At 70.6% G+C, this 55455-nt stretch carries 54 protein-coding genes and 1 riboswitch (1 of these 55 only partly in view); of the genes, 26 read left to right on the forward strand and 28 right to left on the reverse strand.

Going from position 1 to position 55455, the window contains the following annotated elements; translation table 11 throughout:
- Nucleotides 1–505: GntR family transcriptional regulator (locus tag BXA11_RS36420; RefSeq protein ID WP_076441998.1), on the reverse strand; the 505-nt coding region annotated here is incomplete at its 3' end.
- A gap of 478 nt (nucleotides 506–983) precedes the next feature.
- Between BXA11_RS36420 and BXA11_RS36425 the strand changes: the two genes are divergently transcribed.
- The 6 genes from BXA11_RS36425 to BXA11_RS36450 all read left to right on the forward strand — a co-directional run bounded on the left by BXA11_RS36425 (nucleotide 984) and on the right by BXA11_RS36450 (nucleotide 8068).
- Nucleotides 984–2321 carry an extracellular solute-binding protein gene (locus tag BXA11_RS36425; protein WP_204054029.1) on the forward strand — a complete coding sequence of 446 codons (1338 nt, stop codon included), beginning with the start codon at nucleotides 984–986 and terminating at the stop codon, nucleotides 2319–2321.
- 80 nt (nucleotides 2322–2401) lie between these two features.
- A complete protein-coding gene (locus BXA11_RS36430) occupies nucleotides 2402–3268 on the forward strand; it encodes a carbohydrate ABC transporter permease (protein ID WP_204054028.1) in 867 nt (288 codons plus the stop codon).
- Nucleotides 3268–4179, forward strand: a complete 912-nt coding sequence (locus tag BXA11_RS36435) for a carbohydrate ABC transporter permease (RefSeq protein ID WP_076442004.1) — start codon at nucleotides 3268–3270, stop codon at nucleotides 4177–4179. The genes BXA11_RS36430 and BXA11_RS36435 overlap by 1 nt, the downstream gene beginning before the upstream one ends.
- Complete coding sequence (locus tag BXA11_RS36440) at nucleotides 4179–5246, forward strand: ABC transporter ATP-binding protein (RefSeq protein WP_076442007.1); 1068 nt, start codon at nucleotides 4179–4181, stop codon at nucleotides 5244–5246. Before BXA11_RS36435 ends, BXA11_RS36440 begins: the two co-directional genes overlap by 1 nt.
- Nucleotides 5246–6319, forward strand: a complete 1074-nt coding sequence (locus tag BXA11_RS36445) for an ABC transporter ATP-binding protein (protein WP_076442009.1) — start codon at nucleotides 5246–5248, stop codon at nucleotides 6317–6319. Before BXA11_RS36440 ends, BXA11_RS36445 begins: the two co-directional genes overlap by 1 nt.
- 288 nt (nucleotides 6320–6607) lie before the next feature.
- Nucleotides 6608–8068 (forward strand): NAD-dependent succinate-semialdehyde dehydrogenase, encoded by a 1461-nt coding sequence (locus tag BXA11_RS36450; protein WP_076442012.1) that lies wholly within the window; start codon nucleotides 6608–6610, stop codon nucleotides 8066–8068.
- Here the strand turns inward: BXA11_RS36450 and BXA11_RS42735 are convergent.
- A complete protein-coding gene (locus BXA11_RS42735) occupies nucleotides 8044–8325 on the reverse strand; it encodes a hypothetical protein (protein ID WP_143734727.1) in 282 nt (93 codons plus the stop codon). The genes BXA11_RS36450 and BXA11_RS42735 overlap by 25 nt on opposite strands.
- On the opposite strand from BXA11_RS42735, the gene BXA11_RS36455 reads away from it, so the two are divergent.
- On the forward strand, nucleotides 8324–9550 hold the full coding sequence (locus tag BXA11_RS36455) for an iron-containing alcohol dehydrogenase (protein ID WP_076442014.1): 1227 nt from the start codon (nucleotides 8324–8326) through the stop codon (nucleotides 9548–9550). The genes BXA11_RS42735 and BXA11_RS36455 overlap by 2 nt on opposite strands.
- A 317-nt stretch (nucleotides 9551–9867) precedes the next feature.
- Here BXA11_RS36455 and BXA11_RS36460 read toward each other — a convergent pair whose 3' ends face one another.
- Nucleotides 9868–10458 carry a TetR/AcrR family transcriptional regulator gene (locus BXA11_RS36460; protein WP_030511135.1) on the reverse strand — a complete coding sequence of 197 codons (591 nt, stop codon included), beginning with the start codon at nucleotides 10456–10458 and terminating at the stop codon, nucleotides 9868–9870.
- A 234-nt stretch (nucleotides 10459–10692) separates the two neighbouring features.
- On the opposite strand from BXA11_RS36460, the gene BXA11_RS36465 reads away from it, so the two are divergent.
- Nucleotides 10693–11538 carry an LLM class flavin-dependent oxidoreductase gene (locus BXA11_RS36465; RefSeq protein ID WP_239105278.1) on the forward strand — a complete coding sequence of 282 codons (846 nt, stop codon included), beginning with the start codon at nucleotides 10693–10695 and terminating at the stop codon, nucleotides 11536–11538.
- Between the two features lie 15 nt (nucleotides 11539–11553).
- Nucleotides 11554–12498: an alpha/beta hydrolase family protein gene (locus BXA11_RS36470; RefSeq protein WP_239105277.1), complete on the forward strand. Its 945-nt coding sequence runs from the start codon at nucleotides 11554–11556 to the stop codon at nucleotides 12496–12498.
- Nucleotides 12499–12583: 85 nt separating this feature from the next.
- Here the strand turns inward: BXA11_RS36470 and BXA11_RS36475 are convergent, their stop codons facing one another.
- Both BXA11_RS36475 and BXA11_RS36480 read right to left on the reverse strand, forming a co-directional pair.
- Nucleotides 12584–13009, reverse strand: a complete 426-nt coding sequence (locus BXA11_RS36475) for a tautomerase family protein (RefSeq protein ID WP_076442021.1) — start codon at nucleotides 13007–13009, stop codon at nucleotides 12584–12586.
- Nucleotides 13010–13045: 36 nt separating this feature from the next.
- Nucleotides 13046–13747, reverse strand: a complete 702-nt coding sequence (locus BXA11_RS36480; RefSeq protein WP_076442023.1) for an SDR family oxidoreductase — start codon at nucleotides 13745–13747, stop codon at nucleotides 13046–13048.
- Between the two features lie 88 nt (nucleotides 13748–13835).
- Here BXA11_RS36480 and BXA11_RS36485 point away from each other — a divergent pair, with 88 nt between their 5' ends.
- Nucleotides 13836–14330, forward strand: coding sequence for a winged helix-turn-helix transcriptional regulator (locus BXA11_RS36485; protein ID WP_083744840.1), 495 nt, complete (start codon nucleotides 13836–13838; stop codon nucleotides 14328–14330).
- Here the strand turns inward: BXA11_RS36485 and BXA11_RS36490 are convergent.
- A complete protein-coding gene (locus tag BXA11_RS36490; RefSeq protein ID WP_076442028.1) occupies nucleotides 14314–14925 on the reverse strand; it encodes a dihydrofolate reductase family protein in 612 nt (203 codons plus the stop codon). The genes BXA11_RS36485 and BXA11_RS36490 overlap by 17 nt on opposite strands.
- 73 nt (nucleotides 14926–14998) lie before the next feature.
- Nucleotides 14999–15838 carry a helix-turn-helix domain-containing protein gene (locus BXA11_RS36495; RefSeq protein WP_076442031.1) on the reverse strand — a complete coding sequence of 280 codons (840 nt, stop codon included), beginning with the start codon at nucleotides 15836–15838 and terminating at the stop codon, nucleotides 14999–15001.
- Nucleotides 15839–15957: 119 nt separating this feature from the next.
- Here BXA11_RS36495 and add point away from each other — a divergent pair, with 119 nt between their 5' ends.
- Together add and BXA11_RS36505 are read left to right on the forward strand one after the other, a co-directional pair.
- Nucleotides 15958–16905 (forward strand): adenosine deaminase, encoded by a 948-nt coding sequence (gene add / locus BXA11_RS36500; RefSeq protein WP_076442034.1) that lies wholly within the window; start codon nucleotides 15958–15960, stop codon nucleotides 16903–16905.
- A gap of 131 nt (nucleotides 16906–17036) precedes the next feature.
- Nucleotides 17037–18389: a serine hydrolase domain-containing protein gene (locus BXA11_RS36505; RefSeq protein WP_076442037.1), complete on the forward strand. Its 1353-nt coding sequence runs from the start codon at nucleotides 17037–17039 to the stop codon at nucleotides 18387–18389.
- 4 nt (nucleotides 18390–18393) lie between these two features.
- Here the strand turns inward: BXA11_RS36505 and BXA11_RS36510 are convergent, their stop codons facing one another.
- From BXA11_RS36510 to BXA11_RS36525, 4 genes are read right to left on the reverse strand one after another with little or no spacing between them, the layout of a single operon-like run.
- Nucleotides 18394–19590, reverse strand: coding sequence for an ABC transporter permease (locus BXA11_RS36510; RefSeq protein WP_076442039.1), 1197 nt, complete (start codon nucleotides 19588–19590; stop codon nucleotides 18394–18396).
- Nucleotides 19587–20378: an ABC transporter ATP-binding protein gene (locus BXA11_RS36515; protein ID WP_083744841.1), complete on the reverse strand. Its 792-nt coding sequence runs from the start codon at nucleotides 20376–20378 to the stop codon at nucleotides 19587–19589. Before BXA11_RS36515 ends, BXA11_RS36510 begins: the two co-directional genes overlap by 4 nt.
- Nucleotides 20375–21439, reverse strand: coding sequence for an efflux RND transporter periplasmic adaptor subunit (locus BXA11_RS36520; RefSeq protein ID WP_239105276.1), 1065 nt, complete (start codon nucleotides 21437–21439; stop codon nucleotides 20375–20377). Before BXA11_RS36520 ends, BXA11_RS36515 begins: the two co-directional genes overlap by 4 nt.
- A complete protein-coding gene (locus tag BXA11_RS36525) occupies nucleotides 21436–21987 on the reverse strand; it encodes a hypothetical protein (RefSeq protein WP_076442041.1) in 552 nt (183 codons plus the stop codon). Before BXA11_RS36525 ends, BXA11_RS36520 begins: the two co-directional genes overlap by 4 nt.
- 156 nt (nucleotides 21988–22143) lie before the next feature.
- On the opposite strand from BXA11_RS36525, the gene BXA11_RS36530 reads away from it, so the two are divergent.
- The 4 genes from BXA11_RS36530 to BXA11_RS36545 all read left to right on the forward strand — a co-directional run bounded on the left by BXA11_RS36530 (nucleotide 22144) and on the right by BXA11_RS36545 (nucleotide 25458).
- Entirely contained in the window at nucleotides 22144–22797 is a 654-nt protein-coding gene (locus BXA11_RS36530; RefSeq protein WP_076442043.1) for a response regulator transcription factor, read from the forward strand.
- On the forward strand, nucleotides 22794–23969 hold the full coding sequence (locus tag BXA11_RS36535) for a sensor histidine kinase (protein WP_239105275.1): 1176 nt from the start codon (nucleotides 22794–22796) through the stop codon (nucleotides 23967–23969). Before BXA11_RS36530 ends, BXA11_RS36535 begins: the two co-directional genes overlap by 4 nt.
- A 198-nt stretch (nucleotides 23970–24167) precedes the next feature.
- A riboswitch (cyclic di-AMP (ydaO/yuaA leader) is annotated at nucleotides 24168–24301 on the forward strand.
- Nucleotides 24302–24315: 14 nt separating this feature from the next.
- Nucleotides 24316–24996 carry a CHAP domain-containing protein gene (locus tag BXA11_RS36540; RefSeq protein ID WP_076442045.1) on the forward strand — a complete coding sequence of 227 codons (681 nt, stop codon included), beginning with the start codon at nucleotides 24316–24318 and terminating at the stop codon, nucleotides 24994–24996.
- A gap of 114 nt (nucleotides 24997–25110) precedes the next feature.
- The gene (locus BXA11_RS36545; RefSeq protein WP_030511152.1) at nucleotides 25111–25458 is read left to right on the forward strand and encodes an ArsR/SmtB family transcription factor; all 348 of its coding nucleotides are present in this window, start codon (nucleotides 25111–25113) and stop codon (nucleotides 25456–25458) included.
- A gap of 27 nt (nucleotides 25459–25485) precedes the next feature.
- Here BXA11_RS36545 and BXA11_RS45100 read toward each other — a convergent pair whose 3' ends face one another.
- The 4 genes from BXA11_RS45100 to BXA11_RS36575 all read right to left on the reverse strand — a co-directional run bounded on the left by BXA11_RS45100 (nucleotide 25486) and on the right by BXA11_RS36575 (nucleotide 30474).
- Nucleotides 25486–27063, reverse strand: a complete 1578-nt coding sequence (locus BXA11_RS45100) for an alpha/beta fold hydrolase (RefSeq protein ID WP_083744842.1) — start codon at nucleotides 27061–27063, stop codon at nucleotides 25486–25488.
- A gap of 416 nt (nucleotides 27064–27479) precedes the next feature.
- Nucleotides 27480–28238, reverse strand: coding sequence for a DUF899 domain-containing protein (locus BXA11_RS36565; RefSeq protein ID WP_076442050.1), 759 nt, complete (start codon nucleotides 28236–28238; stop codon nucleotides 27480–27482).
- Nucleotides 28239–28408: 170 nt separating this feature from the next.
- Entirely contained in the window at nucleotides 28409–29170 is a 762-nt protein-coding gene (locus BXA11_RS36570; RefSeq protein ID WP_076442052.1) for an isocitrate lyase/PEP mutase family protein, read from the reverse strand.
- Nucleotides 29171–29403: 233 nt separating this feature from the next.
- Nucleotides 29404–30474, reverse strand: a complete 1071-nt coding sequence (locus BXA11_RS36575; protein ID WP_083744843.1) for a sigma-70 family RNA polymerase sigma factor — start codon at nucleotides 30472–30474, stop codon at nucleotides 29404–29406.
- A gap of 36 nt (nucleotides 30475–30510) precedes the next feature.
- On the opposite strand from BXA11_RS36575, the gene BXA11_RS36580 reads away from it, so the two are divergent.
- On the forward strand, nucleotides 30511–30846 hold the full coding sequence (locus BXA11_RS36580) for a hypothetical protein (protein ID WP_143734728.1): 336 nt from the start codon (nucleotides 30511–30513) through the stop codon (nucleotides 30844–30846).
- A 249-nt stretch (nucleotides 30847–31095) separates the two neighbouring features.
- On the opposite strand, the gene BXA11_RS36585 is transcribed toward BXA11_RS36580, so the two are convergent.
- The 7 genes from BXA11_RS36585 to BXA11_RS36615 form a co-directional block, all read right to left on the reverse strand.
- Nucleotides 31096–31599, reverse strand: a complete 504-nt coding sequence (locus BXA11_RS36585; protein WP_167769297.1) for an SRPBCC family protein — start codon at nucleotides 31597–31599, stop codon at nucleotides 31096–31098.
- A gap of 249 nt (nucleotides 31600–31848) precedes the next feature.
- Nucleotides 31849–32187: an ArsR/SmtB family transcription factor gene (locus BXA11_RS36590; RefSeq protein WP_030511160.1), complete on the reverse strand. Its 339-nt coding sequence runs from the start codon at nucleotides 32185–32187 to the stop codon at nucleotides 31849–31851.
- The gene (locus tag BXA11_RS36595; RefSeq protein ID WP_076442056.1) at nucleotides 32184–32648 is read right to left on the reverse strand and encodes an SRPBCC family protein; all 465 of its coding nucleotides are present in this window, start codon (nucleotides 32646–32648) and stop codon (nucleotides 32184–32186) included. The genes BXA11_RS36590 and BXA11_RS36595 overlap by 4 nt, the downstream gene beginning before the upstream one ends.
- Before the next feature lie 151 nt (nucleotides 32649–32799).
- The gene (locus BXA11_RS36600) at nucleotides 32800–35184 is read right to left on the reverse strand and encodes an ATP-binding cassette domain-containing protein (protein WP_204054027.1); all 2385 of its coding nucleotides are present in this window, start codon (nucleotides 35182–35184) and stop codon (nucleotides 32800–32802) included.
- A 157-nt stretch (nucleotides 35185–35341) separates the two neighbouring features.
- Nucleotides 35342–35752 (reverse strand): VOC family protein, encoded by a 411-nt coding sequence (locus tag BXA11_RS36605; protein WP_076442058.1) that lies wholly within the window; start codon nucleotides 35750–35752, stop codon nucleotides 35342–35344.
- A gap of 5 nt (nucleotides 35753–35757) precedes the next feature.
- Nucleotides 35758–36207 (reverse strand): helix-turn-helix transcriptional regulator, encoded by a 450-nt coding sequence (locus BXA11_RS36610; RefSeq protein WP_030511164.1) that lies wholly within the window; start codon nucleotides 36205–36207, stop codon nucleotides 35758–35760.
- A 155-nt stretch (nucleotides 36208–36362) separates the two neighbouring features.
- Complete coding sequence (locus BXA11_RS36615) at nucleotides 36363–37010, reverse strand: TetR/AcrR family transcriptional regulator (RefSeq protein WP_076442060.1); 648 nt, start codon at nucleotides 37008–37010, stop codon at nucleotides 36363–36365.
- A gap of 67 nt (nucleotides 37011–37077) precedes the next feature.
- Between BXA11_RS36615 and BXA11_RS36620 the strand changes: the two genes are divergently transcribed.
- Together BXA11_RS36620 and BXA11_RS36625 are read left to right on the forward strand one after the other, a co-directional pair.
- Nucleotides 37078–37656 carry an NADPH-dependent FMN reductase gene (locus BXA11_RS36620; RefSeq protein WP_076442062.1) on the forward strand — a complete coding sequence of 193 codons (579 nt, stop codon included), beginning with the start codon at nucleotides 37078–37080 and terminating at the stop codon, nucleotides 37654–37656.
- Nucleotides 37656–39098, forward strand: coding sequence for a DHA2 family efflux MFS transporter permease subunit (locus tag BXA11_RS36625; protein WP_083744844.1), 1443 nt, complete (start codon nucleotides 37656–37658; stop codon nucleotides 39096–39098). Before BXA11_RS36620 ends, BXA11_RS36625 begins: the two co-directional genes overlap by 1 nt.
- Here BXA11_RS36625 and BXA11_RS36630 read toward each other — a convergent pair.
- Nucleotides 39055–39984, reverse strand: coding sequence for a LysR family transcriptional regulator (locus tag BXA11_RS36630; RefSeq protein ID WP_076442064.1), 930 nt, complete (start codon nucleotides 39982–39984; stop codon nucleotides 39055–39057). The two genes, BXA11_RS36625 and BXA11_RS36630, sit on opposite strands and share 44 nt — an antisense overlap.
- Before the next feature lie 123 nt (nucleotides 39985–40107).
- Between BXA11_RS36630 and BXA11_RS36635 the strand changes: the two genes are divergently transcribed.
- The gene (locus BXA11_RS36635) at nucleotides 40108–41490 is read left to right on the forward strand and encodes an MFS transporter (protein ID WP_239105274.1); all 1383 of its coding nucleotides are present in this window, start codon (nucleotides 40108–40110) and stop codon (nucleotides 41488–41490) included.
- A 188-nt stretch (nucleotides 41491–41678) separates the two neighbouring features.
- Complete coding sequence (locus BXA11_RS36640; RefSeq protein WP_076442068.1) at nucleotides 41679–42884, forward strand: sensor histidine kinase; 1206 nt, start codon at nucleotides 41679–41681, stop codon at nucleotides 42882–42884.
- A gap of 81 nt (nucleotides 42885–42965) precedes the next feature.
- Here the strand turns inward: BXA11_RS36640 and BXA11_RS36645 are convergent, their stop codons facing one another.
- On the reverse strand, nucleotides 42966–44384 hold the full coding sequence (locus BXA11_RS36645; RefSeq protein ID WP_076442070.1) for an MFS transporter: 1419 nt from the start codon (nucleotides 44382–44384) through the stop codon (nucleotides 42966–42968).
- Between the two features lie 422 nt (nucleotides 44385–44806).
- Here BXA11_RS36645 and BXA11_RS36650 point away from each other — a divergent pair, with 422 nt between their 5' ends.
- Nucleotides 44807–45748, forward strand: coding sequence for an RNA polymerase sigma-70 factor (locus tag BXA11_RS36650; RefSeq protein WP_076442072.1), 942 nt, complete (start codon nucleotides 44807–44809; stop codon nucleotides 45746–45748).
- Nucleotides 45749–45828: 80 nt separating this feature from the next.
- Nucleotides 45829–47031, forward strand: a complete 1203-nt coding sequence (locus BXA11_RS36655) for an NAD(P)/FAD-dependent oxidoreductase (RefSeq protein ID WP_076442074.1) — start codon at nucleotides 45829–45831, stop codon at nucleotides 47029–47031.
- A 37-nt stretch (nucleotides 47032–47068) separates the two neighbouring features.
- On the opposite strand, the gene BXA11_RS36660 is transcribed toward BXA11_RS36655, so the two are convergent.
- Nucleotides 47069–48265: a coiled-coil domain-containing protein gene (locus BXA11_RS36660; protein WP_076442076.1), complete on the reverse strand. Its 1197-nt coding sequence runs from the start codon at nucleotides 48263–48265 to the stop codon at nucleotides 47069–47071.
- Between the two features lie 222 nt (nucleotides 48266–48487).
- Here BXA11_RS36660 and BXA11_RS42750 point away from each other — a divergent pair, with 222 nt between their 5' ends.
- Nucleotides 48488–48691, forward strand: a complete 204-nt coding sequence (locus tag BXA11_RS42750) for a hypothetical protein (RefSeq protein WP_143734729.1) — start codon at nucleotides 48488–48490, stop codon at nucleotides 48689–48691.
- A 101-nt stretch (nucleotides 48692–48792) separates the two neighbouring features.
- Here the strand turns inward: BXA11_RS42750 and BXA11_RS36665 are convergent, their stop codons facing one another.
- Both BXA11_RS36665 and BXA11_RS36670 read right to left on the reverse strand, forming a co-directional pair.
- Complete coding sequence (locus BXA11_RS36665; RefSeq protein ID WP_204054025.1) at nucleotides 48793–49398, reverse strand: YdeI/OmpD-associated family protein; 606 nt, start codon at nucleotides 49396–49398, stop codon at nucleotides 48793–48795.
- Between the two features lie 153 nt (nucleotides 49399–49551).
- Complete coding sequence (locus BXA11_RS36670; RefSeq protein WP_076442078.1) at nucleotides 49552–50001, reverse strand: carboxymuconolactone decarboxylase family protein; 450 nt, start codon at nucleotides 49999–50001, stop codon at nucleotides 49552–49554.
- A gap of 175 nt (nucleotides 50002–50176) precedes the next feature.
- On the opposite strand from BXA11_RS36670, the gene BXA11_RS36675 reads away from it, so the two are divergent.
- The gene (locus BXA11_RS36675; protein WP_076442127.1) at nucleotides 50177–51127 is read left to right on the forward strand and encodes a helix-turn-helix transcriptional regulator; all 951 of its coding nucleotides are present in this window, start codon (nucleotides 50177–50179) and stop codon (nucleotides 51125–51127) included.
- Nucleotides 51128–51196: 69 nt separating this feature from the next.
- On the opposite strand, the gene BXA11_RS36680 is transcribed toward BXA11_RS36675, so the two are convergent.
- Entirely contained in the window at nucleotides 51197–53578 is a 2382-nt protein-coding gene (locus BXA11_RS36680; protein WP_076442081.1) for a glycoside hydrolase family 65 protein, read from the reverse strand.
- 397 nt (nucleotides 53579–53975) lie between these two features.
- Here BXA11_RS36680 and ppsA point away from each other — a divergent pair, with 397 nt between their 5' ends.
- On the forward strand, nucleotides 53976–55455 hold the 5' portion of the coding sequence (gene ppsA, locus BXA11_RS36685; RefSeq protein WP_076442083.1) for a phosphoenolpyruvate synthase. It continues 953 nt past the right edge of the window; the window shows 1480 of its 2433 coding nt (coding positions 1–1480); it begins with the start codon at nucleotides 53976–53978; the stop codon falls past the right edge of the window.

Genomic DNA, 55455 nt, shown 5'->3' on the forward strand with positions numbered 1-55455 from the left:
CCTGGTTCTCCGCGCTCAAGGCGACGAGATCGTGAAAAGCGGCGTCGCGTAGCCCGAAGGCGCCATAGGCCATGATCCCGTTGCCTCCCTCCAGCTCCGCCATCTCCTCCAGCATTCGTCGCAGACCGGCCACCTGCTGCAAGGATGCGCGTTCGGCGGATCTGCGCGCCGCTGCCGGCTCGAGGAGCAGGCGGAGCTCAAGCATGTCCTCGAATCGCTGACGAGTGATTTGGGGAGGAATGCGATAGCCGGCATGGGGCACACGCACGACCAGGCCCTCGGCCTCCATGCGGTTCAGAGCGTCTCGAATCGGCGTCTGCGAGACCCCCAGCTCTCGCGCCAGGACGTCGATCGTGACGCGGGAGCCAGGCTCGATCCGCAGCGACATCAGCTGTCCGAGCAGCGTGTCGTACACCTCGTCGGCAAGCCGGCCGCGAGATCTTCCCGGCGGCGCTCCGCCTGTCATGGCCCCACGGCGCCGCACGATCATCGTTTCGTCGTCCATCGTGACGTGAGGTCCTTTCTGGAGTTTTCGGGAACCTGTTGACGTCGTTCGCAACGCTGCTGGATGTTGACGCCCCCACTCGGATCGTATAGGAAAGGTGGCGGATGCCAGCCATCCTTCCTCCATCTCGGAACCGCCCGTCATCGCTCCGCTTCGATCAGTTGGAGCTCCCATGAGCATGCTCGACGTCCTACTCGGCTCGCCGCCGGGCCACACAAGGGCCGAAGGACCTCTCGACTGCTTGAAGCCCCATTACGTCGCGGCGTACTCGTGACGCCGGTCTGCGGGTCAGCCCCTGCGACAGCCGGCAACACGCCTGAACACCCCCCAGTAACTGCTCGGCGAAGCACGCAGTAAGGCTCCAGAGCTCCCCACTCAGAAAGCAGGCAAGAAGATGCGGTATCCAAAGCGAATAGGACGACTGTCCGTTCCTCGTCGAACGGCGCACCTGGCGACGGCGGCCCTGTTGGTGGCCGCCATGGCGGCCTGCGGCCAGGACGACGGCGCGAATTCGAGCGCCCCCAAGGCGCCGGCGACCATCCCGGAGCTCACCAAGGACCCGCTGACCCTCAGCTTCATCTGGTTCGACTGGCCCCCCGCCCACGCGCTGGAAACCTTCGCGAACGCGGAGTACACCAAGGAGCGGCCGAATGTGACCATCAAGGTCAACACCGTGCCGAACGCGAACTGGCACGACGCGATGTTCACCCAGTTCGCGGCGCACAAGACCGACTTCGACATTCCGGTCCTGGACTCTCAGCACATCGGTGAGGCCGTGACGAACGGCAACATCCTCGACATCACCGACTTCGTCAAGAAGAACATCGACGTCAAGGCCTACAACCCGTACCTCCTGGCGGCCTACGGCCAGTTCCCCCAGGCGGAGACCGGGAAGCGCGACGAGAACGCCAGCCTGTACGGACTGCCGCTGCTCGGCGACACCTGGACGATGATCTACCGCAAGGATCTGATCGGCGACACGCCGCCGAAGACCTGGGACGAGATGATCTCGGTCGCCGAGAAGTGCCAGGCGGACAACCCCGGCGTCAGCGGGCTGGCTTTCCACCAGGCCAACGGCTCCGACGCCGCGGCCGTGACCTACAACACGGTCAACGGCCTCTACGGCGGCAACCTCTGGGACGCCAAGGCGCGCAAGATCGAGGGCGTCATCAACGACGCCGCGGGCCAGGAGGCGATGGACATCCTGGTCAACAAGATGAAGCCGCTGACCGCCAAGGGCTCCGGCAACTGGTTCATCGACGAGGTGAACGCGGCGGTCGCCCAGGGCAAGGCATGCATCGCGTTCAACTGGATCGCCGCGAGCGGCGCTCTGCTCGACCCGAAGCAGTCGACGCTCGGCTCCACAAAGGAAGAGATTCTCGACAAGCTGGGCTTCGCCCCCCTGCCGAGTCAGAAGACGAACCTGGTGCCTCTCGGCGGCATGGGAATGCACGTGTCGGCCTACTCCTCCAAGGAGAAGCAGGCTGAGGCTCTGAACTTCATGAAGTGGTTCGAGCAGGCGGACATCCAGAAGAAGTGGGCCGCGGCCGGTGGCGTGCCGGCGCGTACGGACGCCCTGGAGTCTCCCGAGTTCCTCAACGCCGGACCGTTCAACAAGGTGTACACCGAGTCGGTCCCGCGCATGCGGGACATGTGGAATGTGCCCGAGTACGCGCGCCTCATCGACATCGAGAACACCAACGTCAACGCGGCTCTCAACGGCGCGAAGGCGCCGAAGGACGCGCTCAATGACATCGCCAAGGAGCAGCAGAGCGTGCTCGACTCCAGCGGCCGCAAGGGCGGCGGCGGACTGTGAGTGACCCCGTCTCTCTGACGACGGACCGCCCCGGGCAGGTGGCGTCGACGACGCCGCCTGCACCGGGTCGGTCCCGCCACTTGAGCGACCGCTGGCTCGCGGTGCTCTTCATCTCCCCCGCGTTGCTGCTGTTGCTCGCGATGTCGGTTTTCCCGTTGCTGTGGGCGCTGTACCTGTCTTTCACCGACTACTCGGCCACCCGCGGGGGGCCCGCCACCTTCGTCTGGTTCGGCAACTACACCGCCATCCTGGCTTCGGCGCAGGTCCACCTCAGGGCCTTGACGACGTTGATCTACGTGGTCGGCGCGGTCGCCCTGCAGACCGTGCTCGGCTTCTCCATCGCCTACCTGATCTCACGGCGCACGCACGGGCGAGGACTGCTGACCACTCTGTTCCTGGTTCCGATGATGCTGTCGCCGGTCGTGGTCGGGCTGTTCTGGCGATTCATGCTCGACGCGCAGTTCGGCGTGATCAACAGCATGCTCGGCTCGCTCGGCCTGGGGCAGGTGGAGTGGCTCACCCGGCAGCAGACGGCGTTGTTCTCCCTGATCGTGGTCGACACGTGGCAATGGACGCCGTTCATCATGCTCATCGCACTCGCCGGCCTTACCGCGGTCCCCAAGTACTTGTACGAGGCCGCCTCGATCGACCGGGCGTCCGAGTGGTTCCGGTTCCGCACCATCACTCTTCCGCTGGTGTGGCCGTTGCTCCTCATCGCTGTGTTGTTCAGGGCCATCGAGGCCTTCCGCCTGTTCGACCTCGTCTACATCCTCACCAGCGGAGGTCCGGGGGTCTCCACCGAGACGTTGTCGTTCCACGTCTACAAGGTCGCGTTCCTGGGCTTCAACACCGGAACCGCCTCGGCGTACGGGATCCTCATGGTCCTCATCGTCATCGTCCTCACGCAGCTCTACCTGCGCTACCTCAACAAGCTCAAGGAGGACTGATGGCCGTCTCCGTCGACGAGGCCGTGGCCACAGGTCCTGCCCGGGATCGCACGCCCTCCGCGCGCCGTCTCGGCGGCCGGGGCCGCTCCGTGCTGGAGGTCGTGCTACTGACCGTGCTGGCCGTCGTGATGCTGTTTCCGGTGCTGTGGATGATCGAGACGTCCATCAAGGAGAACCGGGACGTCTACGCCATCCCGGCCAAGTTCTTCAACTTCACGGTCACCATGGACCATTTCAAGGACGTGTTCGTCGCCCCCGGCGGCGGTCGCTCGGCCTTGTCCGTGGCGTTCCTCAACTCCGTCCTTGTCGCCGGGGTCTCCACGGCGCTGGCCACAGTGCTGGGAGTCCCGGCGGCCTGGGCCTACTCACGCTTCTCCGTGAAGGCCAAGAAGGACCAGCTGTTCTTCATCCTGTCCACCCGTTTCATGCCGCCTGTGGTGGTCGTGATCCCGATCTTCCTCATGTATCGCCAGGTCGGACTCATCGACTCCAAGCTCGGCCTGATCCTCATCTACGCCGCGTTCAACGTCCCGTTCACGATCTGGATGATGAAGGGGTTCGTCGACGAGGTGCCCGCGGAGTATGAGGATGCCGCCATGCTCGACGGCTACACCCGTATGCAGGCGTTCTGGCGATTCACCCTTCCCCTGCTCCTGCCCGGGATCGCCGCGACGGCGGTCTTCGCACTCATCTTCTCGTGGAACGAGTTCGTGTTCGCCATCTTCCTCACCTCCAGCGACGGCGTGCGGACGGCCCCACCCGCCATCGCCGGCCTCATCGGTGGAACCACTGTGGACTGGGGTCTCGTGGCCGCCGCCTCCCTGGTGTTCGCCCTACCGGTGCTCATCTTCGCCTACCTGGTGCGCAAGCACCTCGTCGCCGGCGTGACCCTCGGGGCGGTGCGACGCTGATGGCGGGCATCGAGGTGACCGCCCTGCACAAGCGCTACCCGGACGGGACGGTCGCGGTCGAGCACGTGGACCTGTCCATCGGCGACGGCGAGCTGTTCGTGATGCTCGGCCCTTCGGGCTGCGGCAAGACGACCACGCTGCGGGCCATCGCCGGCCTGGAGAGGCAGACGACGGGCGACATCCGCATCGGCGACACGCTGGTCAACGACCTGCCGCCCGCCGAGCGCGACATCGCCATGGTGTTCCAGTTCTACGCTCTCTACCCGCATCTGAGGACCCGCGACAACCTGGCGTTCCCGCTGCGGGCCGAGGGACTGCCCAAGTCGGAGGTGCAGGAGCGGGTCGACGAGGCCGCCCGGCTGATGCGGCTCGGTCCGCTCCTGGACCGCCGACCGCACCGGCTGTCCGGCGGGGAGCAGCAGCGCGTCGCGCTTGCTCGCGCCCTGGTGCGGCGACCGCGCGCATTCCTCATGGACGAACCCCTCACCAATCTGGACGCGGAGCTGCGTGCGGACATGCGCACGGAGATCAAGCACCTGCAGGGGGAACTGGGGACGACGATGGTCTACGTCACCCACGACCAGGTCGAGGCGATGTCGCTCGGTCACAGGATCGCCATCCTCAACAAGGGGCGCGTCGAGCAGATCGGCACGCCGCTGGAGGTCTACGACCGTCCGGCGAGTCTTTTCTGCGCCGCGTTCATCGGCTCTCCGCCGATGAACCTGATCGAGGTGGAGGTGGCCGACGGGAAGCTGCGCAGTCAGGGCGGGCTGGTCCTCACCCCACCGCCGAACCTGCCGCGCGACCGTCGCCTGGTCGCAGGCGTCCGGCCGGAGGCGCTGGAGGTCACGGAACCAGGGGCGGAACGTTCGGTCCCGGCCCGCGTGGTCTCGGCGGAGTGGCTGGGCGACGAAATCATCTACGTGGTTGACTACGGCGGCCAGCGCGAAGTACGGGTTCGGATGCCACCGACTGTCCGTTTCGCCGCTGACGCACCGGTCGGGCTGCGGCACACCGGCGGGCCCCCGCCGGTCTACGACGTGAGCACGGAAGAGCTGGTGGCCTGATGGGAACCGTGGCAGTGGAAGGGCTGCGCAAGTCCTTCGGTAAGGTCCAGGCCCTGGACGGGGTGACGCTGGACGTGCCGGACGGCTCGTTCTTCGTCGTGCTCGGGCCCTCCGGGGCGGGCAAGACGACGACCCTGCGAGCGATCGCCGGCCTTGAGAAGCTCGACGCCGGGTCGGTGCACCTGGACGGGAGGGACGCGACCGGTGACCCCCCGGCGGCACGCGACCTGGCCATGGTCTTCCAGAGCTACGCCCTCTACCCGCGACTCACGGCGTACGAGAACATCGCTTCGCCGCTGCGGGCACGCCGGTCTTCTTCGAGCGAGATCGCCGCTGCCGTCGAGCGGATGTCGAGCCTGCTGCACATCGAACGTCTGCTGCAGCGTCGTCCCTCGCAGATGTCCGGCGGTGAGATGCAGCGTGTCGCCCTGGCACGGGCGCTCGTCCGTCGCCCGCGCGCGTTTCTCATGGACGAGCCGCTGACGAACCTCGACCTCAAGCTCCGCGTCGAGATGCGCACCGAGCTCACCCGCATCCACCGGAGCCTCGGGGGAACCTTCGTCTACGTGACCAACGACCAGGTCGAGGCGCTGTCCATGGCCGACCAGGTCGCGGTCATCAAGGAGGGGAAGGTGCAACAGGTCGGAACGCCGACCGAGGTGTACGAGCGTCCGGCCAACCAGTGGGTCGCGGGCTTCGTCGGAAGCCCGCCGATCAGCCTGCTCGCCTGCCGCGCCGAGGGAGATCGTCTGATCGGGGAAGGCTGGACGCTGCCGCGGCCCCGCTGGACCACGGCTGAGGACGGTCGTCCGCTGATGCTGGGCCTGCGCGCGGAGGACCTGTCCGTCGAGCAGCGTGGTGACGCGTCGTTGCCGGGTGAGCTCTACGGGCTTGAGCCGCTCGGTGACCGGACGGTGGTCGACGTCCGGGTGGGGACGGAGATCCTCAAGGTCAAGGCACGACCCAGTGTCACCGGTACGCCGGGCGAGCGGCTGCATGTCACGGTCGACCTGGACCGTGCGCACCTGTTCGATGCGGGCACCGGGCTGGCGCTGTCCGAGGCCGGGAGGTAACCGCCCGGGAGGTAACCGCACAGGGCGGCGACGTCACCACGCGCCGCACGTGCGATCGGGCCTCGGTGGACCGTCACCGGTGAGCATGGCCTGACGACGTGAAGCAGCCATGGCCCGAGAAGGCGATCGGCGGCGCGGGGCGTCGCCCTGCGGCCAGGGCCGAGGCCAGGTTCGACCCGCTCGGCAACCTCGACCCCGACGAGGTCGTGTGACCCGTTCGTCAACGCGCGTGCCGCGATCGCCGAGGTCACACCGGACATCACCAAGAACATCACAGGAGGCGACGCAATGAGCGACCCGATGAACGTCCTGGCCCCCGAGCACCGGCGGCTCCGGATCGGCGACACCTGGCGCGACGCCGCCGGCGGAGCCACCTTTGCCGTCGAGGACCCGGCCACCGGCAAGGCCATCGCCGAGGTGGCGGACGCCGGCGTCGTCGACGGGCTCGCCGCTCTGGAGGCGGCGAGCGAGGCGATGGCGGAGTGGGCGGCGACCCCGCCGCGAAAGCGGTCAGAGCTGTTGACCGCGACGTACCGGGCACTGACCGAGCGATCCGAGGAGGTCGCCCGGCTGATAACGCTCGAGATGGGCAAGCCGCTCGCCGAGGCCCGGGGAGAGGTGGCCTACGGCGCCGAGTTCTTCCGTTGGTTCGCCGAGGAGGCGGTGCGCATCGAGGGGCGCTACAACACCGCTCCCGGTGGTGGGTATCGCATCCTCACCGTGCCGAAGCCGGTCGGACCGTGCGTCTTCGTGACGCCCTGGAACTTTCCGCTGGCCATGGGCGCCCGTAAGATCGCCCCTGCGCTGGCGGCGGGCTGCACGACTATCACCAAGCCGGCGGCCCAGACGCCACTCACCATGCTGCTCCTGGCCCGCATCATGGAGGAGGTCGGCGTTCCCCCGGGCGTCGTCAACGTCGTGACGACCAAGCGTTCCGGCGATGTGGTCTCAGCACTGCTGGCCGACCGCCGGACCCGCAAGCTTTCGTTCACCGGATCGACCGAAGTCGGGCGCGTGCTGCTACGACAGGCGGCGGACAACGTGCTGCGCACATCCATGGAACTGGGCGGCAACGCGGCCTTGATCGTATGTGCCGACGCGGACCTGGACGTCGCGCTCGACGGTGCCATGGTGGCCAAGATGCGCAACATCGGGGAGTCCTGCATCGCGGCCAACCGAATCTACGTCGAGGAGCCGGTGCTCGAGGAGTTCACGACGCGCTTCGCCAAGCGGATGGGCGCGCTTTCGGTGGGCCATGGTCTCGACGACGGCGTGGACGTCGGAGCGTTGATCGACGAGCCCTCGGTCAACAAGATCGACGAGCTCGTCACCGACGCGGTCGATCGCGGCGCCCGTGTCCTGGTGGGCGGCGAGCGTCCGGATGGGCCGGGCCACTTCTACCCGCCGACGGTCCTCGTCGACGTGCCCGAAGACGCGCAGATCCTGGAGGAGGAGATCTTCGGCCCGGTGGCGCCGATCATCTCGTTCACGTCCGACGACGAGGTGATCGCGAAGGCCAACGACACCGAGCACGGCCTGGTCGGATACGTCTTCACCCGTGACCTCCAGCGGGCGCTCCGGTTCACCGAGGGGCTGGAGACGGGGATGGTCGGCATCAACCGTGGTTTGATCTCGGACCCGTCTGCTCCGTTCGGAGGCGTGAAGCAGTCGGGGATCGGCAAGGAGGGGTCGCACGAGGGCATCCTCGAGTACCTCGACGTCACCTACGCGGCGATCGACCTACCGTGACCGGCCTGCTGCTCCGGGTGCCCGCCGAGGATCACCGCGCCCTGTGCACACATGGCCTGACCGGCCTCCACCTGTCGGGCGGGACCCGGGCCATGGCCGGCACGAATCCGCCGGCACCCGGGCCCGACCGAGCCGGGGAGCCCGGCGTGCGCCTGCGCCACCCGGCAGCCGACCTTGCCGACGCCGTCCCGGTCTCGCAGGTGACCCGGACGTCCGCCCAGCAAACCACCGCCGACGTTCCAGAGAGGCACCGACATGCTTGAGACCGTCCGCGGACCACGCCAGCTGATAGTGGGCGAAGGGGTCGCGCAGAACATTCCACGAGTGGTGGCCGAGTGTGGCTCGCGAGTCCTCATCGTGACCGACCGGGTTGTTCTGGGACAGCCGAGCGTGGCCGAGATCGTGGCCTCCGTGCGGGAGAAGGTCGCGGCCGTCGGGGTGTTCGCCGACGCGACTCCGGACGTGCCGCTCTCCGATGTCGCCCTGGCCGTCTCGGCCGCCGCAGAGGTGGACGCCGACGTGATCCTCGCCATCGGGGGTGGCACGGTGATCGACCTCGGCAAAATCGTCGGCGTCATCCGGCGCCACGGTGGGACGCCGCGCGACTTCTACGGGGAGTCGAAGGTGCCGGGGCCGACGATTCCTCTCGTCGCGGTCCCGACGACGTCGGGCACCGGCTCCGAGCTCACGCCCGTCTCGGTGCTGACCGACCCGGACCGCGAGCTGAAGGTGGGGGTCTCCAGCGTCCACATCGTGCCCGACTTCGCCATCGTCGACCCCGAGCTCACCTACTCCTGCCCTGCGTCCGTCACCGCCCACTCCGGCATCGACGCGTTTTGTCACGCGGTGGAGAGCTACACCGCGCGGCCCCGGGCCCACGGACCGCGCGACCCGGTGGAGCAGGTCTTCCTGGGCCGCAACCCGATCACCGATCACTACGCGCTCCTGGCCGCGGAGCGGATCGCCCGCAGCTTGCCCCATGTCGTCAGGGACGGAGGTGACAAGGAAGCGCGCGCGGACATGTCCTATGGGTCCATGCTGGCCGGGCTCGCATTCGCCCACGCGGGCACCGCGGCTCCGCACGCCCTCCAGTACCCCATCGGCGCGGCCACCCACACGCCGCACGGCCTGGGCGTCGGGCTCCTGCTGCCCTACGCGCTGGACGCGGCCAGGGATGCCATCGGCGACCGGTTGGCCGTCCTCGCCAGGGTGTGCGGGCTCGACGTGACCGACGCCTCGGATGCCGAGGCCGCAGATGCGTTCCTCACCTGGCTCGACGGGCTCCTTGCCGACATCGGCATCCCTGCCACCTTGGCGGACATCGGCGTGGCACGCGCCGACCTCCCGCGCTTCGCCGAGATGGCCAGTGGCGTCACCCGCTTGATCCAGAACCATCCAGGCCCGACCGACATCGCCAGCCTGACCGCGATCCTCGAAGCGGCCTGGAGCGGGGACCGGACCCGGCACGTCCTGACTCCGTAACAGAGCTGGTGACGGCCTTTCCCCTGACGACGAGTTCCCTGCCCCGTCCTGGGTAGCGCAATTGTCGGCTACGCCCCACCCGACCCCCCGCCACCGATCCGGCTGCACCCACCGACCTGGTCGTCGGGTACAGCCGGATCGGTCATGAATGCCGGCACTGCCGCATCCAGCACCTCGGTCGCCGACTGCGCCGGGAAGGCCAGCAGGCGAGCGACCTCCAGCCGGGCACAGACCACCCCCAAAGGAAGCCATTCAGGCGCATCCGCCCGCTTTACGGCGAGCACTACGGCGACCCCAAGCTCGGACGCTTCGGGCGGTCAGCGCGGCAGGCGGAGCCCTGCGATGAGCAGTCCGGCCAACCGGCGGGCGTCGTAGTCGGGATCGTGCTCGGCGCCGATGCAGAGGTTCCCGACACCGCGCATCAGCTGGATGGCCGGGATGTCGGAGCGGATCTCGCCGGCGGCGGCCGCGGCGTCGAGCAGCCGGGCGCACACGGGCACGAGGCGGTCGAGGAAGTAGGCGTGCAGGGCGTCGAAACCGGCGTCGTCGGAGCGCAGCACGGCGGCCAGTCCGTGCTTGGTGACCAGGAAATCGACGAAGAGGCCGATCCATCGTTCCAGCGCGGCGTACGGCGTCGCGCCGGACGCCAGCAGGGCCGGTCCGGCCTCGGCGCAGGCCTCGACCTGGTGCCGGTAGACGGCGATGATGAGATCCGCTCGCGTCGGGAAGTGACGGTAGATCGTGGCCGTCCCGACGCCGGCCTTGGCCGCGATGTCGCGTACGGGCGCGTCCACCCCTGAGGCGACGAAGACCGCGGCGGCCGCGTCGAGCAGGGTCTTCTCGTTGCGCCGTGCGTCCGCCCGTCTGGGCCGGGCCGCCCGCCCCCCGCCCCCATCGCTGTCATTCATCGCGCGGCTCCCTCCGTCACCGGACTTGCTAAACGGGACGTTGTTCCGTATCGTCAAAACGGGACACGGTCCCGCTTGCTCATCATGCCAGAGCAGTGGACCGGCGACCAAGCCATGTGCCGTTCCCACGCACCCCTTTCCGGTTGACCGCCGGCGGCGCTCTTATGTCGCGCTGCCGGTGTCGAAAGGACCGACAACCCCATGCCGCATTCCCTCCATCCCAGTTTCGGGATCATGACCGCTCCGCAACAGGTCGGCTACCACGACGTCCTGCGGGTCTGGCGCGAGGCGGACGCGATCCCGCAGATCGAGCACGCGTGGCTGTTCGATCACCTCATGCCGATCGCCGGCGGCCCCGACGGGCCGGCCTACGAAGGCTGGACGCTGCTCGCCGCCCTCGCCGCGCAGACCCGGCGGCTGCGGCTCGGCGTGCTGGTGACCAGCAACCGGTTCCGGCCGCCCGCGATGCTGGCAAAGATCGCCGCGACCGTCGACGACATCTGCGGCGGACGGCTCGACTTCGGCATCGGCGCCGGCTCACGGCCCGGTCACCCGCTGGCCCGGCGTGAGTACGACGCACACGGCCTGCCCTTCCACGACGCCGCGCACGCCGCGGAGAGCCTCGCCGAAGCCTGCACGGTGATCCGGCGCCTGTGGACCGAGGCCGAACCGTTCGACTTCCACGGCACTCATATCCGGCTCACCGGAGCGTTCTGCAACCCCAAACCCGTCCAGCGCCCCCATCCGCCGATCCTCATCGGCGGACGCTCGTCCCCGACGCTGCGCGTGGCCGCCGAGCACGCCGACCTGTGGAACATCCCGGGCGGCGACATCGACGACGTCGTCCGCCGCAGCGCGCTGCTCGACCGCTACTGCGCCGAGATCGGCCGCGACCCCGCCTCCATCACCCGCTCGATCCACCTGCCCGTCTCCTACGACCGGCCCGGCCCCACCCGGGACGCGATCGCCGAGGCGATCGGCGCGGGCTTCCGGCACATCGTCCTCGGGCTGCCGTCGCCCTACCCCGACGGCGTCGCCCGGTGGGTGACCGACGAACTCATCACCTCACGAAACAACTGAGAGGAAGACCAATCCATGACGCACGCAGGCATGGCGGCCACCGATGTGAACGTCGGCGCGCCCACTCCGGTCATCTCGGTGAAGCCGGTGGTGCTGCCGGCCCCCGGCCGCGGCGAGGACCTGCGCGTACGCGTGTCCGCGCCGGCGACCGGAAACGAACTACCGGTCATCGTCTTCTCGCACGGCTTCGGGGAGTCGATGGACGGTTACGCCCCGCTGGTCGACTTCTGGACCGCCCACGGCTTCGCGGTGGTCCAGCCCACCCATCTCGACTCGAGGACGCTGAACCTTCCTCCCGACGACCCCCGTACGCCGCTGATCTGGCGGTTCCGCGTCGAGGACCTCACGCGCGTCCTCGACGGGCTGGAGTTCGTCGAAGCCGCCGTTCCCGGCCTCGCCGGGCGGCTCGACCGGAGCCGCATCGCCGTGGCCGGGCACTCCTGGGGCGCCCAGACGGCGAGCATGCTCCTGGGCGCGCGCGTCCTCGGCGCGGAAGGCGAGCCGGGAGAGGACCTGTCGGACCCGCGGATCACGGCGGGTGTGCTGCTCGCCGTCCCCGGCGCGGGAGGAGCCGACCTGACTCCGTTCGCCGCCGAGCACTTCCCGTTCATGAACCCGGGCTTCGCGGAGATGACCACACCGGCCCTCGTGGTCGCGGGAGACCGCGACCAGTCCCTGCTGTCGGTCCGGGGGCCGGACTGGTTCACCGACGCGTACTTCCAGAGCCCGCACGGCAAGAGCCTGCTCACTGTGTTCGGCGCGGAACACTCGCTCGGCGGGATCTCCGGCTACAACGTCACGGAGACCACGGACGAGAACCCCGCGCGGGTCGCCCTGATCAGGCGTCTCACGTGGGCCTACCTTCGCACCGCCCTCGGTCTCGGGGATTCCACCTGGCCGGCGGCGCGTGCCGCGTTGGCGGAGGCCGGCGAACCACTGGGCCGCGTCGAATCCCGATGAATCCCCGACAGGCGCACCGCGCCCCTCCCCCGGCTCGTCACCGGCGTAGGGCGCGCGGTCGCTCACCGGCCGGCCGGCGGCGCGGTCAGTAGGGGGACGCCGAGTTGCTCGCGGCCCAGCGCTTCTCGGCGTCGGAGCCTCCCGGAGGCGGCGCGATCCCGTTGATCATCCAGAGGTCTTCGCTGGTCTCGTCGACGTGGAACTCCCAGTGCAGCGCCGCGTGCCCTTCGAGGTGGGGCTGCAGCATGCTCTTGATCCATTGGGCGGTCCGGCGCCGGCTCTCCCGGTCGGGGTTGCTGCGGGCGATGTGGTCGACGGTGATGCGGACCCCGGCCGGGGTAGGCTCCCCGCCGACGTAGAAGTCTTCGGGCCGGGTCTGGTGGAACAGCGTGACCACGTAGAACCGGGGCAGCCCGATCTGTTCGTAGTGGTCGGCGATACGGGCGGCGAGCCGGTGCTTCTCCGTGTCGGTGAAGATCCCGGGCGTGTGATGGATGGTCCACAGCGGCATGGCGGTTCGGTACTCCTTGAGTGCGCAGATGCGGTCTCAGCGGGCGGTCGAGAAGGTCAGGTTCTCCACGGGACCCGACAGCGCCGCCTTGGCGGCGACCGTGACGTCGTCGGCCAGCACCTCCGCGACCCCGGACTCCAGGCCGTCGACGATCCGCGCGGCCACGTCGGCCGGATCGGCCTTCGGCAGTTCGAGGTCGGAGACCATGTCGGTGTCGATGAAGCCCGCGTGCACCCCGACGACCTGGGTGTTCTGGCGCGCCAGTTCGATCCGGAGCGAGTTCGTGAGGGACCACGCCGCCGCCTTCGACGCCCCGTAGGCGCCGCTGCCGGCCAGCCAGGACAGCACGGAGTGCATGTCGACGAGCGCGCCCCCGCCGTTCGCGGCCAGGATCGGCGCGAAGGCCCGCGCCATCCGCAGCGGCCCGAAGACGTTGACGTCGAACGTCACGGTGACGTCCTCGAAGTCACCCGTCAGCAGCGGGGCGGGCAGCAGGACCCCGGCGTTGTTGAACACGATCTCGGCGTCGGTGGCGATCTCCGCGAGGGCGGTGACAGACGCCGCCGAGCGGACCTCCAGTTCGGCGCCGACGACCCCTGGACGGTCGTCGGCGTACGCCGAGCGCGCGGTCGAGTACACCTTTCGCGCCCCGCGTGCCAGCACCTCGTCGACCAGCGCCGCGCCGAGTCCACGCCGGCCCCCCGTCACCACAACCACCCTGCCCGCCACCGCGACCATGACGTCCCCCTGAGTAACGACTTCGTTAGCGAGATTGCATCACACCCTGCTGACTAACGCAAGCGTTAGCTACAATGCCGGGGTGGCGATGAAGTTCGAGGAACGGCTGAGCGACCGGGACGCGTGGTCCATCGGCGACGGGTGCTCGGCCGGCCGGGTGCTGGACCTGCTCAGCACCAAGACGGTGTTCCTGGTGGTCCGCGAATGCTTCTACGGCACAACGCGGTTCGACGACTTCGTGACCCGGGTCGGGGCGTCGGCGCCCGCGGTGTCGCGGGCGCTCAAACAGCTGAAGGCCGCGGGGATCGTCGCGCCCGTCGTCTATCGGGAGCCGGGGAGCCGGGCCCGCGACGAATACCGGCTGACGGAGGCCGGCGAAGACCTGCTGCCGGTGTTCCTGTCGCTGATGCAGTGGGGCGACAGGCATCTGCAGGACGGCCGCCCGCCCCTGTCGTTCGTCGAGGCCGCCACCGGCCGTCCGATACAGGTCCGCGTCAGCGCCGAACCGGCGCCGGAGACGGCGTGCGACGACATCGAGATCCGGGTGCACCCCGCCTGGGACGCGGCTAGCGGCGCACCTTGAACCTCAGGTGCAGCACTCCGTCGCCCTGGACGACCACATGAGGATCCTCCAGCGGATGCGGCCCGTCGATGCTGCCGAAGTAGCGTTTGCCCGATCCCAGCACCACGGGCACCACGTCCATCGCCACCTCGTCCACGAGACCGGCCGCGAGGATCTGGCCGCCCACGTCGCCGGCGTTCACGGCGACGGTTCGCTCCCCGGCGAGCTCCTGGGCCTTGTCGATCGCGGCCGCCACGCCATCGACGAAGTGGTACGACGCCTCCGGGTGCCAGCCGTCGGGCCTGGGCCGGTGAGACACCACGATCACGTGGTCGCCCGCGGGCGGCCGGCCCTCCCAGCCGTTCACCTGGTCGAACAGGCGGCGGCCCATCACGATCACGCCGATCGACTCCCATATCGGCCGGACGTACTCCGCCGATGCTCGCGAGACCATGAAGTCGCTACCGGTTCCGGAATGGTCGTACTGCTGGTCGCCGCCTTGGCGGATCGGGGTGTCCCCGTTGAAGTACCAGTCGTGGAGCGGCCCGACGTCGTCGCTCTCGTCGGCGATGAAACCGTCCACCGACACCACGTTGTGCATGATCACTGTGCCCACCGGCCCTCCTTAGGACTCCCTGCGCATTCACCCTGAGCTTGTCGGTCGCGGGGCCGGGAGGGCTTGTAGAAAATCAATCGGCGGGCATCGGACCGTTGTCCGGTGGGAACCCGAGCTCGGCGGGGAATCGGCGCCGCAGGGCCAGGTATTGCGTCGGGGTCTGGCCGGTGAAGTCCTTGAACTCCCTGCCGAAGTGGGCTTGATCGAAGTAGCCCGCCGTTTGTGCGAGCCCCGCCCAGTCGACCGGCCCCCGGGCGTCCACGGACAGGATCAGCTGCGCGAAGCGGTAGATTCGCGCTACCCGCTTCGGGGTGACCCCGACATGGGACGTGAACTGAGTGGCCAGGTGATTGCCGCTCACCCCGGCGTCTTCGGCCAGCGCACGAACCGGGACCGCGCCGTAGGAGGTCTCCAGGCGCTCGCCTGTGTGCCGGACCAGGTCGAGACCGCGCCCCGCCTCGGCGAATCGCGATCGCAGCTCCTCCTCCACCACCCGCAGTGTCTCGGCAGCCGATGCGATGTCGCCGATCTGATCGCGAATCCGCTCCACCGACCGTTGCCAGACATCGTCGACCGGCACCCATCGGTTTCGTAACTCGGTCGCCGGCATAGTGACGAACGGCGACAACCCCCATGGCTTGAAGTGCACCCCGACGAGCCGCACCCGTGCGGGGAACTCGAAGAGGAAACGCCTGGTCCAGACACCCATGAACCATCCATCGCTGAGCATCGCCGGCGGCACCGAGGGGTCGGAATCCCACAGGCGGGCGGGCTCGCCCAGGTTGAGGAACAGGTGTGCCGACGGCATCGGCGGCACGTTCATCCGGCGGTGTCGCGGCACTCCGGTCAGGCAGTAGATGTCGTCGATGAACCGGTCGAGCGGCGGCGCGGGCACCCGGCCGACGTATTCCATGCGCTCAGTCTGGCCGACGAGAGCCCGATTCACGAGGGAGTCCGGGTGCGTCGTGGGCGCCGTCACCGCGCTCGAAATCGTGTAGGCGCCGCGGGCGCCGATTGCCTAGGGTTCTGCCGGTGAGAGATCTCCGCCTGCTGCCCAAGGCTCACCTGCACACTCACCTGGAGAGCACCGTCCGTCCCGCGACGATCCGCGAGCTGGGAGGCGAGCCGCCGGTCCAGGACCGGCCGTTCAGCGATTTCAGGGAGTTCGCCGACCAACGCGCCAGGGTGCGCGCGCTGCTGCGCGACCACGGGCACTTCCGCCGCATCGCCGAGGAGTTCTGCCAGGACGAGGCGGCCCAGGGCGTTCGCTACGCGGAGGTCACCTTCACCGCGGCGGCTCACGGCGAGCGTCTCGGCGATCCGGACATGCCGCTGGAGGCCGTGCTGGAGGGACTCGCGGCCGGCGCTGAGCGTTACGGCATCCAGACCCGGGTGATCCTGGACCACTCCCGCCGTCGTCCCGCCGACCGGCTGTGGCGCAGTCTCAAGCTGGCCACCCGGCACCCGCAGGTGATCGCCATCGGCCTGGCGGGAGACGAGGCCTACCCGGCGGCGCCGTTCGCCGAGGTGTTCCAGGCCGCGCGCGAGGCGGGGGTGCACCTGGTGCACCACGCCGGGGAGACGGCGGGCCCGGCCAGCGTCCGGGAGGCCCTGGCGGTGGGGTGCGCGGAGCGGATCGGCCATGGCATCCGCGTCCTGGAGGATCCGGATCTGGTGGCCGAGCTGCGCGGGCGCCGCGTGCCGCTGGAGGTCTGCCCCTCCTCGAACGTCCTGCTCGGGCTGGTCCCCTCGCTGGCGGAGCACCCGCTGCCGCGCCTGGTCGAGGCCGGTCTGACGGTCACCCTGAACACGGACGGGGAGACGTCGCTGGCGGCGGAATACCAGCGCGCGCGGGAGATCTTCGGGTGCAGCGACGAGGAACTGGCGGACCTGGCCCGCGCCTCGGTCGAGTGCGGATTCGCGCCCGCGGAGGTGAAGGCACAGATCGGCGCCGCGATCGACCGTTGGCTGAGCGGCTGAGAGCCCGCACCGCCTTCCCGAGACGATGCGTGCGCTGTGCCGATCACGGGGCCGACTCCGGGGCCGACTCCTGGGCCGTGCGGGCGGCGGAACGCTAGCCTGGTGCGGATCACGGAAAGGGGACGACCGGAATGGTGCTGGAGGGGACGGCCCGCGCACTGCTGCGCAGGCTGGCGGCCGAGCAGGCGGAGTCGCGGGTGCCGTCGGTGGTGGCGGCGATCGTGCGGGACGGCGAGATCGCCTGGTTCGGGGCGCGCGGCCGGGTCGGCGGGGAGCCGCCCACGCGGGACACCCAGTACCGCATCGGATCCATCACCAAGACCCTCGTGGCGACCCTGGTGATGCGGCTGCGCGACGAGGGCCGGCTCGACCTGCTGGACCCCTTGGACAAGCACGTGCCCGGCACACCGCTGGGCGACGTCACGGTCGCCCAGCTGCTGTCCCACAGCGGCGGCCTGACCGCCGAGTCTCCCGGCCAGTGGTGGGAGCGCACCCCGGGTGTGGCGGTGGGCGACCTGATCGCCGCGCTCGGCCCCGAGTCCGCGCGGCACCGGCCGGGCCGCCGCTACCACTACTCCAACCTCGGGTTCGGCCTGCTCGGCGAGCTGGTCGCGCGCAAGCGGTCGGCGCCGTGGGACGAGGTCGTACGCGAGGAGGTGCTGGAGCCGCTCGGCATGCGCGACACCACGCCGCGCCCCCGTGCGCCGCACGCGACCGGGTACGCGGTGCACCCGTGGGCCGACGCGCTGCTGCCGGAGCCGGAGAACGACCACGGCGCCATGGCCCCGGCCGGGCAGATGTGGTCCACGGCCGCCGACCTGGCCCGGTGGGCGGCCTTCATCGGCGGCGACACCGGCGAGGTGCTGCGCCCGGCCACGGTCGCCGAGATGCGCGAGCCGGCCGTCGTAGAGGACGGCGACGCCTGGACCCGCGGCTACGGGCTCGGCCTCCAGCTCACCCGGCACACCGGGCCCGGCGGCCCGCGGCGGCTGGCGGGCCACACCGGGTCGATGCCCGGTTTCCTCGCCACCGTGTGGGCCGACCCCGCCGACCGCGTGGCCGTGCTGTGGATGGCCAACACCACCTCCGGCGTGCGCAACCTCGACATGGCCCTGCTGGACATCCTGGCCGAGCACGAGCCGCCGCTGCCGGCCGAGTGGTCGCCGTCCTCGGTGGACGAGGACCTGCTGGCGCTGACCGGGCCGTGGTACTGGGGGCCGACGTCGTACGTGCTGCGGGTCCTGCCGCACCGGGGCCTGTCGCTGACCCCGGTCAGCGGGCAGGGCCGGGCCTCCCGGTTCGCCGCCCGGGCCGACGGCACCTGGGTGGGGCTCGACGGCTACTACGCCGGGGAGACCCTGCGGGTGGTCCACTCCCCCGGCGGGGTGACCCACCTCGACCTCAACACGTTCGTCTTCACGCGTGAGCCGTACGACCCGGCGGCCCCGGTGCCGGGCGGCGTCGACCCGGCCGGCTGGAGGTGACCCGTCAGGTGGTGGCCAGCGCGACCGTCGGCGACAGACGGGCCGCGCGCATCGCCGGGTAGAGACCGGCGAGGGTGCCGATGACGAGGGTGGCGCCGACGGCGCCCGCGAACGCCCAGGGCGGGACCACCGGCGGCCAGCCGCGCGACAGCGCGTAGCCGGCGGTGGCCAGGCCGCCCAGCGCCGCCCCCGCGATCCCGCCGAGCGCCGACAGCAGCAGCGACTCGGCGAGGAACTGCAGCCGCACCTGGCCCCGGGTGGCGCCCAGCGAGCGGCGCAGGCCGATCTCCTTGCGCCGCTCCAGCACCGAGATCACCATGGTGTTGGCCACGCCGACCCCGCCGACCAGCAGCGCGACCGCGCCGAGCCCGAGCAGCAGGTTGGTGAACGCGCTCGCGGCCGCCGCCCGCGCCGCCAGCGCGTCCGATGGCCTGCTGACCGTGACCTCCTCCGGGTTCTCCGGGTTGACCGTGCGCGGCAGCACGGCCCGTACGGCCTCCACCGACTCCTCGGCGGACCGCTCGTAGACGGTCGTCGGGTGACCGTCGAAGCCCAGGTACTTCTCGGCGGCCGGGAACCCGACGAGCGCCGAGCGCTCGATCTCCGGGGCGAGCGGCATCGCGCCGAGGACGCCGACGACGGTGAACCACCGTTCGCCCATCCAGACCTGTACGCCCGTCCTGGTGATGCCGAGCCGTTCGGCGGCCTTGGCGCCCAGCACGACGGCGGGCCGCGTCTCGGTGGCGGCGTTCAGCCAGGCGCCCTTGACGACCCGGCCCTCCAGGGTGGTGAGCAGGTCGGCGGTCGCGGCCTGGACGGCGATGCCGCCGGTCACGGCCTCGGGGATGCGGTCGGTGCGCCGGATCGTGGTGTCGACCGTGCCGGTGGCCGAGGCCGTGCGCACCGGCCCGATGCGCCGGACCATGCCGAGCGCCTCCACGGGCAGCTTGGCCTCCTCGCCGAACACCGTCTGCCCCGGCGCGACGGTGAGCAGGTTGGTGCCGAGCCGGTCGAGCTGGCGCAGCAACTGCTCGCGGGAGGAGGACGAGATGCCCAGCACCGCGATCATGGTGGCGATGCCGATGGCGATGCCGAGCGCGGACAGGACCACCCGCGCGGGGCGGGTGCGCAGCCCGGCCGCGCCGGTCCGCAGGACGTCGGACGGCCCGAGCCTGGCCGGGGTCAGCCGCTGACGGGTCATCGTGGTGCTCCCTTCGCCGCTCCCGCTGTTTCGGCGTCCGGCGCCGGCTCAGGGGTGCGCTTCGGGTTGGGTCCGGGAGGGCGGCGTCCGGCGCCGGCCCCGGCGTCGGCGACGACCCGGCCGTCGCGTACGCGCACCTGGCGCGGGCACCACTCGGCGATCTCGGGGTCGTGGGTGATGACCGCGATGGTGGTGCCGGCGGCGTGCAGGTCGCGCAGCACCCCCAGCACCTCGGCACCCGCCGCCGAGTCCAGGTTGCCGGTCGGCTCGTCGGCCAGCAGCAGCGGCGGGTCGCCCGCCACGGCGCGGGCCACCGCCACCCGCTGCTGCTCCCCGCCCGACAGCTGGTTGGGCCGGTGGCCCAGCCGGTGGCCGAGGCCCACCCGCTCCAGCGCGGCGGCGGCGCGTTCCCGCCGCGCCCGCAGCGGCGTGCCGGTGTAGAGCAGGCCGTCGGCGACGTTGTCCAGCGCGCTCACCCCCGGCGCGAGGTGGAACTGCTGGAAGACGAAGCCCAGGTGGCGGGCGCGCAGCGCGGACAGCTCGCGGTCGGACAGTCCGGCCACGTCGTGCCCGGCGATCCGTACGGTGCCCGTGGTGGGCCGGTCCAGGGTCCCGATGAGGTGCAGCAGGGTCGACTTCCCCGAGCCGGACGGCCCGGCGATGGCGACCAGCTCACCGCGTTCGACCAGCAGGTCCACGCCGCGCAGGGCCCGCACGCCGGCGCCGTACTCCTTGGTCACCTCGCGCAGCTCCACCACGCGGAGCTGCTCGGGTTGCGGGATGCTCATGTGGCCGGCACCCCGACCTTCATGCCCTCGGCGAGCCCGGCGCCGGTGATCTCGACCATGCCGCTGCCGAAGGCGCCGAGCTCGACCGGGACCACGCGGGTGGACGCGCCCTCGACCACCTCGACGCCGAAGCCGCCCTCGCGCAGGGCCAGCAGCGCCTCGACCGGCACGGCCAGCACGTTCTCGCGCCGCTCGCTGACCAGCTCGACCTCGACCGGGGCCCTGTCGAGGCGGGTCTTCGGGGTCTTGCCCAGGGTGATGTCGACGTCGATGGTGCTGCCGTCGTCCTGGCCCTGCCCGGACGAGACGGTCTCGGCCACCGTGCCGACCGAGGTGATCTTCCCGGTGACCCGCTCGCCACCGGGCAGTTCCACGGTGACCTTGGCGCCCTTCCTGGCGAGCGACTGGTCGTCGGTGGACAGGTCCACGTGCACCAGCCGCCGTACGCCCGAGACGGTGAGGGCCGGACGTCCGGGCGTGGTCCTGTCGCCCACCTCGACCTTGGCGTCGGTGACCCGGGCGGCGGCCGGCAGGAAGACCACCTGGGAGGCGTCCACCTGCCCGGTCTCGGGGAGCCCGGCGTCGTCCTGCCATTCCTTGACGGCCAGATAGGTGGCGTAGCTGAAGTGGTCGTCCACGGTCAGGTCGTCGCCGTAGCCGAGGACCTTGAGGTTGCGTTCGAGCTGCTCGACGTCCGGGCCGTCGTCGACGCCCTGCCGCAGCGGGCGGTACATCGGCAGCGATCCGTACATGAGGACCACCGGCCTGCGGTCGACCCTGAGCAGCGCGCGGCCGCGCCGGACGACTGCGCCCTCGGCGGGGGTCCACGTCACGGTGCCGGCGGCGTCTGTGCTGACCTGCCGCTCACCGGAGTAGGTCAGCGCCCCCTCCACGGTCTTGGTGTCGACCAGGTCCTGACGCGCGATCGACGCGGTGGCGGGGACGGGAGGCGGGGACGGCTCGGCCGCGCCCGCGCCGTCGCCGCCCGACACGGCGACGGCCGTTCCCGCGGCGGCCAGGGCGAGAACGCCGGCGCCCGCGATCACCAGGCCCTTCCTCACGGCTTCCTCCCGGGCGCGAACTCCTCGCAGGCCTTCTGCGCCTCCTCCATCGCCTTCTCCTGGCCCCGCTTGATCTTGACCTGGATGCCCTGGCCGGGGGCCGGGTCGGGCATGTCGATGCCGTGCTCGCGCATGCACTGGGCGAACTTGACCATCCGGTCGCGCACCTCGGGATCGTCGCCGCCGAGCTTGTCGCCGACCGCGTCCTTCATGAAGTGCTGGCAGGCCTGCATGGCCTTCTGCATCGAGGCCTCGTCCCCCTTCTTGCCGATGATGCGGACGCGGCCGTCCGGACCGGGATCGGGCATGTCCACGCCGTGCTCGCGCATGCACTGGGCGAACTTGAGCTGGGCCTCCTGGCGGTCCGCCGGGGCCGACGCCGACGGCCCGGCCGTGGCGCCGCCGCCTGGCGTGGCGCCTCCCGCGCTGGCGATCCCGTCGTCCGCGGGGGCCGTGCCGCAGCCGGCCAGTGCCAGTGCGAGCCCCACGGTGAGCCCCAAGATGAGCCGCAGTGCCGGGCCCAGGGCCCGTAGCGGTCGTAAGCGCATGGGTCGTTCCTCCTCTGTCGCTCGTTCTCGTCCGGGGCGTCTGCCCGGGACGGGGCCCAACTCCAGCGGAGGCGGTGCTAAACGCGGATAAGCGAGCCCGGCTTATCCGCGGCTAACACCGCCTGCGCCAGTCTCGGAGCCGAGCGGGAGGTTGGAATGCGGGTGCTCGTGGTCGAGGACGAGGAACAGCTGGCCGAGGCCGTCGCCCGGGGGCTGCGGCTGCACGCCATCGCGGTGGACGTGGCCTACGACGGTCAGGAGGCGCTGAAGCTGGCCGCCTACGTCGACTACGACGTGGTCGTGCTCGACCGCGACCTGCCCGAGGTGCACGGCGACGAGGTGTGCCGGGAGCTGGTCACGGCCAGTGGGGCGAGCCGCATTCTCATGCTGACGGCGGCCGGGCGGGTGCGTGACCGGGTCGGCGGCCTGTCCCTGGGCGCCGACGACTACCTGGTCAAGCCGTTCGCTTTCGCCGAGCTGGTGGCCCGGATCCGGGCCCTGGCCCGGCGCTCGCCCCGGGCGGTGCGGCCCGTGCTGGAGCGGGCCGGGATCCGGCTCGACCCCGCCCGCCGTACGGTGGCGCGCGACGGCCGGCAGGTGGCGCTGGGCCGCAAGGAGTTCGACGTGCTGCACGAGCTCCTGCGCGCCGACGGAGGGCTCGTGACCTCGGCCCTGCTGCGCGCGAACGTCTGGGACGAGCACGCCGACGCCGGCACGGGCGTGCTGCGCGTCACGCTCACCTCGCTGCGCCGCAAGCTGGGCGAGCCGCCGGTGATCGAGAACGTGCCGGGCCGGGGGTATCGGCTGTGACCCGCGCCCTGTCCCTGTGGAGCAGGCTCGGCCTGCGGATGCGGCTCACCCTGCTGTACGGCGGGTTGTTCTTCCTGGCGGGGTCGGTGCTGCTGTGGTTCACCCACCTGCTGACGGCGCGGGCGCTCAACCAGCGGTTCGTGGTGGCGGTGGCGTCGAAGGTGACCGGCATCGGCACCCCTGGGGCCGTCATGGGAACGACGCTGCCCGACGGCGACATGCTCGCCCAGCGGGTGCGCACCAACGTCGAGCAGGGGGCGGCCGACGTGCTGAGCGACGTGCTCCGTTCGTCGGTGGTCGTCATGGTCCTGGTCGGGGTCGTCGCGGTGGTGCTGGGCTACCTGGTGGCCGACCGTGCGCTGCGCCCGCTCGACCGGGTGACCGAGACCGCGCAGCGCCTGTCGGAGAGCACACTGCACGAGCGGATCGCGCTGCGCGGCCCGCAGGACGAGGTCAAGCGGCTCGCCGACACCTTCGACGCGATGCTCGACCGGCTGCACCGGGTGTTCGACGCCCAGCGCCGGTTCATCGCCAACGCCTCCCACGAGCTGCGCACCCCGCTGGCGGTCAACCGTACGGTCCTGGAGGTGTCGCTGGAGGAGCCGGCGGCGTCGGAGGACCTCAAGGCGCTGGCCCGCGCGCTGCTCGGCACCAACGCGAGGTACGAACGGCTGATCGAGGGCCTGCTCATGCTGGCGCAGTCGGAGCAGGAGGTGACCGCGCGCAAGCCGGTCGACCTGCGGCAGGTCGTCCGTACGGCGATGGAGCAGATCGACCTGCAGCCGCGCCGCAGGAAGGTGGTCGTGCACGAGGACCTGCGCCCGGCGGTGGCGCACGGAGATCCGCTGTTCCTCGAACGCTGCCTGTTCAACCTGCTGGAGAACGCGATCAAGTACAACGTGCGGGACGGGGAGGTCTGGGTCCGGTTGCGGGAGGACGAGGCCGGGGTGAGCGTGACGGTGGAGAACACCGGGCCCCCGGTTCCGCCGTACGAGGTGGACGACCTGTTCGAGCCGTTCCGACGGCTAGGCGGCGACCGCGTCCGCTCGGCCCGCGGGGCGGGGCTGGGCCTGTCCATCGTCCGGGCCATCGCCGTGGCCCACGGCGGCGAGGTGGAGGCGCTGGCCCGGCCGGAGGGCGGCCTGGCGGTGACCGTACGCCTGCCGCGGTGAGCCGGGTCCTCCCCTGATCCCGACGCGCCGCTACCCGCCCCCGCCCGGTTTGCCGCCTACTGAACAGTAAAATGTGGGTTGTCCTAACTTGACCGGTCTGACCTGGTCTATTACCTTTTAGGCAGCTCAGGGTGCACTTGCTCATCTCAATGGCCAAGAAGCCCTCCTCAGACCGAAGCGGCCGGCCGATCCCGGTCTGCCGCCCGGCCGCCGAGTCCGCGTCCGCGCGGAGCCGGGGACCCACCTCTCCTGGGGTGAATCGGCATGCGTGCCGTAGGGCGACTTCCAGCCCGAACCCGTCAGCTAACCCGGTAGGCGGCATGGAAGCAAGGGAGTACGCCCCACCATGCACGTCCTCAACACCTGTGTTCGCGCTGCCCTCGCCGGCGGGGCCCTCGCCTCGGCCCTGCTGATCGCGTCGCCGGCCGCGCACGCGGACAACCCGGCGACCGGCAAGGGCTCGGCCGCCGCGCAGTCCATGGCCGAGACCGCCTCCCGGCTGCCCAAGATCAGCTCGATGGACGTGCTGAAACTGGCCAGGAGCCAGGTCGGGATCAGCGAAAACGCCAAGGGCGGCGGCACCAAGTTCCAGCATTGGTACATGTCCACGCCCCGCGCCCGCGAGACCCTCGCCCGCGACGGCGGCGCGCTCACCGACTACCTCAACGCCCCCTGGTGCGACATGTTCGTCTCCTGGGTGGGCCAGCAGCTCGGCATCGGACCGGTGATGGGCTCCGACGCCTACACGGTGGAGCACGCCCAGTGGTTCGCCGATCACGGCCGCTGGGGCCACACGCCCAAGCCGGGCGCGGTGGTGTTCTTCAGCTGGAGCGGCAGCGAGGACATCGACGACATCCAGCACGTCGGGTTCGTCGTCAAGGACAACGGCAACGGAACGATCCAGACCATCGAGGGCAACACGGGCGACGGTGGCGCCGTCGAGGTCCGCACCCGTCCCACCTCGCAGGTGGCGGGCTACGGCTACCCGATGTACCCCGGGGACATCTCCGCCTCCGCCTCCTCCTGACGCACGACAGCTCCGAGGCGCGCCGGTGATCCCGGCGCGCTTCGCCGTCTCACCCGGGAGCGCCCGGCACCTGCCGAATTGACCGGTACAAGCGTGAGCTGCGAGCCTGGCGGCATGCACGCGTTCGACGTCCTCGGCGATCCGGTGCGCCGCCGGATCCTGGAACTACTCGCGGAGGGCGAGCGCCCCGCCGGGGAGATCGGCGCGATCGTGCAGGAGGAGTTCGGGATCTCCCAGCCGGGGGTGTCCCAGCACCTGCGCGTGCTGCGGGAGAGCGGCTTCGCGACGGTCCGGGCCGAGGGCACCAGGCGCCTGTACGCCGTCGACCCCGCGCCGCTCCACGAGGTCGACACCTGGCTCGACCACTTCCGCCGCTTCTGGAACCAGCGCCTGGACGCCCTGGGCACCGAACTCGCCCGTGGGAAGCGGGAGCGCCGCCTCCGGGACGACGCCCGTCCGTGAGCCGTGCGCGCCTCGTCCGGGCCGGCGCTACCGGGGAGCCGCGCCCCGGGAGATCGGCCTGCATCTGGGGGCCACACGCACGAGCTTGGTCCAGCCCGTCCAGCCGCGCTGCTCCAGCAGCTCGATCAGCCGGCGCGCCGGCGGCACCGTGTCGAACGCCAGCCTGTCCATCAGTGTGACAAGCGGTGACGCCATCTCGGTGTCGTCGACGTAGTCCTCGCCCCGCTCGTCGGCCATATCCGTGAGATAGGCGGCAAGCCTGTCGGCCAGTTCGACCAGCCGCGGGTCGTCGTCGGCCCGGTCGAGGGCCTGGCTCAGGGTGAGGTAGAAGCCGACGAGGCGCGGGTCCTCGATCTGCTCCCGCTTGCGTGCCATCCACGCGGGGACTCGCCCGGGTGAGTGCGCGGCCAGCGGGATCCACCCGTCGCGCTCGGCCCGGACGATCCGCTCGTCGACCCCGAGCGCCCGCAGACGGTCGAGATATTCGACCACCTCCACGGGAAGCGCGAGGCCGTCGCCCGAGGCGAGCCGGGCGATCCGCTCGCGGTGCCGCTGCCGCTCCCGGATCTCCGCCCGCAACCGCCTGTCGATGTCCGCGACCGCGGCGGCGAACTCCTCCTCGCCGGCCCGCAGCAGCTCCCGCACCCGCGCCAGCGGGACCCCGGCCTCGGCGAGGGTCCGGATCTTGATCAGCTCGACCACGGCGCCGGCGTCGTATCTGCGGTAGCCGGAGTGGTCCCGTTCCGGCTCAGGCAGCAGCCCCTTGGCGTGATAGTGCCGCACCGCGCGCACCGTCACTCCGGCGTACGACGCCAGCTCGCCGATGGTCAGCATCAGACCAGTCTCCAGGAACCGCTCACGAGGCCACCCGGCCGGGTGGGGCCCCGCGCCGTCGTCTCCGGCCATCGAGGCCGACATGATCATCGTGATGGGCCGGTTGATCTTTGCGTACCGGTCGAGGATCTCGGACCGGACCACATCGATCTCAAGGTTCAGGTCGAGGATTTCCTGTGCGGTGAGCACCACCTGACGTGCGGTGTCCCGCTCGGCCTCCTGCCGCGCCGCCAGCCCCTCCCACATGGCGCGGAACTCCGGCAGAACGGCCTCGGTGACGAACGGTTCCGGCACCGGGTTGGCCCCGTCGATGAGAACGAGCCCGGCGACGGCGTCAGGATGCTCGGAGGCGTAGTGCACGGCCAGGTCGGCGCCCAGTGAGTAGCCCACCAGCACGGGCGCCGCGGACAGGCCGAGGCGTCCCAGCTCCGCCATCACCGCGGCCAGATCACCGAGAAAGGCCTCGAAGGAGTATCGGCCGGCGGCCGAGGCGAGGCCGTGGCCCCGCAGGTCGAAGGTCACCACGTCGTGGTCGCGCCGCAGCAGCTCGGCCAGCTCGCGCAGGTCGGCCTGTGTCGAGTTCAGCCCGGGGCACAGGAGCAGCGGGCGTCCGCAACCGCCGCGCGACACCGGGATCGTGACACCGTCGTGCTCGATCGTGAAGTGCGGCGCCGTTGTGTCGCCTCTTCCGGCCCGCTCTCCTTCGTCGTCGTGCTCGCCGTACGGCCTGCGCGAGCCGGCGGCCTCGATCGCTCTGGTTTCCGTGGTCATGCCGCCATGCTGAGAGACTGACCCAGCGTCAGGGTCAAGCGGCACGGAACCGCCACCGCGAGAAGTGTGTCGGGATTGCGGACGGCGTCGCGTACGTACGGTCAGTGATCCACCGCTGCCGTATTCACTTGCGGCTGTACCGTCCGTATCGTCAATTCTTCACTTATCCCATCGGCCAGATCATGGCGGCCATCATCGCGGCCATGAGAGCGTGGGCCAAGTGGGAGATCCTTTCGGCGCCCGGTACCGCACCACCGGAGCCGGGGCGCACGCCGCGGAATACGAACCACACTCCGGTGCCCGCGAGCACAAGGATGAGTGTCCACCTCAGCGGTGTGGACTCGATCATTCGATCACTCCGTGTTCGAGACGGACGGGTGACGCCCCCGTCCTGAAACGTCACCCGTCGTGCCGGTTCAGCAGTGGTGGGAATGGCCCGCTTCGCTGCCGTACGTGTCGTGGTAGGGCCATTGGTTGACGTAGCGTGGGCGGCGCATCGGGGTAAGGTCGAGAAACTGGTAGGTGCTCATCATGAATTCGGTACCGCGCCCGTACGTCGTGTAGGTGTGGAAGACGGAGTCCTCGTCGCGAACGAAGACGCTGATGGCCTGTCCGTCACCGTTCACCACGAACGCGGTTTTCATGCTGCGTTCCAAGGTCGCCTTGTCCTTGTAGTTGAACTCGACGGGCGCGACCGACTCGTCGTTGGTTACGTGGAAGTCGTAGTTGAAGTCGCTTCCAGCCGAGGAGTACCACGGGATTGTCCAGCCCATCCGCGCCTGAAAACTCTCGATCTTGGCCAGTGGTGCGCGGGAAACGAGGACAAATGTGGTGTCGCTGGCGTGCAGGTGATCCAGGCGGCCCACACTGTCGATGGTGAACGAACAGCTCGGGCAGCCCTCATCCAAGCCCTGGTCTCCACGTGCCCTGGCTGCCGAATTGTTCCACATGAAGTGATAGACGATGAGTTGGCGGCGGCCCTCGAACAGGTCGATCAGGCGTGCCTCACCGCCAGGGCCTTCGAAGGTGTACTCCTTGTCCACCCTGACCATCGGCAGTTCTCGGCGCTGTGCGGTGACCGCGTCCTGCACCCGCATGGCCTCCTTCTCCCGCTTGAGCAGCTCAAGCCGGGCTGCCAGCCACTCGTCGCGTGACGCGACCCGGGGAAGAGTCATGATCTTCCTTTTCCTTCTACTCAGAATTGATCAAAGAAATGTATGAACTGACCCGCAGGGCATCCGTCTGTACCGGCGGACCGACTATGCGGTCAGCCGCCCCGCGCTGGAAGTCGACGATCCAGCGGCCGAGAAGCAAGCACCGTCAGTTGTGATGGCGTCGGCGTAGGTCAGGCCAGCAGCTCCTGGACAGCGGTTTTCAGATCGGCCAGGGCCGCGCGGTAGAAGCGGGGTCCGTAGGACACTCGTGCCACGCCCATTTCCCTGAGCGTAGCCAGGTCCAGATATTCACCGGTGTTGCCGTTGACTGGGCCTGGTAGTTCGGTCACCAGGGTGGCGAGGTCGTGCTTCTGGCGCACGCCGATCGGGTAGATGCAGTCGGCGCCGGCGTCCCGGTAGAGCCGGCCCCGTCGTATCGATTCCGTGACCCGATCCGGCTCAGGTATCCCGCTGGCGGGTAGAAAAGTATCGACGCGGGCGTTGATTACGATCGGGACTTCGGCATCGTCGGCAGCAGAGCGGACGCCCGCGAGCCATTGGGCGTGCGCTCCGGCCTCGACCAGGCCGCCCGCCTGGTGGTCGGTGTCCTCCAAGTTGCAACCGACCGCCCCGATGTCCAGCAACCGGTCCACCAGTTCACGCGGCTCCATGCCGTACCCCGCCTCGGCATCCACCGTGACCGGGACCGACACCACCCGGGCGACCCGCCCGGCCGCGGCGAACATCTCCTGCCACGGCGCACCCTCACCGTCGGGATAACCGAGCATCGCCGAGATGGCAGCGCTGGCCGTGGCGACAGCGGGAAACCCCGCTTCGGCCACGATCGTCGCGCTGGCCGCGTCCCACGCATTTGGCAGCACGAGCATCTCTTCGCTGTGCAGCTCGCGGAGCCTTTCGGCGCGAGTCTTCAAATCCGCCACGTCAGCGGCCATGGGTATCCTCCACGTCAAAATGATGGCGCGTCACAGGGGTGACTGTGTTCGCCATGTGCACGTAGTCGGTATTCACCGTTTCTTCTTCTGCTCGAATCTTTTCTGGATACGTGGACAGATGCTGTTTGTTGGCAATTCCACAGCTCTGCCGTCTCTTTCCGGAACTCTTTGCGCGCGCTTCCCGGACGTGCCGTCGGATACCTGCGTAGGACTTCCAGTCCATACGCGACCGCTTAGGCGCGTAGCGATCGCGGAAGTCCGAATATTGCCAGAAGTGAGTTGTCGTGGAATCGCGTCAGCGCGGTGATCCAGTCGTCGGTCAGGGTCAGTACGAGCACTCCGTGTGCGTGCAGGACCGGCGTCCGCGGATCACGTAGGTAGACGCCGAAAGCCGGTTGGCCGTTTGCCCGCGTCGGGATCAGCACATGTCGGTAGCCGTTGCCCAGTGCGACTGTAGCCAGGAAGTGCCGGATGGCGTCCCGACCCTGGTATTCCAGCGGCAGCGGCGGCATGGTCAGCCACGCGTCGTTTGTCAGCATGGCCACGATCGCATCGACGTCTCCGGCCTCGAACGCGCGGCTGAAACCAGCCACGATCCTGCGTTCTTGCGGCGAGTTCGGGAGTGGAGCGGTCTCCCAGCCGGGATACGGTACCTCATACGCCAGCGCACCTCGTGCTCGTTTCAGCGCGCTGGTCACCGCGTTTTCGGTCGTGTCGAGAATGTTTGCCACCTCGGCGGCCCGGAATCCCAGTACGTCTCGCAGCACCAATACGACTCGTTGCCTCGGTGGCAATTGCTGCAGCGCTGCCAGGAACGCCAGCGACACCGACTCCCTGGCCTCGAATCGCGCCTCCGGTCCAGGCATGTGGTCGGCGATCTCGTCGAGCAGCACATCGGGGTACGGCTCCAGCCAGCTCGGTTCCGCTCGGCGGTGCGATGGCTCAGGCAACGGGAGCTCCGGTTGATAGGCCGCATATTCGGGCGGACGACGGGCGCCGGCCCGCAGTGCGTTGAGACAGCGGTTCGTCGCGATTCGGTAAAGCCACGTCCGAATCGACGCGCGTTCCTCGTAGCCGCCGATCCCGCGCCATGCCGCCAGCAACGTCTCCTGCAGCAGGTCCTCGGCGTCCTGCACCGAGCCGAGGATCCGGTAGCAGTGCACCTGGAGCTCACGTCGGTACGGCTCAACGAGCCCGCGGAACGCGTCACCATCCCCGCTCCGCGCCAGCGCCAGCAGATCCTCGGCCGAGCGCTGGGCACGGGCCGGGACATCGGTTTCCCTGGCTGGCGGGATCCCTCGCATGTTGGCTCCTTCTCTCCTGTGGTTCTTCTCGGATAGATGGACAACGCCTGCGCCGGAAAGTGGTCGGCCTGCGCCAAGTTTCCGCGATCCCTATGTCGGTACCACGCGGTTCGCGCCGTCCTGAGGGCCCTGATGTTCAACTCGTACAAAGACGACAACCTGGGCCAGGACACGGTCGCCCGCTGCACTGCCAGCATCGTCCCGCGTCAGATGATCCGCAGCTGGCGACCGTCCAGTGGCTGGCCGATGCGGTTCCGCAACGCCATCGAAAGCGGCGAGCGGCTTGCGCCCGATGCGGCCGCGCTGTTCGCCGAGATCGCCTCCACCCTCACCGGCCGCACCATCAAACGGGTCGTCGCCGACGACGGGTAGTGGATCGCCGACCGGGTCGCAGCAGGCTCCCGAAGCTACGGCGAGCCATAAGGTAACGCGGTGTAGGTCTCGGGCCGACGTGGACGACCGGGCGCAGCCTGGCGATCGACCGCGCATCGCGCGGCAGGGGGCGCCAAGCGCGGGACGCGAGACCCTGCCAGGTGGGAGCTCACGGCCCGCTCGGTGACGTGCGTAGCGCGGAGAACAGGCCCGCCCTTCGGGGGGGGGGGGCGCCGCCCCGGCCGTCGTTCACCACGGGTCGGGCAGGCCCGCTCCCGTGGTGATCAGGCTGTGCAGGCTGCCGTTGACGTAGTGCAGCCAGGCCGTGGAGCAAGCGTCGAAACACTCGACGTCCGGCACCAGGCCGACGTGGGTGAACCGCAGCTCGGTGCCGCCGGCCGCGGGGATGATATCGAACACGATTTCGCTTCCGGTCCACTCACCTGGCTCGGAGATGAAGGACAGGTGGCTTTCGGTCACACGCCAGACCACGCGGCGGCCCGGTTCGAGTTCGACCACGCGCTGGAGGCTGTAGTGCTGCGGGGGGTGCCGGTAGGAGAACTCGGCGCCCACCTCGTCGGTGCGCCCCTCGACCTGACCCGTCCACCAGGTGCGGACTTCCAGAATTGCGGCGAAGACCTCCTCCGGTGACTGTTCGACTGTGTACGACGTCGAGTAGCCGCGGTCGATGCGCGCCGTGCTTGAAGAGCCTGCTGTGCTCAGTCCCGGGTTGCCGGGTGATCGTGTCGTCATGATGATCGGAACCTTGCCTCTGTGTGTGATTGATTGAGTGGTAGCGGGATCGGGTGCCAGGTGCCGACCCGGTCATCGCTCGGCACGGGCCGTCTCGCGGGTCTTGACCAGCCGGCGCACACCCGTTGCAGGACGTCCTGCACATCGGTTGCTCTTCTACTGGTTTCCGGGCGGCGCGCCCATTTCAGGGCGTGGTCGTACGCCGCCGCCACGTTGTCCGTGATGGCGCGTTGTGAGCGTGGGTACAGGTCAGCCCGGCTTGTTGCTCTGGATCCGCTCGGCGATCCGCTTGATCCGCTGCAGCCGGGCATCCCAGGTCGCGCCGACCGCGGAGAGTTGGGCGATTGCACGTGCGAGCTGGGCCTCGTCCACCTCATAGCGGCGCTCACGCCCCGCCGGCCTCATGTGCACCAGGCCGACGCGGTCCAGCACACCGAGGTGCTTGGCGACCGCCTGCCGGGTGACGGGCAGCCGCTCGCTAAGCGTGGTCGCCGTAGCGCCTCCGTGGGCGAGGAGCAGGTCGAGCATCCGTCGGCGGGTCGGGTCGCCGACTGCGGACCAGAGGTCGTCATCGATCGCGGTGCTCACGGCTGCGCGACCACCTTGTCGGCGTAAGTGACGAGGCGAGGGAGGAAGATGTCCCAGCCGCGGACGTGGTCGAGATACGCCTCCCTCAACACGGCGGCCTCCCACCCTCGCTCGCGGAAGCCGGTCTCCTCAAAGCGCAGCAGCGTCCCGTCACCGGACGGAACGAGGTCGAAGGTGACGAGGAGGGAGTTGCCCGCCGCCGCCGGCCTGCCGTCGTCGTATATCCAGCGGAAGGCGAACCGGCGGGGCGGGTCAGCCTCCAGAACGATGAGTGGCTCGACCTTCGCGTCCGGCGAGGCCGGGTCGCCGAAGGTGACTGCGCCGGTGGCGCCGGGGACCGGGTCGAGCTCGGCATCGTCGGGCCACCACTCGCGTAGGTGCTCGGGAGAGCTGATCACCTGGTAGACCACCTCGGGGGTGGCGTCAATATGAAGCTCCCGCTCGATGCTTCCATACTCCATGTGACTTTCCTGACATCAGTGCAACTAATGGTTGCACGTCAGCGTATCCGGCACACTCCGTCAACGCAACCTTTTGTTGCGCGTGGGGTTTCCGGGCAGCTTCCGGGCTCCGATTGGCTGAAGGCCTCGCCACCGGAGTCGGCGCTCACGGTCAGGCGCCGACGTAGGCCGCCAGGTGCTCGCCGGTGAGGGTGGAGCGGGCGGCGACGAGGTCGGCCGGCGTGCCTTCGAAGACGATCCGGCCGCCGTCGTGACCGGCGCCGGGACCCAGATCGATGATCCAGTCGGCGTGTGCCATGACCGCCTGGTGGTGCTCGATCACGATGACCGACTTGCCGGAGTCGACCAGCCGGTCCAGCAGCCCGAGCAGCTGCTCGACGTCGGCGAGGTGGAGGCCGGCGGTCGGCTCGTCGAGGACGTAGACGCCGCCCTTGTCGGCCATGTGGGTGGCCAGCTTGAGCCGCTGCCGCTCGCCCCCGGACAGCGTGGTGAGCGGCTGGCCGAGGGTGAGGTAGCCGAGCCCGACGTCGGCGAGGCGGTCGAGGATGGCGCGCGCGGCGGGCGTGCGCGCCTCGCCGGAGCCGAAGAACTCCTGGGCCTCGGCCACCGGCATCGCGAGCACCTCGCTGATGTCGCGCCCGCCGAGCTTGTGCTCCAGCACCGCCGCCTGGAACCGCTTCCCCTCGCACTCCTCGCAGGTGGTGGACACCCCCGCCATCATCGCCAGGTCGGTGTAGATGACGCCGGCGCCGTTGCAGGCGGGGCAGGCGCCCTCGGAGTTGGCGCTGAACAACGCCGGCTTCACCCCGTTGGCCTTCGCGAACGCCTTGCGGATCGGGTCGAGCAGTCCGGTGTAGGTCGCCGGGTTGCTGCGCCGCGAGCCGCGGATGCCGCCCTGGTCGACCGACACCACACCCGCTCCGGCGGGGACCGACCCGTGGATGAGCGAGCTCTTGCCCGACCCGGCGACTCCGGTGACGACGACGAGCACCCCGAGCGGGATGTCGACGTCGACGTCACGCAGGTTGTTCGCCGTCGCGCCGCGGATCTCCAGCGTGCCGGTGGGCTTGCGCACCGCCTCCTTCAGGGCCGCCCGGTCGTCGAAATGGCGGCCGGTGACGGTGCCGCTGGTCCGCAGCCCCTCGACGGTGCCCTCGAAGCAGACCGTGCCGCCCGCCGTCCCGGCGCCGGGGCCGAGGTCGACGACGTGGTCGGCGATCGCGATCATCTCCGGCTTGTGCTCCACGACCAGCACCGTGTTGCCCTTGTCCCGCAGCCGCAGCAGCAGGTCGTTCATCCGCTGGATGTCATGCGGGTGCAGGCCCGTCGTGGGCTCGTCGAAGACATAGGTGACGTCGGTGAGCGAGGAGCCGAGGTGGCGGATCATCTTGACGCGCTGCGCCTCGCCGCCGGACAGCGTGCCCGACGCCCGGTCGAGGGACAGGTAGCCCAGCCCGATCTCCACGAACGAGTCGAGGAGCTGCCGCAACGTGGTGAGCAGCGGCGCGACCGACGGCTCGTCGAGATCGCGGATCCAGGCGGCCAGGTCGCTGATCTGCATCGCGCAGGCGTCCGCGATGCTGATCCCCTTGATCTTCGACGACCGGGCGGCCTCGCTGAGCCGGGTGCCGCCGCACTCGGGACAGGTCGTGAACGCGACCGCCCGCTCCACGAACGCCCGGACGTGCGGCTGCAACGCCTCCTTGTCCTTGGACAGCATCGACTTCTGGATGCGCGGGATCAGGCCCTCGTAGGTGAGGTTGATGTTGTCGACCTTGATCTTGGTCGGCTCCTTGTAGAGCAGGTCGTCGAGCTCGGCCTTGGTGAAGTCGCGGATCGGCTTGTCGGGGTCGAAGAACCCGGAGCCGCTGAAGATGCGGCCGTACCAGCCGTCGACGCTGTAGCCGGGGATCGTGAGCGCGCCGTCGTTGAGCGACTTGGAGTCGTCGTACAGCTGGGACAGGTCGATGTCGGAGGTCCGGCCCAGTCCTTCGCAGCGCGGGCACATGCCGCCGGTGACGTTGAACTCGCGCCGCTCCTTCACGGTCTTGCCGCCGCGCTCGAACTTGACCGCGCCCGCTCCGCTGATCGAGGCGACGTTGAAGGAGAACGCCTGGGGCGAGCCGATGTGCGGCCGGCCGAGCCGGCTGAACAGGATGCGCAGCATCGCGTTGGCGTCGGTGACCGTGCCGACCGTGGAGCGGGGGTTGGGACCCATCCGCTCCTGGTCGACGACGATCGCGGTCGTCAGCCCGTCGAGCACGTCGACCTCGGGACGAGACAGCGTCGGCATGAACCCCTGCACGAAGGCGGAGTAGGTCTCGTTGATCAGCCGCTGCGACTCGGCGGCGATCGTGCTGAACACCAGCGAGCTCTTGCCCGAGCCGGAGACGCCGGTGAACACCGTGAGCCGGCGCTTCGGGATCTCGATGCTGACGTCCTTGAGGTTGTTCTCACGCGCACCGTAGACGCGAATCAGATCGTGGGTGTCGGCAACGTGCAGCGCAGGGGACTGCGCGTCCGTCCTCGTGGCCATGCTTATCGTGCTCTCCATGTCTTCAGGCGGGGCAGCCTCGGCGGTCTCCGTCGTCGCCAGGCTCGATCTAACCAGCTTCGAGCGGTACGTCTGGTTCTCGCGCCGGTGCGGGGAACGCGGGCCCGGCGGTAGGGTCCGTCAGCAGGGCGCGGCCGGCTCAGCGCAGCTCGTTGATCCGGATCAGGTTGCCGGCGGGATCGCGGACGGCACAGTCGCGAACCCCGTACGGCTGCTCCATCGGCTCCTGCACGATCTCGGCGCCGCGGGCCTCCAGCCGTTCGAAGAGGCCGTCGAGGTCCCCGGCGGACAGGGTGATCATGGCGTAGGTGCCCTTGGCCATCATCTCGCCGATGGTGCGGCGCTCGTCGTCGGTGACGCCGGGGTTGCCGCCCGGCGGGTACAGGACGATGGAGGTGCCCGGCTGGTTGACGGGGCCGACGGTGATCCAGCGCATCCCGCCGTATCCGGCGTCGCCACGGACCTCGAAACCGAGGACGTCGCGGTAGAAGGCCAGGGCCGTGTCGGGGTCGTTGTGCGGGAGGAAGGCCGAGTGAATGGTGACGTCCATGGCAGTCACGCTAGCTGCGGCTCGGCGACTCGTGCTTCTCGATTCCTGACGGGCCTGGTCACCTGTTTCGCCACGCAGGGCGGCATCCCGGCCGTCGCGCTCGCCGCCTGGCGCCGGTAGGCGCTGGGCGGCACCCCGACCAGCTCGGTGAAGCGGGTGCTGAAGGTGCCCAGCGATGAGCAGCCGACCGCGAAACAGACCTCGGTGACGCTCATGTCGCCGCGGCGCAGCAGCGCCATCGCGCGCTCGATCCGCCGGGTCATCAGATAGCTGTACGGCGACTCTCCGTAGGCGAGCCGGAACTGACGGCTGAGATGCCCGGCGGACATGTTCACCCCGCGGGCGAGCGCCTCGACGTCCAGCGGCTGGGCGTACTCCCTGTCGATCCGGTCACGGACTCGGCGCAGCAGCGCGAGATCGCGCAGGTGCTGCTCTGAGGCGGGTCTGCTGCTCACGCGAGAAGCCTACGTCGCGCCACCGACAATTCGTCGTGCCGGCCAGCCAACATCCATGGCCTGACCTGCGGCGCATTCCGATCACGGCGGCGGGGAGGGCTCTCCGGGCACCCGCCCGGAGCCGCGGTGGCGAGCGGCGGGAGCCGGGCCGCCGTTCAGCCCTCCGCGCTGCGGTATCCGTCCAGGAAGGCCCGTACGCCCGCGGCCACCATGTCCGTGATCTCCTCTCCGGTGAGCGGTCCCTCCGCTGACCGGGTGGAGGCCTCGAACGTCGCCAGAGCGATGAAGTGCAGCGCCGCCCGGCGCGGGTCGGAGATCCGCAGCAGGCCCTCGGAGGTCAGCTCCTCCAGGCGGCGGACGACCTCGCCCCGTACGCGCAGCGGTCCTGCCTCCTGCCACTCCTCCAGCAGCTCGCGGGGGAAGTGCGGGCCCTCCGTGTTGATCATCTGCACGAGCGCGAAGTGTTCGGGGAAGTCGACGCGATGGGCGACCAGGGCGCGGCCGACCGCGACGAGCCGCTCCTCCGGCCCGCTCGCCTCGCGCAGCCCGCGTTCGACGTACTCGGCGAAGGCGTCGGCGACCCGGGCCGCGCTCTCGGCGAGCACGACCGAGAACAACCGCTCCTTGCTGCCGAAATGCTTGTAGAGCGTGCGGGTCGAGACGCCCGCCTCGCGGGCGATGGCGTCGGTGGTGGTGCGGGCGTACCCGTCGCGTCCGAAGACGGCGCGGGCGGCCCGGGTGATCGCCTCGTCCTTGGCCGGTCTTCCACGTCTCGGACCCTCCGGCCGATCCGACCCGTCCACATGTCCTCCGTCGGGGTTACGCTAATTTTTGCCGTACACGGTTTACTTTACCTCTGGAGGAGACGTCATGCAGCCCGAACTCACTCTCGCCGTCATCGTGGGAAGCGTCCGGCCGGGTCGCCGGGGCGAGGCCGTCGCCCGCTGGGTGCAGGGGCGGGCCGCGCGCCGAGAGCGCCTCGCCACCGAGCTCGTCGACATCGCCGACTACCACCTGCCGGTGCTGGACGAGCCCTGGCCGGCCGCCCACGGACGCTACGACAGGCCCCACACGAAGGCGTGGGCGGACGCGATCGCGCGCTTCGACGCGTACGTCTTCGTGACCCCCGAGTACAACCGGTCGATCCCCGGCCCGTTGAAGAACGCGATCGACTACCTGTACCGGGAGTGGCACAACAAGGCCGCAGGTTTCGTCAGCTACGGCATCGACGCGGGCGGGGCCCGCGCGGTCGAGCACCTGCGCGTGGTCATGGGCGAGCTGCAGGTCGCCGACGTCCGGGCGCAGGTGGCGCTGTCGCTGGCGGCGGACTTCGACGGCGAGGACTTCACCCCAGGACCCGGGCGGGATCGGGAGCTGGACGTCCTGCTCGACCAGCTCACCGCCTGGGGCGCCGCGCTGCGGGCCGTCCGGCGTCCGGCGGCCGCGTGATGACCGCTCCCCCCACCGGTGGCACGAGGGCCGCCGACGCGCCCATCTCCTGGCCCGTCTGGCGGCTCGCCCTGGTGATGGCGTTCGGCGCGTTCATGAGCCAGCTCGACACCTCGGTCGTCAACGTCGGCCTCGGCACGATCGCGACGGATCTCGGCGCCGGCCTGGGCGACGCCCAGTGGGTGGCGAACGGGTACCTGATCGCCCTGGGCCTGTCGCTGCCCGCGTGCGGCTGGCTCGTGCGGCGGTACGGCGCCGGGCCGGTCTGGCTCGCCTCGCTCGGCGGCTTCACCCTCACCTCCGGGCTGTGCGCCCTCGCAGGCGATATCGGCTGGCTGGTCGCGTTCCGCGTCGCACAGGGGCTCACCGCCGGCCTGCTCCTGCCCGCCGGGCAGACCGTGCTCGGCCAGGCGGTCGGCGCGCATCGCCTCGGCCGCGTGATGGCGACCCTCGGCATCGCGGTCACGCTCGCACCCGCGCTCGGCCCGGCCCTCGGCGGCGTCCTCCTGCACCTCGGCCCCTGGCCGTGGCTGTTCCTGGTCAACCTCCCCCTCGGCGCGCTCGCCCTGTATCTCGGCGTGCGTCACGTGCCGCGCGATCGGCCGGCCGTGCGCCCGGCGAGTCTCGACTGGCCGGGGCTGCTGCTCGTCGCCGCCGGCGTCCCGCTCCTGATCTACGGCCTGAGCGCCTGGGGCGCGCGCGGCGTCTCCTCAGGGGGATCCGGCAGTGGATTCGGCGGCGCGCTCGGGCCGGTCGCCGCCGGCGCCCTCGCACTCGCCGCGTTCGCCCGGCACGCGCGCCGCACCGCCCACCCGGTGCTCGACCTGCGGCTGTTCGCCAATCCGGCGTACGCGGCCGCCACGGCGACCGCCGCGCTGACCGGGGCCGCGATGTTCGGCGCCACACTGCTGTTCCCGCTGTATTTCCAGCTCGGCCGGGACACCGGGGTGACCGGGACCGGGCTGGCGCTGATTCCGCTCGGCCTCGGCACCGCCCTGCTCCTGCCGGTCAGCGGCCGGCTCGTGGACCGGTTCGGCGGCGGCATCGTCAGCGTGTACGGCGGCCTCGCCGCCGTGGCCACCACCGTGCCGTTCGCGCTGCTCCGCATGGACATGAACCCGGCCGTGGTGGAGGGCCTGCTGCTGCTGCGCGGCATGGCCCTCGCGCTCGCAGTGACGCCGGCCGGCATCGCGGCCTATCAGGCGGTCGCCCCCGAGCAGCTCGCGGACGCCACCACGCAGGTCAACATCCTGCAACGGCTGGGCGGCGCGCTCGGCGGGACCGTTTTCGCCGTGGTGCTCACCGCCCGGCTGCCCCTCGGCGTGGAAGGTGCTTTCCATACCGCCTTCGGGTGGCTCACCGCCGCCTCCGTGCTCAGCCTCGCCGGTGCGGTGTGGCTCACCGCGGCGCAGCGCCGTGGCCGGCGGGCGGAGGGAGGCTGACCGCCTCGGAGGCGGCGCTCGCGTAGAGGATCTCGCGCATGCCCGGGAGGGTCTCACGGTCGGCCCGCCACACCAGGCGCAGATTCAGGCCGGGGACGTCGAACGCGAGCCGGGCAAGGGCGCCGACCGCGACCCGGTCGGCCACAGCGAACCACGGCAGCAGCGCGATCCCGAGGCCGCGCTCGGCCCACGCCCGCATGACGGGCACGCCGCCCGCCCGCACCCGCTCCACCCGGTCGCCCAGCAGGCGCTCCCCCGCCAGCCAGAACGAGCAGGCGGGCACGTTGACCAGCAGCCGCCGGCCGTACAGGTCCTCCTTGCGCAGCCGGGACGCGGCGGCCAGCGGATGGTCGGGCGCGGCGACCAGCGCGAGCGGCACGGGATCGAGGTCGAGGAAGGCCAGCGGCGCGGCCGGCGCGCCGAAGCCGAGCCCGCCCAGATCGTCTCCGGCGTCGAGCAGCAGCGCCGCGTCGAGGTCCGCGGCGGCGACCGCGTCCAGGAGACGGTCGCGGACGCCGTCCGACCGCACCTCCACCACCAGGTCGGGACGGCGCTCGGCCAGCCGGGCCAGGACCGCGGGCACATACACGGCGGCGATCGTCTCCAGGGAGCCGAGCCGCAGCACCGGGCGGGCCTGCGCGACGTCGTGCCTGGCCTGGTCGGCCTGGTCCAGCAGGCGGCGCGCCCAGCCGCGCAGGCGCTCCCCCGCGGCGGTCGGGCGCATCCCCCGCGGCCCCCGCTCGAACAGCGCGACTCCGAGGTCCCGTTCCAGGTTCCTGATCTGCTCCGACACCGACGACGGCGCGAGATCCAGGGCGACGGCGGCGTCGGTGACCGTCCGATGTGCCACAACCGCCTCGAAGGTGCGCAACTGCCGCAGTTCCATGACGCACCGAACAGGCCCGGAGCGTTCGGTTATTCCGAATGCGGCCTGCGGCCCGGCCGGTGGAGCCGTTCGGCGGCCGACGCCACAGTGACGTCCAGGTTGTCTACCTCCTGGAGTTCCCTCGTGACGTCTACTGTCTCCGCCGCTCCCCCGGCGGCGCCCGCCCGGGCCCGCGCACTGGCCGGGATCGCGCTCGGCTACTTCATGGTGCTGCTCGACACCACCGCCCTGTCGGTCGCCGAGCCCGACCTCGCCCGATCATTCGGCGGCGCGGGCGTCGCGGGCCTGCAGTGGACCGTGACCGGCTACACCCTCGTGTTCGGCGCCGCGCTGCTGACGGCCGGGTCGGTGGCCGACAGGTACGGCGCGCACCGCGTGTTCCGGGTGGCCGTCGCCGCCTTCGGCCTCGGCAGCCTGCTGAGCGCGCTCGCGCCGTCGCTGTGGGCGCTCGTCGGGCTGCGGGCGCTGCTCGGCCTGGCGGCGGCGGGCTGTGTCCCCGCCTCGATGGCCATGATCGCCCGGTTGTACCCGGTGCCGGCCGAGCGGGCCAGGGCGGTGGCCGTCTGGGCGGCGACCAGCGGCGCCGCGCTCGTGGCGGGTCCGGTGGCCGGAGGGGCGCTGACCGACCTGGCGGGCTGGCGGGCGATCTTCGTGCTCAACGTCCCGCTCGCCGCCGTCACCCTCGCGCTCACCGCCGGAGCGGCCGTACGCTGCCCGCGCGGCGACCAGCGCATCGACTGGGCCGCCCAGATCCTGGCCTGCGCGGCGGTGGCGCTGCTGACCGACGCGCTGATCGCGCTCGGCGCCCGCTCCTTCGTCCATACCGCCTGGTCGGCGGGTGCCACGGCCGTGGCGGTGTGCGCCTTCGCCGTACGGGAGCGGCGCGGCCATGCCCCGGTCCTGGCGCCCGCCGTGCTGCGGGCACCCGGCGTCCCCGGCGCGCTGCTGGCGGGGGCGGCGGTCAACTTCGCGATGAGCGGGGTGCTGTTCGTGCTGCCGCTGCTCCTCCAGCAGGCGCTGGGCCTGACGCCGGGGCAGATCGGGGCGGCGCTCCTGCCCATGACGCTGCCCTTCGCCGTCAATCCGCTGCTGACCGGCAGGATCGTCGCCAGGTCGGGGGCCCGGCCGCCGGTGCTGGCAGGGCTCGGCCTGCTCGCGGCCGGCGGTGTCGCGTTCGGCACGGCCGTCTGGGCGGGCGCCTCCTATCCGTTCCTGCTGGCCGGGCTGGTGGCCACCGGCTTCGGTGTGTCGTTCGCGCTGCCCGCCCTGGCCACGATGATCGTGACCTCGGCTCCCGAAGGCGCCGCCGGCGTGGCCGGTGGGCTGCTCAACGCGGCCCGGCAGTGCGGCGCCACGATCGGCGTGGCCGTGACGGGCGCGTTCGTGACCGTCAGCGTTCCCGATCAGGGACACCACGGCGCGGCGTACGCGCTGGTCGTGCCGGCCGCGGTCTGCGCCGCGGCGGCCGTCGCCGTCGGGTGGACGGCCCGGCGTCCGGCCGGATGAGGGGCCGCGGATGGCCGGTCCTCGTGATGGCGGCGGGCGCGTTCATCGCTTTTTGCGTCGCCCCTTCGGTGCCGTACGCCGTTGACCAGCGTTCTTGCGGGAATGGGACATGACGCGGCCGCCGGACGGGGTGGCCTGGAGTCATGGCGAGCGCGGGCGCTGGAAGACGGGGTTGCGGGACGGGCACCGTGGTCACGAGGTCAGAGATCGACTATGAGGCGGTGTTCAGGGTCGGCCAGGCCCTGTCGATTCTGCTGACCACCGACTTCGTCGTGCTCGCCATGAACGACGTCTGTCTCACGTTGTCCGGGCGCGACGCGCGGGACATGGTGGGCCGCAACCTGTTCGACGTCTTCCCGCCCAATCCCGCGGCGGCCCAGGACTCCGAGCAGCAGGGTGCGCGGATCCTGCGGACCTCCCTGGAACAGGTGCTGACCACCCGACGCCGCGACTTCATGCCCCTGCAGAGGTACGACATCGAGTCGGCGGACAGGCCCGGGGTGTTCGAGGAGCGCTACTGGAGCACGGTCAACGCTCCCGTGCTCGGCCCGCACGGCGAGGTCCGATACATCCTCCTCAGCAGCGAGGAGGTCACCGACTTCGTCCGCGCGCTGCGGTGCGCCGGTGGGGGCGGCGAGCAGGACTCCTTCGCCCTGCACCTGCAGACACTCAACGACCAGCTCAGGCGGGCGCACCGGGAGCAGTGCGAGACGACCGCCGCCCTGCGCGAGGCCATCGAACGGCAGCGGCGGCTGGTCTACGACGCCTCCCACGACCTGCGCAACCCCATCACCGGCCTGCTCACCGAGCTGGAGGTCGCGCTGTCCGAACCCGGCATCGACCTGCAGCGGATCTTGCGCAAGCTGCTGCGCGACGCGGAACGGCTCAACGACATCGTGGCCGACCTGCTCGACCTCGCCCGCCTCGACAGCGAGACACACGAGGACGAGTGTCTGATCGACCTCGCCGGGTTCGTCGTCGAGGAGCTCGACCGCCGCGCCCCGTGCGCCGCCGTGCTCACCCACCTCGACCCGCACGTGTGCGTACGCGCCTCGGCGATCCGCCTGGCCCGCCTGCTGGGCAACCTGCTGGCCAACGCCGAGCGGCACGCTCACACCAGGATCGAGGTAGTGGTCACGGCCGACCCTCCCGACGCGGTCCTCGAACTCATCGACGACGGCCCCGGCATCCCGCCGGAGGACCGCGAACGCGTCTTCGAACGCGGCTACCGCCGGGAGGAGGCCCGCGCACGGGATCCCCGCGGCTCCGGGCTCGGCCTGTCCATCGCGCGGGAGATCGCCCGGGAGCACGGCGGCCGGCTGTACGCCGTCGAGCACCACGGCGGCGCCTGTGTCGTCCTGCGTCTCCCCCTCGTCACGGAGCGCTGCTCCTGAGAACCCGTGCCCTTATCGTAGAAGCAGGCTCACTGCGACAAGAAGCACCGCGACGGTGCTGAGCAGGGCCAGTGGTCGAGGTCACCGAGGATCACCTTCCCCGTTGCGGATGGGGTCCTGCCGGGACGGCGCGACAGTGGTCAGGGCGGCGCCGAGCGCCGCGCCCCCGAGCCCTGCCAGCGCGAGGCGAGCCCCGGTCACACCGGCTCCTCCCGCCGTGTACAGGGCGAGGGTGACAACGGCGATGCCCAGCGCGGTCCCCACACCACGTGCCATGTTGATCAGCCCTCCGGTGGTCGCCGACATCCGCGCCGGCACTGCGGCCATGACTGCGGCGTTGTTGGCCGGGACGAACACGCCAAGACCCGCGCCCAGCACACCGAGGAAGACGGCGAGCAGGCCGGGCGAGGTAGGCTCCACCGCCGCCAGCCCGACCCCCGCGGTAGCCGCCACGGCGCCGGTCAGGCAACGCGGCCTGTTGCCCCACCGGCGCGGCAACAGGTGATCACCCCAAAGCGCGGCAACCGCGAACCCGGCCGGCAGAGCGCTGAGCACCAGACCGGTATGGGGCTCGCTCAATCCGGCGGGGAGCAACACCTGTGGCATGAGCACCAGCGGGCCGAACAGGACGAGATAGCCACACAGCGCGCCGGCCAGACCCCGCGCCACGGCGGCGTCACCCACCATGCCCAGGTCGAGCAGCGGAGTGTCCGCCCGGCGTTCCCTGCTCCGCAGCGCGAAAGCGGATATGACGGCAGCGGCCAGCAGGACCGCGATCGCCCATGGCGGCCACCCCAGGCCGGATGCGGCCGAGGCGGCCAGAAGCAGGCCAGAAGCGGCGCAGGCGAGCAGGACCAGACCGGCCACGTCGAAGGCCCCGCCGTGAGCACGCTCGCGGGTGCGGGGCAGCAGGTAGCGGCCGGCGACGACGGCCACCAGCCCGATGGGCACGTTGATCCAGAACACCCACCGCCAGCCCACCAGGCCGACGATCAGCCCGCCCACCAACGGGCCGACGGCCAGCCCCAGCGACTGGGCGGCCGCCTGCGTGCCCAGCGCGGCCCGCGCCCGCCGCCGGGGGACACTGGTCACCACCAAAGCCACACTGTTGGCCTGCAACATCGCCGCTCCCGCCGCTTGCACCACCCGGCACGCGACCAGGACGGGCAGTGACGGCGCGAACCCGCACCCCGCCGACGCGGCGGTGAAGACGACGAACCCGTGCAGATAGACCAGCTTGCGGCCTGCGACGTCGGCCAGGCGTCCCGCACCGGCCAGCAGGGCGACCACGGTGAGCAGGTAGGCCAGCGCCACCCATTGCACCGCCGCCAGTGGCGCATGGAACCCGCGCTGAAGGGCCGGGAAGATCAACGTGACGATGCTCGCGTCCAACTGCCCCATGAACGCGCCGATGCACACTGAGCCCACGGCGAACCACGGCGCGTACGGGTGTTCCCGCACACGTGCCGGACGGGGTCGTTCTCTCAGCAGTCGAGCCATGGCCGCTCAGCGCGCAGGCACCTCGCCTGCCCCGGTGCCCCGGCCGGGCCGCGGCCGCTGACGGCAGAGACGGGAGGGTTGTCGTGCGGGTCGGTGAAATTGCATGTCACAGCGAGATCCCCCATCTGGCTGTGCGACACGATGCTCCCGCGGTCGCTCTTCACCGGCGCTTCGTCACCGGTTGCGGAGAGCCGCGCGCCCCAGACGAACTCCTACCGCTTGTTCTGTTTCAGAACTGCTTCAGTCTACGCTCGCCCCCTATATCTCCCCTGGTCAGCGGTCGTGCCGCCGGATCTCGGCCCCCCTCCCGGCGCCCCATGGCCGAGACCAGACGACCGGCCTGCTCACGATGCGTACGGACGGACAACCGCGAGGCGGATGCGGCGGCGGCGCTTCGACGCGGCCCGACCTAGGATCGGGTCATGCCCTTGACCGTGAACGACGTCGACCGGTTCGAGGCCTCCAGGCCGCGACTGGAGGCCATCGCCTACCGCCTCCTCGGCTCCGCCGGCGAGGCCGAGGACGCCGTGCAGGAGACGTTTCTACGCTGGCAGGCCGCCGACGTCGAACGCGTCGAGGTCCCCGAGGCCTGGCTGACGAAGGTCCTCACCAACCTGTGCCTCAACCAGCTCACCTCCGCCCGGGCGCGCCGCGAGACCTATGTGGGCCAGTGGCTTCCCGAGCCGCTGCTCGCCGGGGACCCGATGCTCGGCCCGGCCGACACCGCCGAGCAGCGCGAATCGGTCTCGTACGCGGTCCTCACCCTCATGGAGCGCCTGTCCCCCAACGAGCGGGCGGTGTACGTGCTGCGGGAGGCCTTCGACTACCCGCACCGGGAGATCGCCGAGATCCTCGACATCACCGAGGCCGCCAGTCAGCAGATCTTCCACCGTGCCAAGAAGCACGTCGCCGACGGCAAGGCCCGCACCTCGGCCGACAAGGCCGCCGCCCGTCGCATCGTCGAGGAGTTCCTGGCGGCCGCCACCACAGGCCGGATCGAGCCGCTCGTGGGCCTGCTCACCGAGGACGCGGTCGCGATCGGCGACGGCGGCGGGAAGATCCCGGCCCGCGCCAAGGCGTTCACGGGCGCCGTCGCGGTCGCGAAGTTCCTGCGCGGCCTGTTCAGACCCGGCGAGGCCAAGCGCGAACTGGTCGGCGGCACGTCCGAGATCTACCTCTGGACCGCCAACGACGAGCCCGCCGTCGTGGCCGTCGTGGGCGGCCGGGTCGTCGGCGTCATGTGCCTGGAAATCACCGCCGACGGGATCACCGGGGTGCGCAGCCAGGTCAACCCGGACAAGCTCGAACGCGCGACCGCGCAGTGGGCCGCCGCCGTCCACGGGGAGCCCGTGTTCACTGTGTGAGGCACGTCACATCGCCTTCCTGTCAGGAATCCGCGTGCTGCCCGGTTCAGGTGGCACATCACGCAGACAGGAGCACGGGCATGCAGCACCGCATCATCGTCCTCGGAGCCGGATACACCGGAGCCATCGCCGCCGGGCGCCTGGCCAAGCGGCTCCACCGCGAGGACGCCGCCATCACCCTCGTCAACGCCGAACCCGACTTCGTCGAACGCGTCCGCATGCACCAGCTGGCGACCGGCCAGGACCTCAAGCCCCGGCCGTTCAGCGAGATGTTCGCGGGCACCGGCGTCGAGCTGAAGCTCGCGAAGGTCACCGGCCTCGACGCCGACCGCAAGACCGTCACCGTCGCCGACGTGAACGGCGCCGGGGTCGAAGAACTCCCCTATGACACGCTCGTCTACGCCCTCGGCAGCGGCTGGAACTTCCAGGGGGTCCCCGGGACCGCCGAGCACGCCTACGAGATCGCCGGCCGGCCCGGAGCGCTGCGGCTGCGCGAGGGCCTGGCCCGCCTCGATGCCGGGCAGACCGTGGTCGTCGTCGGCGGCGGCCTGACCGGGCTGGAGGCCGCGACCGAGATCGCCGAGGCCCGCCCGGACCTCGACGTCACACTCGCCGTCGACGGCGTTCTCGGCGACTGGCTGTCGCCGAAGGGCCGCGCGCACCTGCGGAAGGTCATCGGCACGCTCGGGATCACCGTGCACGAGAACACCGCCGTCACCGGCGTCGACGCCGACCGCGTCACCACCGCCGACGGCACGGCCATCCCCGCCGCGGTCACCGTGTGGGCCACCGGCTTCGCGGTCCACCCGATCGTCAGGGCGACCACCCTGGAGGTCACCGGCACCGGCCAGATCGTGGTCGACGCGACCATGCGCTCGGTCTCGCACCCGGACGTGTACGCCGTCGGCGACGCGGCCATGGCGATGGGCCCCGGGAACAAGCCGCTGCGCATGTCGTGCGCCTCGGGAACTCTGGCGGCCTGGCAGGCAGCCGAGGCGATCGCGGCCCGTCTGACCGGCGGGAAGCTTCCGAACGTTCCGATCCGCTACGTCAACCAGTGCATCTCACTGGGCCGCAGGAACGGCTTGATCCAGTACGTCACCGCCGACGACCGCTCCGTGGGGGCGGTCCTGACCGGGCGGCTGGCCGCCGTCTACAAGGAGCTGGTCTGCAAGGGCGCCGCCTGGGGCGTCGCCAACCCGACGTTCGGGCTGCCGGTCCGGCGCCGCCGCGTCACGGGAACGCCGGCCGCGGCGGGCTCGGCCGTCAAGGCGACGGCGTAGTGCCAAACGGGCGGCGAGAGGAGACGACGGAGCGTCGTCACGGCCCGGGCGGGGGCTCGGGAGCCTCCTGGCGCAGCCGCAGCTCGGCGGCGACCGCGCGTTCGCGCAGCTGGGCCGCCTCGGCCCGGGCCACGTCGAGCTGCGCGCGCAGGTCGGCCAGCCGGGCCCGTTCCAAGGACAGCTCCGCCTTGGTCTGCTCCCGCTCGGCAGTGGCGGCCCGTGCGTCCCGCTCCGCCCGGGCGGCCTCCGCTCCGGCCGCGCCGGCGCGCGCCTCGGCCTGCGCCGCCTCCGCGCGCAGCCGGGCGGCCTCCGTGACGGCCTGCTCCCGGGCCGCCTCCGCCGCCTCGGCCCTGGCCAGCACCCGGTCACGCTCGTCGTGGGCCTGCGCCACGGCCCGGTCGCGTTCGGCCTCCGCACGCGCCACCGCGCGGTCGCGTTCGGCCTCGGCCGCCTGGGCGCGGGCCACCGCGGCGGCGCTGGACTGCTCGGCCTCACGATGCGCGCGGCGGGCCAGCTCCGCCTCCGCCCGCGCCGTCCGGGCGCCGGCCTGCGCCTCGTCGCGTTCCCTGACGGCCTGCTCGGCCTGCTCCCGGGCCACGCGGACCTCGGCCGTGGCCCGGTCGACCCGGTCGGCCAGTTCGCGTACGGCCTGCTCGCGGGCGGTCTCGGCGACCTCGGCCCGGCGAACGGCCTGGTCGGCCTCCTGCCTGGCCCGCCGTTCCGTGCTCGCCGCCTCCCGCAGCGCGGCCAGGGCCTGCTCGCGGGCGGTTTCCGCGTCGGCGAAGGCGGTGTCCCGCTCCGCGTAGGCCTCCTCCGTCCGGCGGCGGGCCTCCTCCGTCTCCCGCCGGGCCTCCTCGGCGGCCTCGCGGGCCAGCCGCACCTGCTCCAGCGCCTGTTCGCGCTCGGCGCGGGCGATGGCGACGCTCGTGTGCGCCTCGGCCTGGATCGCGCTCAGCTTCGCCTCGACTCCCGCAGGACTCAGCTCCTGGGCGAGCACCTGCGCCAGCGGCTCGATCGCCGCGGACAGGCCCTTCTCCATGCGCTCGTACAGGTCTTCCACCCGCGCCAGCGCGCCCTCCAGGCCCGGTGTGGCGCGGCGCAGCTCCCGCTCCCTCTTGGCCGCCGCCTGGCAGTCGCCGTCCGGGCAGTACTCCCGCGGCCTCCCCCGCCGGATCGGCTGCTCGATGGGCGCGCCGCAGTGCTTGCACGCGGTGATGGTCACGGAGCTCGTCACGGCGGCCAGCGTACCGAATTTTCGATTTTCTGGAAATGAAAAATAGAAAAGAGCTATCTGTTGCGCGCCGAACTCGGCCTCATAACTTGGGAGATGGGTAATTCTCGCAAGCTATCGAACGGGGCGCTCTCTCCCCGCCGCCGGGGTGACCACACCCGGCCGGAGCACCTTCGCCGCGATCAGTCACTCACCCACCAGATGGAACGACAGCGTCGGCGATCCGTGCTCCATCGCCCGGTCCAGCGGGAACTGCTCCAGCGCCGGTTCCTGGGCTGGTGGTGGGCCGCCAGTCCACCAACCAGGCGCTGGAGCGTCAGCTTCTTCGGCGTCATCGCCGTCGACGTCGAAGCCGAGCTCGCCATACTCGACAGATTCGGCTGGCGCCCCTTGCGTCCGGCTGCTGCTGAGCCGAGCCTGCGCCCATGACGGTTCTTAGGGGCTGGGCAAGGTTCCGGGTCTGGCCGAACGCCGAGCCGCCACGTGCGTGGGCGTGGAGGAGCGAGGCGGGGAGAGGAGTGGGCCGGCATTCAACTGCCGAGGGCGCGCTTTTGCGGGTGGAACGTCTCGCCGCGGGCGAGCATGTCGACGAACTGGGTGATACGGCGGGCTCGGGTCTCGGCGCGTTTGGCGTTCGCGATCCGATAGAGAACGGTGTAGCGGTTCTGGGAGGTGAGGATGTCGAACATCGCTTGTGCCTGCGGATTCGCGGCCAGTGCGGCGGTCAGGTCGGCCGGCACCTCGATGCCGGCTTGTCCCGCGTAGGCCGTGTCCCAGCGGCCGTCGGCCTTGGCGCGTTCGACCTCGGTCATCCCGGCCGGATGCATCCGGCCCTCGCTGATCAGGCGGGTGACGATGGAGACGTTCCGCGCTGACCAGGGGCTCTGCCTTCCGCGAGGGGTGAAGCGCCGGTAGAAGGTGGTCTCGTCCCGCCGTCGTAGCCGGCCGTCGATCCAGCCGTGACACAGGGCTTCGTCGAGCGCCTGGTCATAGGTCAGGCTGGTGGGCCCGGTCGTGTTCTGCTTGGCGAGGACCAGCCACACCCCTGCCGAGCTGTCGTGGTGCGTGCTGAGCCACTCCCGCCAGGCTTGGGCACCGGTAACGGTCAGTTCCGGTAGTTCGTTGCTCATCGTCATGTGTCCCTAGGGTTGTCGGCGGTCACCCGAAGGTGGGGCCCAGGACGGGGGCCTGCCGGAAGTGGCGCTGGATCGATCAGCGGTGGAGCCGGCCGATCACGTCCTTCGCCGCGTCGCCACCGGGCCCCCTGGACGGATGACGCCCGCCCGCCTTCACCAGGTCTTGCCGGCCGGCTCCCGGATCGTGTGGTTGATCCGGTTGAAGAAGTTGGTGAGTGCGATGTTCAGGATGATCGCGGACATCTGCTTCTCGTCGAAGTGGGTGACAGCGGCGTCCCAGATCTCGTCGGTCACGCCCGGCGCGCCGTCCTGGATTCGGGTGGCGGCCTCGGTCAGCGCGAGCGCCGCCCGCTCCTCTTCGGTGAAGAACGGGGCCTCGCGCCAGGCGACCACGCTGTGCAGCCGCTCCTCGGTCTCTCCATGCTTCTTCGCCGTCTGAACGCCGGCGAACACACACGGGCTGCAGCCGTTGATCTGGCTGGCCCGCAGATGGACCAGTTCGAGCACGAGCGGGTCGACGCCACCGGCGTGAATCGCCTTCTGCAGATGCTGGATCGCTGTGATCAGGTCGGGACTCGCCACGCTCTTCATGCGTGCTTCCATGGGTCCTGCTCCTCGTCGGTTACGTGCGTCCATCCGGGCCCGTCCGCTGGCGCACCTTGGCGGAGGTCATCGTGGCCGTAATGGACTTTTCGGCCGAGGCGTTCTCGGCCATGCCGGCGACATTACGGTGTGACCCGGTCAGAAACGGTCCTGGTTATCGAGCAAACTGTTGGCCGTGGTCAACACCTCGGCGCGGCTGCTGCGGCTGCTGTCTTTGCTGTCAACACGGCGGTCCTGGACGTGCGCTGATCTTTCAGCCCAGCTGGAGATCACCGAACGGACGGTTCGCCGGGACATCGCCCGGCTACGTGAACTCGGCTACGGCATCGAATCGGAGATGGGCCCATGGGGCGGCTACCACCTCGGGCCAGGCACCAGCATCCCGCCACTGATCCTTGACGAGGAGGAGGCCCTCGCGGTCGCCGTCGGGCTGCGCACCGCCGCCTTCAGCGGAGTCTCCGGCAGCGACCAGGCAGCCCTGTCGGCGCTGCTGAAACTGCGCCAGGTGCTGCCGGCCAGGATCGCCGACCGGCTCGGCGAGTTGGACGCCGCGTTCACCCACACCGCACGACCCGACGACAGCCAGATCTCCCCCGCGCTGCTGCTCGACCTGGCCACCGCGTGCCGGCGAGGCGAACGCACCCAGTTGACCTACCGCGACGGGGCCGGAACGACGTCCACCCGCAGTGTGGACCCCTACCGGCTCATCTACACCGGCCGCCGCTGGTATCTCCTCGCCTACGACCTGACGCGGCAGGACTGGCGAACCTTCCGCACCGATCGCATCATCGATGCCACAGCCACCGGGCAGGCCACCGCCCTGCCCGACCCGCCAGATCCGGCACAGATGGTCAGCACGGGCGTCGCGCTGAGGCCCTACCCGGTGCGGGTGACCATCCGCCTGGCCGTACCGGCCGATGAGGCCCGCAGGCTGGTACCACCGACGGTCGGCGTCCACCACCCGGACGGCGATGACGCCACGATCATCGACATCGGCGGGCCGGACGCCGACGGCCTGGCCCGCTACCTGCTCAGCCTCGGCCGGCCACTCCGGATACTGCACCCAGAAGAGGTCCGCCAGGCATTCCTCGCCCGCACGCAACAACTCCTCGAGGACAACCAGTAGCCCGAACACCCCGATAATCGAGTCTTCACCGTGCCGGCTTCGCCCGGCCGGGTCTCCGTGCCAAGCCGGTCAGCCGTCGTGCCTCCGTTCCGGGAACGGGAAGGTGCGGCTGTCGCCGCGCCGAAGCCGGGCGTGGTGGCCGTGCACCACGAAATCCAGGGCGGTAGGGCCGTCATCGGCCCGGGTGATCCGCACGCGGGTGGGATCGGCCTCGATGGCGAGTTCCGCGCCTCGATAGCGGAGGCACAGCGACAGCGTGGTGAGCTGTTCGGGGAGCACCGGGTTCAGGTGCAGGCCGTCGGGCCGGGCCTCGAGGTCGAGGTAACAGCGCTGGACCAGGTCCAGCGTGCCGGCCATGGCGCCCAGATGGACGCCCTCGGCGGTGGTACCTCCCTGTACGTCGGTGATGTCGCCGGTCAGCGTCTCGGTGAAGAATCGCCATGAGCCGATGCGGTCGGATCGCGCCAGCACCCAGGCGTGCACCACGGCGCTCAGGGTCGAACCGTGGCAGGTGCGGGAGAGGTGGTAGCGGATGGTGCGGCGGGTCAGGCCGGGTGCCGCCGGATAGCCCAGCCGGTCGAGGATCTGCCGCACCTCCCGGGCCGTGAGCAGGTAGAACAGCATGAGCACGTCGGCCTGCTTCGACGCCCGATAGCGGTTGGGACTGTCGTTGTCGGCCTCCAGCGCCCGGTCCAGCCGCCGCACGCCGCGATAACGGTCCCAGTTCAGCTCCGCCAGGTGCTCGTACCCGGTGAACTGGCTGATGACGCCGTCGTGGAAGTCCACGCGCATCCGCCGGGTGATCTCCTCCCAGCGCTCGGTCTCCACATCCGTCAGACCGAGACGGCGGCGCAGGTCCTCCCGCGCGCGTTGCGGCATCAGGTCGAGCGCCTGACGGGCGCGCAGCAGCAGCCACACCGTCATGATGTTGGTGTAGGCGTTGTTGTCCAGCCCCGGGGACGCCGCGCCGGGATAGCCGTCGTGGTACTCGTCCGGCCCCATCACTCCCTGGATCTCGTAGCGGCCGGACAGGGGGTTGAGCCGCGCCAGTGAGGCGAAGAAGCGGGCGATCTCGACCAGGAGGCAGGCGCCCGTCCCGGCGAGGAACTCCATGTCGCCGGTGATCGCGTAGTGCTGCCAGGCGTTGTAGGCGATGGCCAGCCCGACGTGCCGCTGCAGGTGAGTGTGGTCGGGTGTCCACCGGCCGGAGCGGGGGTTGAGGTGGAACCGCGGGGTCTCGTCGCGGCCGTCGCTGCCGCTCTGCCAGGGGAACATCGCCCCGCGCAGGCCCGCGGCGCGGGCGGCTGCCCGCGCCTCCGGGAGCCGCCGCAGGCGATAGCGAAGCAGCCCGCGGGCGATCTCGGGGAACCGCAGGCTCAGCCAGGGCAGCACGAACAGCTCGTCCCAGAACACATGTCCCCGGTACGCCTCGCCGTGCAGGCCACGTGCGGGCACACCCATGTCGAGGTCGGCGGCATGCGGTGACAGGGTCTGCAGCAGATGGAAGGTGTTCAGGCGGATGTCCCGCAGGATGCGCGGGCCCGTCACGTCGAGCCGGGCCCGTTCCCACAGGTCACGCCAGGCGATCTCATGCTGTCGCAGCAGTTCGCCGAACCCCGGCGCGAGTTCGGCCCGCCGCAGCGCGGCCGAGGTCGCATCGGCGATCGCGAGATCGCGCGATGTGGTGAGCGCCACCGTTTTGGCGACCGTGACCGGGTGGCCCCGTTCCAGCCGCAAGACGCGTGTCTCCATGACGTGATCGTCGTGCCGCTCGACCTCGGGCTCACCTCCGCTGCTCGCAGAAGTGTCGACCCGGGAGGCCAGGGCGACCTCGATGCCGGAGGAGCGGGTCCGCGCGCGCAGCCATGTCAGGGGCGCACAGGTCCCCGTCGCGTGCTGCGTCAGGTGGTCGCCGCGTAGTTCGCGGTATCGGGCCACTCCCCTGTTGGCCACGCGCCCGTCCAGGCCGGAGCGTACGCGGAGAGGACCCGACCAGTTCTCGGCCGTGAAGCTCGTCTCCAGGGCGGCCAGGTAGGGGTCGGCCATGGAGACCAGACGGCGCTGCCGCACCGACGTGATGCGGCCCTCGGGGTCGCAGAAACGAATCAGCCGGTGCAGGACGGCGTGGCGCATGTCCAGCTCCTGCCGATATCGGAGCAGGTCCGTCGTGCTGGGTGAGAACCACTCGGAGCCGGGTGTCGCGAAGGTCAGCGGCAACCAGTTCGGCAGGTTGACCATGTCCTCGTTGGTCAGTTCGTGGCCGGCGACGTTAGAGGTGAGCCGGTCGTAGCACCCGGCAACGTACGTCCCCGGGTAGTGGACGGCGTCGGCCGCGGCTTCTGGTGCTGCACCTCGCGTGGCGAATCGGCCGTTGCCCAGCGCGCACAGCGCCTCGCGCAGTCCCTCGTGACCGGGATCGAACCCCTCATAAGTCAGTGACCACGGATTCAACGCAGCTCCTCTCGGACCTGCCCCGGTCAATCCGAGCGGGAGGTCCAGGCGGCGCCTGGCCTCCGGTGGCGGGTCGACGCGGCGACTCCCGGGTGCCATAGGCTCCGCCGCGCGGGCGCCCGTAAGCCGGTGCCGTCATCGCCTCCCAGGTCCGGTTCTTCCGCTCATGTTCGAGGCACTGGCGCACGGGACGCTCCGATTCCTGGCTCCGTACCCACGGACCGATGTGATTCCACGTGCGACGTCCTGAGTCGTCCCGCCGGCTCCTGACCGAGTCCGGTCGGGGGCGTGCCCGGGACGTTCGTCCGCAGGCGGGAGACGAAGTCCTCTACCTCACCAGCCGCACGAGGCCAAGGGTGGGAGGGACTCTCGTAGTCGACACTCGGCGAGGTGCGCCATGTCGCGGTTGGTCAGGTGGTTCGCCGAGCTGGGCCGTACGGACGTCGGCCTGGTGGGCGGGAAGAACGCGGGCTTGGGGGAACTGACGCGCAACCTGGGCCAGTCGGGGGTTCGCGTGCCGGAGGGCTTCGCCCTCACCGCAGAGGCGTATCGCCGGTTCATCCAGGTGAACGGGCTTGACGAGGTGATCGCGGAGCAGATCGGCCGCCTGCACCGAGGGGCCGACCTGCCGGTCGTCGGCCGTGCGATACGCGACGCCCTCCTGGCGGCCGAGCTTCCGGCAGCGGTCGTCGAAGCCGCCGAGGAGGCATACGGTGAGCTGGCCGATCGCCTGGCGACCATCGACCCGGATGTCGCGGTCCGGAGCAGCGCGACCGCGGAGGACCTGCCGGAGGCCAGTTTCGCCGGGCAACTGGAGAGTTACCTCAACGTCAGCGGTGCGGCGGCGTTGCTCGGCGCCTGTCTGCGCTGTTACGCGTCCCTGTTCACCGACCGGGCGATCAGCTACCGGGAGGACAGCGGGTTCGGTCACCTGGACGTCGCCCTGTCGGTCGGGGTGCAGCGCATGGTCCGCTCCGACCTGGGCGCGGCCGGGGTGATGTTCTCGATCGACACCGAGACCGGTTTCCCCCGGTCGGTTCTGATCGACGCCTCCTGGGGGCTGGGCGAGACGGTGGTCGGCGGCAGGGTGGATCCCGACGAGTACGTGGTGTTCAAGCCGCTCCTCGGCGACCCGGGCCTGTGCCCCATCGTGTCGAAGACCCGGGGCCGCAAGGAACGCAAGGTGGTCTACGACGCGGCGGGAGGAACCCGTCAGCTCGACACATCCGAGGAAGAGGCGGTCCGGTACGCGCTGGACGAGGAGGAGATCCTGCTGCTGGCCCGGTGGGCCGCCGCGGTGGAGGACCACTACGGCACCCCGATGGACATGGAATGGGCCAAGGACGGCAGGACCGGCGAGATCTTCCTCGTCCAGGCCCGCCCGGAGACCGTCCACCGGCGCCGGGAGGCGTCGCTGCTGCGCACCTACCGCATCCGCGCCGCCGGGGAACCCATGGTCGAGCCACTGGTGAAGGGGCTGGCCATCGGAGACGCGATAGCGGCAGGGCCGGTGTGCAATCTGACCAGCGCGGCGCAGATCGACGACTTCGTGACCGGATCGGTGCTCGTCACGAAGATCACCGACCCCGACTGGGAGCCGATCATGAAGAGGGCCGCGGCGATCGTCACCGACCACGGCGGCCGCACTTCTCACGCCGCCATCGTCAGCCGCGAACTCGGCGTCCCCGCGATCATCGGCACCGGCGACGCGACCGCCCTGCTCGGTGCCGGCATGACGGTGACCGTCTCCTGTGCGGAGGGCGACGAGGGCCACGTCTACGAGGGCCTGCGCGACTACGAGGAGGAGGAGATCAGCCTGGAGAACATCCCGGCCACCGCGACCAAGGTAATGCTCAACCTGGCCAACCCCGCCGCGG

It is taken from the genome of Microbispora rosea, from assembly GCF_900156315.1.
Classification (GTDB): domain Bacteria; phylum Actinomycetota; class Actinomycetes; order Streptosporangiales; family Streptosporangiaceae; genus Microbispora; species Microbispora rosea.

Excerpts from the sequence above, each read along its gene's own strand:
- BXA11_RS36425 (WP_204054029.1), top strand. The coding sequence starts at position 984 with ATGGCGGCCTGCGGCCAGGACGACGGCGCGAATTCGAGCGCCCCCAAG.
- BXA11_RS36435 (WP_076442004.1), top strand. The coding sequence starts at position 3,268 with ATGGCCGTCTCCGTCGACGAGGCCGTGGCCACAGGTCCTGCCCGGGAT.
- BXA11_RS36440 (WP_076442007.1), top strand. The coding sequence starts at position 4,179 with ATGGCGGGCATCGAGGTGACCGCCCTGCACAAGCGCTACCCGGACGGG.
- BXA11_RS36445 (WP_076442009.1), top strand. The coding sequence starts at position 5,246 with ATGGGAACCGTGGCAGTGGAAGGGCTGCGCAAGTCCTTCGGTAAGGTC.
- BXA11_RS36450 (WP_076442012.1), top strand. The coding sequence starts at position 6,608 with ATGAGCGACCCGATGAACGTCCTGGCCCCCGAGCACCGGCGGCTCCGG.
- BXA11_RS36455 (WP_076442014.1), top strand. The coding sequence starts at position 8,324 with ATGCTTGAGACCGTCCGCGGACCACGCCAGCTGATAGTGGGCGAAGGG.
- BXA11_RS42735 (WP_143734727.1), bottom strand. The coding sequence starts at position 8,325 with ATGTCGGTGCCTCTCTGGAACGTCGGCGGTGGTTTGCTGGGCGGACGT.
- BXA11_RS36460 (WP_030511135.1), bottom strand. The coding sequence starts at position 10,458 with ATGAATGACAGCGATGGGGGCGGGGGGCGGGCGGCCCGGCCCAGACGG.
- BXA11_RS36465 (WP_239105278.1), top strand. The coding sequence starts at position 10,693 with ATGACCGCTCCGCAACAGGTCGGCTACCACGACGTCCTGCGGGTCTGG.
- BXA11_RS36470 (WP_239105277.1), top strand. The coding sequence starts at position 11,554 with ATGACGCACGCAGGCATGGCGGCCACCGATGTGAACGTCGGCGCGCCC.
- BXA11_RS36475 (WP_076442021.1), bottom strand. The coding sequence starts at position 13,009 with ATGCCGCTGTGGACCATCCATCACACGCCCGGGATCTTCACCGACACG.
- BXA11_RS36480 (WP_076442023.1), bottom strand. The coding sequence starts at position 13,747 with ATGGTCGCGGTGGCGGGCAGGGTGGTTGTGGTGACGGGGGGCCGGCGT.
- BXA11_RS36485 (WP_083744840.1), top strand. The coding sequence starts at position 13,836 with ATGAAGTTCGAGGAACGGCTGAGCGACCGGGACGCGTGGTCCATCGGC.
- BXA11_RS36495 (WP_076442031.1), bottom strand. The coding sequence starts at position 15,838 with ATGGAATACGTCGGCCGGGTGCCCGCGCCGCCGCTCGACCGGTTCATC.
- BXA11_RS36505 (WP_076442037.1), top strand. The coding sequence starts at position 17,037 with ATGGTGCTGGAGGGGACGGCCCGCGCACTGCTGCGCAGGCTGGCGGCC.
- BXA11_RS36510 (WP_076442039.1), bottom strand. The coding sequence starts at position 19,590 with ATGACCCGTCAGCGGCTGACCCCGGCCAGGCTCGGGCCGTCCGACGTC.
- BXA11_RS36515 (WP_083744841.1), bottom strand. The coding sequence starts at position 20,378 with ATGAGCATCCCGCAACCCGAGCAGCTCCGCGTGGTGGAGCTGCGCGAG.
- BXA11_RS36525 (WP_076442041.1), bottom strand. The coding sequence starts at position 21,987 with ATGCGCTTACGACCGCTACGGGCCCTGGGCCCGGCACTGCGGCTCATC.
- BXA11_RS36530 (WP_076442043.1), top strand. The coding sequence starts at position 22,144 with ATGCGGGTGCTCGTGGTCGAGGACGAGGAACAGCTGGCCGAGGCCGTC.
- BXA11_RS36540 (WP_076442045.1), top strand. The coding sequence starts at position 24,316 with ATGCACGTCCTCAACACCTGTGTTCGCGCTGCCCTCGCCGGCGGGGCC.
- BXA11_RS36545 (WP_030511152.1), top strand. The coding sequence starts at position 25,111 with ATGCACGCGTTCGACGTCCTCGGCGATCCGGTGCGCCGCCGGATCCTG.
- BXA11_RS45100 (WP_083744842.1), bottom strand. The coding sequence starts at position 27,063 with ATGACCACGGAAACCAGAGCGATCGAGGCCGCCGGCTCGCGCAGGCCG.
- BXA11_RS36565 (WP_076442050.1), bottom strand. The coding sequence starts at position 28,238 with ATGACTCTTCCCCGGGTCGCGTCACGCGACGAGTGGCTGGCAGCCCGG.
- BXA11_RS36570 (WP_076442052.1), bottom strand. The coding sequence starts at position 29,170 with ATGGCCGCTGACGTGGCGGATTTGAAGACTCGCGCCGAAAGGCTCCGC.
- BXA11_RS36575 (WP_083744843.1), bottom strand. The coding sequence starts at position 30,474 with ATGCGAGGGATCCCGCCAGCCAGGGAAACCGATGTCCCGGCCCGTGCC.
- BXA11_RS36580 (WP_143734728.1), top strand. The coding sequence starts at position 30,511 with ATGGACAACGCCTGCGCCGGAAAGTGGTCGGCCTGCGCCAAGTTTCCG.
- BXA11_RS36585 (WP_167769297.1), bottom strand. The coding sequence starts at position 31,599 with ATGACGACACGATCACCCGGCAACCCGGGACTGAGCACAGCAGGCTCT.
- BXA11_RS36595 (WP_076442056.1), bottom strand. The coding sequence starts at position 32,648 with ATGGAGTATGGAAGCATCGAGCGGGAGCTTCATATTGACGCCACCCCC.
- BXA11_RS36600 (WP_204054027.1), bottom strand. The coding sequence starts at position 35,184 with ATGGCCACGAGGACGGACGCGCAGTCCCCTGCGCTGCACGTTGCCGAC.
- BXA11_RS36605 (WP_076442058.1), bottom strand. The coding sequence starts at position 35,752 with ATGGACGTCACCATTCACTCGGCCTTCCTCCCGCACAACGACCCCGAC.
- BXA11_RS36620 (WP_076442062.1), top strand. The coding sequence starts at position 37,078 with ATGCAGCCCGAACTCACTCTCGCCGTCATCGTGGGAAGCGTCCGGCCG.
- BXA11_RS36625 (WP_083744844.1), top strand. The coding sequence starts at position 37,656 with ATGACCGCTCCCCCCACCGGTGGCACGAGGGCCGCCGACGCGCCCATC.
- BXA11_RS36630 (WP_076442064.1), bottom strand. The coding sequence starts at position 39,984 with ATGGAACTGCGGCAGTTGCGCACCTTCGAGGCGGTTGTGGCACATCGG.
- BXA11_RS36645 (WP_076442070.1), bottom strand. The coding sequence starts at position 44,384 with ATGGCTCGACTGCTGAGAGAACGACCCCGTCCGGCACGTGTGCGGGAA.
- BXA11_RS36650 (WP_076442072.1), top strand. The coding sequence starts at position 44,807 with ATGCCCTTGACCGTGAACGACGTCGACCGGTTCGAGGCCTCCAGGCCG.
- BXA11_RS36655 (WP_076442074.1), top strand. The coding sequence starts at position 45,829 with ATGCAGCACCGCATCATCGTCCTCGGAGCCGGATACACCGGAGCCATC.
- BXA11_RS36665 (WP_204054025.1), bottom strand. The coding sequence starts at position 49,398 with ATGACGATGAGCAACGAACTACCGGAACTGACCGTTACCGGTGCCCAA.
- BXA11_RS36670 (WP_076442078.1), bottom strand. The coding sequence starts at position 50,001 with ATGGAAGCACGCATGAAGAGCGTGGCGAGTCCCGACCTGATCACAGCG.